Source organism: Nonomuraea sp. NPDC050394, assembly GCF_044459065.1.
In the GTDB taxonomy this organism is placed as follows: Bacteria; Actinomycetota; Actinomycetes; order Streptosporangiales; family Streptosporangiaceae; genus Nonomuraea.
On the sequence record NZ_JBITIO010000001.1, the window covers coordinates 1,403,736 to 1,458,442 of the forward strand.

Genomic DNA, 54,707 nt, shown 5'->3' on the forward strand with positions numbered 1-54,707 from the left:
TTCAGCGGCTCGCCGAGCGGGCGCTGCTCCACCCTGGTGAAGGCGGCGGGCGTACCGGACAGGCGGGATGCGATCTTGGTGAAGGTGGCGCCGAGCTCGGTCAGCCCGCCGCGCATGCCCGGGTGAACACAGACAGTGATCGGCCAGTCCTGGCAGCTGTAGGCGATCGCCTGCGCCGCGGCGGGCTTGGGGTCGGTCAGCAGCCGCGCCACCCCCGTCCCCGCCGCCATCACGGCCAGCAGCGCGCAGGCCAGCACCAGGGCCTGCCGCGTCACCATGGCCGCCCAGCCGAGCAGCAGCGCGGCGGTGATCCCGATCAGCCACAACGTCTGGTCGAGGAAGGCCGCCCCGCTGAGCCCCTGGAACAGGTCATACGGCTCGCCCGTCCCCGGCGCCAGCCGGTCGGCCCACGGACGCCCCTCGGCCAGCCAGGTGAACAGCCCGTAGCAGGCGATCCCCGCCACCGGCGGCATGAAGGGGTAGGGCAGCAGCCATCCGGCGACCCACCCGACGACGGAGTAGAGCGCCAGCCCCGCCATGCCCATGCCGAGCCCGGACAGGCTCAGCCGGCCCGCCTGCTCGGTCAGCACCGTCTTGATCGCGAGCACGAGCACGGTGGCGGCGAACGAACCCGTCACGACCACCAGGATGGCCAGCGGCGCCTTCAGCGCGCGCCAGGTCGACAGAGAGCGTCCCCGCAGCGCGCGCCGCTTGCGCAGCGCCACCCACGCGGCGAAGGCCGCCGCCACCGGGCCGGTCAGCCGGAGCGAGCCGATGACGGCGGCGACGATGTTCTCCCAGGCGTCGACGCCGGGGATGAGCACGCTCCACGCCGCCATCAGGCCCAGAGCGAGCAGGACCGCGACGGTGACCGCCGCGCTGTGCTTCAGCTCCTCGCGAGTGACACCCGCGTGCTCACGCACAGAAAACCCCGTTGACGTACATCAAAAGCACCCCCCGTGCCCTTGGCGCCGCGAAGCTGAGGTGTCCGGGCCGTCCCCACGGCTTCTTCCGAACTTTGCGCTCCGCGTCACCTTCCGTGCGAGAACCATAACTGAGCGTGATGATTGAAGGCGGCGTTCTTGGTCAAGCTTGTGCGTCCGGCTCCGCTACGTAATCAGACGAACCAGCGCTAACGTAGCGCTGTGCCACAGCCGAAGTCGCTCAACCTGCCGTTCGATCCCATCGAACGCGCCGCCGAGACCTGGCGTGTTCACTTCGGGCCCTCTTCCGCCATGGCCGCCGTTACTTCGATCATGAGAGCGCATCAGATCCTGCTGTCGCAACTTGACTCGCTCCTTAAGCCTTACGACTTGACCTTCGCGAGGTACGAGGCATTGGTCTTGTTGACCTTCAGCAGAACCGGCGCGCTCCCGCTGTCGAAGATCGGCGAACGCCTCATGGTCCATCCCACGAGCGTCACCAACACAGTCGACAGGCTGGAACGGTCGGGCCTGGTCACCCGCCTGCCCAACCCGCGCGACGGCCGCGGCGTGCTCGCCGAGATCACCGACACGGGCCGCGAGGCCGTGCGCCGCGCGACCGCCGACCTCATGGGCGCGGAGTTCGGCATGGAGATGTACGGCGAGGCCGAGCTGAAGCAGATGTTCGACCAGCTGCGCACTCTCAGGGTGGCGGCTGGTGACTTCCGCACGTCCTCCATGCGGCAAGATGAGGAGCATGGCGGACTTCTCTAGGCCCGGGTCGCTCTACGGAGCGGTGGACTTGGGCGCGCGTAAGCAGGCACTGGAGGCGCAGGCCAGGCGGGAGGCCGCGGGTCCCCAGGCCGCGTCGGCGTCGGTGGCCGACGTCACCGAGGCGACGTTCACGACCGAGGTCATCGACCGTTCGATGACGGTGCCGGTCATCCTCGACCTGTGGTCGCCCCGGGCGCCGGGCAGCGCTCAGCTCAGCCCCGCGCTGGAAAAGGTGGTCGCCGGGATGGGCGGGCGGGCCGTACTGGCGAAGGTGAACGTGGACGCCAGCCCGCAGATCGCGCAGGCGCTGCGCGTGCAGGCGGTGCCGACGGTGCTGGCGATCTTCCAGGGCCAGGCGGTGACCGGCTTCCAGCAGGTGCTGCCCGAGGCGGAGATCCAGCGCTGGCTGGATGAGCTGATGGGCGCGGTCGAGCAGTTCTACGAGGCCAACCCCGACGCCCGCCCGCAGCTTCAGGAGGACGAGGCACAGGAGCCGCAGGCCCAGGCCGAACCGCCGGCGGACCCCGACCTGCTGGCCGCCGAGCAGGCGATCGACAAGGGCGACCTCGACGAGGCCGAGGCGGCCTACCAGCGGTTGCTGGCCCGTGTGCCGGGCAACGAGGACGCCAGGATGGGCCTGGCCGGGGTGGGGCTGATCAAGCGCACGATGACGGCCGACCCCGACGAGGTGCGGCGCCGCGCCCAGGACCCGGCCGACATCGACGCCCAGTTGCTCTCGGCCGACCTGGAGATGCTGGCCGGATCGGTGGACGATGCGTTCGCGCGGCTGGTGGGCGTGGTCAAGCGCACCTCGGGCGACGAGCGGGAGAAGGCGCGCAGGCACCTGCTCGGCCTGTTCGACGCGCTGCCGGCCGAGGACCCGTCGCTGGCCAAGGCGCGCCGGGCCCTGGCGAATGCCCTCTTCTGACGTCTAACCTGGAGATATGCGGGTCGTCACGATTTCGGCGACGTACGGCACGGCCGGGCACCTGATCGGTCCGGCCGTGGCCGAACGGCTTGGTGTGCCCTTCGTCGACCGCGCGATCCCCAGCGCCGTGGCCCAGGAACTGGGCTGCTCGCTGGAGGAGGCGCTGGCTCACGACGACCGGGCGGAGCACGGCCTCGGCCGGCTGCTGTCCGGCGCGATGCGGCTGCCGACGGTCACGTTCGGCGGTGTGGACATGTACGTCCCCGGCGTCCTGCCGCTGGCTCCGGAGGAGTTCGTACGCAGGACCGAGCGCACGATGAAGGAGACGGCCCGGGAGACGGGCGGCGTCTTCCTAGGCCGGGCCGGAGCCGTGGTGCTGGCCGACCACCCCGGCGCTCTGCACGTGCGGCTGGACGCCCCGCTGAAACGCCGGATCGCGCAGACGGCCACCCTCTCGGAGGTCTCCGAGAAGGAGGCGCGTCACACGATCGAGGACAACGACCGGGCCCGCACCGCGTACGTGCGGCACTTCTACCGGGTGGATCCGGCCGAGCCCTGCCAGTACCAGTTGGCCGTGGACAGCACGCTGATCCCGGTGCCGGTCTGCGTGGAGCTGATCGTCACTGCTGCCGTAGCCCTGGACTGACGTCCAGCCGGTGGTCGCGGCAGCCCCTCGGGGCGCTGACCGGGTTGCACCGGGCCGTGGCTCCGCCCGGCAGTTCGCCCACGTACTCGGAGCCGTTGCGCGCCGACAGGCCGATGACGGGGAAGTCGGTGCTGACCATCTGGGCGCCGCTCTCCAGGGCCGACCGCAGCCGCGTGGTGTCGCCGGAGCGGGCTTCGGTGAAGGGCACGTCCGAGCGGGTACGCACGTAGTAGCCCTTCTTCACGAACTCCCGGATCTGGGCGACGTTGGCGCCGAGCGGGTCGTTCCAGCCGATGAAGGCGGCGTCGGGGCGGCCGGGGCGGGAGTTGGTGAACAGCACCCTGCCCTCCAGGCTCGGCCGTCCCGACAGGTAGTGGGCCTGCAGGGCGGGATCCTGGTTGTCCATGAAGAACATGACCTTGCCGCGGGAGCGGTCGAGGCGCGGCCAGCCGTACTTCAGGACGGACTCCTCAAGCGTGCGGCCGGCCCTGCGGACGCCGTCGGGCGTGATGAGCCGCTCGCCGGGGAAGACCGAGCGGATCTCCGCGTCGAGGGCGTCCAGCAGGGCCGTGTCCCACGGCGGGCTCTTGGCGCCGCCCATCGCCTCCTTGGCGGGGTCGGTGCGCTTGAGCTCGGTCAGGATGGTGATCGGCACGTGGCCGGGGTTGGCGTCGGACCACTGCTTGACCTGGCGCAGGCACTTGACCAGCGACGAGCAGTTGGAGGCGTAGTCGTGGTCGCCCCAGTGCAGGACCTTGAAGCCGGGCTTGGCCAGGTCGGGGTCGGTCAGCGGGGGCAGTCCGGCGTCGCGGCGCACCAGCGGGCTGCCGTAGAGGCCGCCCTTGGGGTCGGGGAAGACGTCCAGCTCGATGCCTCGTACGTGCTGGGCGGCGAACTGGTTGGGGATGGCGGTGTGCGAGTACTGCAGATTCCACCAGTTGCGGTCGGTCCTTCGCTGGACGTCCTTCTCCTCGTCGGTCAGCTCCAGGTGGTAGCTGTTGTGCGTCGCCATGGTCTGGACGTGGTTGACGCGAAGTTCGTTCCCGGTCGCCGTCGCGGGCGCCGCTGTGGTCAGAAGGGCCAGCGCGGTGGCGGCCAGCAGGGCGGGGGTGCGCAATGGTGCTCCTCGTGCAGGGGGTACGGGACGACCCTTGGGGGAGTAGATGAACGCCCTGTAAGGACATTTCCTGATCTTTGGGGAAATATCCGGGAACATCAGCTGTGGGATCGTCCACTCGCGAGAAGTGGCACCATGGAAGGCACTCTTGGTCAGGCCCTGAAGGAGCGATGACGTGGCGACCGTTCCGAGTGTGTCTTACTCCATCACCGTGCGGCTGGAGGTGCCCGCCGGCGGCAAGGCCGTCAGCGCGCTCACCCACGCCGTGGAGACCGCCGGCGGCGTGGTCACCGCCCTCGACGTCAACACCGCGGGCCATGACAAGCTCCGCATCGACGTGACCTGTGCCGCGCGCGACACCGACCACGCGCAGGCCATCGTCGACCAGCTCGAGGCCATCGAGGACGTGGTCATCCACAAGGTCTCCGACCGGACCTTCCTGATGCACCTCGGCGGCAAGATCGAGATGAAGTCGAAGGTGCCGCTGCGCAACCGCGACGAGCTGTCGATGGCCTACACCCCCGGTGTGGCCCGCGTCTCGATGGCCATCGCGCGCAACAAGGAGGACGCGCGCCGCCTGACCATCAAGCGCAACACCGTCGCGGTGGTCACCGACGGCTCGGCCGTGCTCGGCCTGGGCAACATCGGCCCGGAGGCCGCGCTGCCGGTCATGGAGGGCAAGGCGGCGCTGTTCAAACGCTTCGCCGGCATCGACGCCTGGCCCATCTGCCTGGACACGCAGGACGTCGACGAGATCGTCCGCACCGTGCAGGTGATCGCCCCCGGCTTCGGCGGCATCAACCTGGAGGACATCTCCGCGCCCCGCTGCTTCGAGGTCGAGCGCCGCCTGCGCGAGCTGCTCGACATCCCCGTCTTCCACGACGACCAGCACGGCACCGCCATCTGCGTGCTCGCCGCGCTCACCAACGCCCTGCGCGTGGTCCGCAAGGAGATCGGCCAGGTCAGGATCACCATGGCGGGGGCCGGTGCGGCGGGCAACGCCGTACTGCGGCTGCTGCTGGCCGCGGGCGCCCGCAACGTGATCGTCTGTGACTACCTCGGCGCGGTCCACAAGGGCCGCGAGGACCTCGACGAGTCGCTGCGCTGGATCGCCGAGCACACCAACGCCGAGGGCTACTCCGGCGACCTGCGTGGCGCGGTGAAGGGCGCGGACGTCTTCGTGGGCGTCTCGGCCCCCGGCATCCTCAACGGCGACGACATCGCCACCATGGCCGACGACGCGGTGGTCTTCGCGCTGGCCAACCCGGAGCCCGAGGTCCAGCCCGACGACGCCCGCGAGCACGCGGCGGTCGTCGCCACCGGCCGTTCCGACTACCCCAACCAGATCAACAACGTGCTCGCCTTCCCGGGCGTCTTCCGCGGCCTGCTCGACGCGCAGGCGGGCGGGGTGACGCAGGAGATGCTGCTGGCCGCCGCCGGAGCGCTGGCCGCCGTGGTGACGCCGGAGGAGCTGGGGCCCAACTACATCGTCCCGAGCGTGTTCCACCCTGACGTGGCCACCGCCGTCGCGGCTGCCGTCCGCGAGTCCGCCGGCGGCCGGGCCCGCGGTTTCACCGAGGCCTGATCCATCTGGTGGGGCCCGCACGGGAGCTCTCCATCCCGTACGGGCCCGGCTCCGGCGGGCGTCCTGGGCCGTCTAGAAGATGCCCGTCACCGTGTTCGACCGGATCTTCTTCGTGACGCCCGTGGACGGGTCGAAGACCTGGGCGATGGCGAAGATCTCGTCCGGCTCCACCGGGTCCTCGTCGAGGTCCGCGCAGGCCACCGTGAACACGGCGGAGTAGTCGCCGTTGAGCGCGGTCGAGAAGGGACCCTCCCTGACCAGCTCGTCATCGGTGAACAGGTCCTCGCCGAACAGGCGGATGGCCAGGTTGTCCCGCTCTGTCGCGCCCACGTGGGCGTGGCCCTTGACGGTGACCAGGCACTTGACGTTGGTGACCTTGCTGATGACCAGCAGCGCGCTGTCGGGCGCGGCACTGGCCGCCCCCGAGAGGGCGGCCAGGGAAAGGGCGCCGGCCGCGAAGAAGGCGGCCAGCCGGCGTCCAGTGCGCATGTTGTGCTCCATAGGCCGGGCGGGCTCCGCTGCCCGCCGTCACTTCTAGGGCGTTCCGGCACGTGCCAGGGTGTTCCGCCGCGTTCCGTCAGACTCTGCGGATGAGGGTGGCGACCAGGGCCAGGGCGGCGTTGACCAGGACGGCGACCGTCACGCCCTGCAGGACCGTGCCCATCGCGGCGGTGGCGACGGCGCTCATCACCGGGATGCCCATCGTGATGCCGACCTGCTGGGTCATCGTGGCCAGGCCGGTGGCCAGGCCCTGCTCGGAGTCGGGCAGGCCGGAGGTGGCGCTCACCATGAAGCCGACGATGGCCACCATGTTGCCGATGCCGCCGATGAAGGTGGCGACGAGCAGCAGCCAGATCCAGCCCTGCGAGGCGCCGAGCAGGCCCAGCGAGGCGGTGGCCACGCCCTGCACCGCGAACCCGGCCAGCAGCGCCCCCCGGTTGCCGACCCTGGACAGCACCCTGGGCGCGACCACCCCGCCGATGACGGTGCCGGCGCCGAGCACCCCGAACGCCAGCCCGGTCGCCAGCGCCGAGTAGCCGAGCACCTTCTGCAGGTAGAGGGTGAGCAGGAACACCAGCGAGGTCTCGGTGGCGAAGGCGAGCAGCCCGGCCAGGTTGCCCCAGGTGACGGTGGGACGGGCGAGGACCGACACCGGCACCAGCGGGTACGCCGCGCGCCGCTCGACGAACCAGAACACCACCAGCAACACCAGCCCGGCGGCCAGCGCGCCCAGCCCGAGCGGGTCGGCGAAGCCGTGCTCGCCGGCCCTGGTCAGCCCGTACACCAGGGCCAGGAGGCCGCCGGTCACGGTGATCGCGCCGGGGAGGTCCATCTTGGGCCGCTCCTCCTGGCGGCTCTCGGCCAGGACGGCGGGGGCGGCCAGGAGCACGGCCAGCGCCACGGGCACGTTGACGAAGAACGCCCATCGCCAGCTGAGCAGGTCGGTCAGCAGCCCGCCGAGGATCGCGCCCGAGGTGAACCCGGCCGACATCAGCGCGCCGTTCAGCCCGAGCGCCCGCTCGCGCAGCGGACCCTCGCGGAAGGAGGTGGTCAGCAGCGAGAGCCCGGCGGGCGTGACGATCGCGGTGGCCAGTCCCTGCGCCACCCGGGCCGCCAGCAACATCCCCGGCGAGGTGGCCAGTCCGCCGGCCAGCGAGGACAACCCGAGCAGCGCCATCCCGGCCAGGAAGAGCCGCCGCCGTCCGAACAGGTCGGCGATGCGCCCGAACAACAAGGTGAATCCGGCCGCCGCCAGCGCGAACGTGGTCGCCACCCACTGCAGATCCGCCAGCGCGAACCCGAGTCCCGAGCCGATCACGGGCAGCGCGACGTTCAGGATGGAGAAGTCGACGGCCAGCATGAACTGGGAGCCGAGCAGCAGCACGAGGATCAGCTTCTGCCGGGCGGTCATCCGGGCGGACGTGTGAGTCCGCTCCGCGAGTACGGTCATCTCAGCCCCTTAATGGGTCATTCGTTCCGTTAAGATGGACACGAAGGTAACACACAAAGGAGCCTTAATGGAACAGCAGTCCCGTTTGGCCGGAACGGTACGCCCCGGCGGGCGCACGGCTCGTACCCGCGCCGCCGTGCTGGAGGCGACCCAGGACGAGCTGGTGGAGTGCGGCTTCCACGGCCTGAACATGGACCGCGTGGCGGCCAAGGCGGGTGTGGGCAAGACCACGGTCTACCGCCGCTGGGGCGATCCCGCGGGCCTGGTCACCGACCTGATGGCCGAGCTCGCCGAGTCCTCCGCGCCGCACGCCGACACCGGCGGGATCGAGGGCGACCTGCGGGCCAACGCGCTCAACGTCCTGGGCGCCGTCACCGACCCCCGCCTGGGCGCGACCTTCCAGGCCGTCATCGCCGCCGCGACCGGCAACGAGGCGGCGGCCGCGGCCCTGAGCGACTTCTACCTGCGCCGCATCCGCGCCTGGGCCCCGGTGGTGGACCGGGCCGTGGCCCGCGGCGAACTGCCCGAGGGCACCGACGGGATGGAGGTGATCAGGGCGGTCTCCGCGCCGCTGTACTACCGCCTGCTGGTCACCAGGGAGCCGGTCGACGAGAAGGTCGCCGAGCGCGCCGCCGCCCGCGCGCTGGCGGGCGCGCGGGCGGGTGCGTTCACGTGAGCGTTCGGCTCCGCTAGAGGGTGGACTCCGGGCGCCGGTAGTTCTGCCGGGGCCAGAGCGAGCCGTACCACCAGACGATGCCGCCGGTCAGGACGAGCCCGCCGGCGGTGGCGAGCTTGCCCATCAGGTCGGCGGGCGGCCCGGTGAAGGGGAGTTCGTCGTCGTCGCAGTCGCCCCGGCGGCAGTCGTCCTCGTCGTCGTCCCAGCAGGGTTCACCGCGATCGCAGTCGTCGTCGTCCCAGCAGTCCTCGCCCCGATCGCACTCCTCGTCGTCCCAGCAGGGCTCGCCGCGATCGCAGTCGTCCCACTCGCGGCCGCGGTCCCAGGCGCGGCGGTGGTTGCCGCCGCACTCGTTGCTCACCTGGTCGCGGGAGACGAGCTTGTCGCGTGAGTCCTGGGTGGTGTAGAAGGTCTCGATCTCGACGCGGCGCTGGTGGCCGAGCTTGATGCGCTTGGTGTAGTTGCGGCGGGCTTCGAGCGTGCCGGTGTCGACGGTCTCGTCGTCGCGGGTGATCTGGAATTCGGCCTGGTAGTCGCTGGTGCTGCGGAGCCGGACCTCGACGGTCCTGTTGCCGCAGTCCGGCCTGCCGACGTGAACGGTGAACGGCGAGTCGGGCGACGGCCGTTCGGGCGCGGTGGCCGCGAACGCCGCGGAGGTGAGGAGCAATGCGCCCAGAGGGGCCGCCAGTGCTGCCAGAGTGAGGCGGGTGCCAATGGTCATAGCTTCCCCCAGCATGGTGATCTTTGCTACCTACAGTGCCCGTTTGATAGCACTGAGTAACATCAGTAACCCGGGGCAGCGGGATGGCCTACTCCTCCCTCATGATGGAGGTATGGCGGAGGCGATCTACGTGGGCGGGTTGTTGGTGGCGACTCCGCTGCTCGACGACCCGAACTTCCGGCGTAGCGTCGTGCTGATCTTGGAACACGACCTCGACGGCGGCACGCTCGGCGTGGTGCTGAACCGGCCGAGCGACGTCTCGGTCACGCAGGTGCTACCCGTGTGGGACCCGCTCGTGACCGGGCCTTCGGTGCTGTTCGAGGGCGGTCCGGTGCAGACGGACAGCGCGCTGGCGCTGGCGGCGGTGCCGAGCGGGGAGGAGCCTCTGGGCTGGCGGCGCCTGCACGCGGGCACGCCGGCGGTCTCCCGCCTCGGCACGGTGGATCTGGACGCGCCGCCGGAGATCCTGCAGGGCGAGATCGCGCAGATGCGGATCTTCGCCGGCTACGCGGGCTGGAGCGCCGGCCAGCTGGAGACGGAGATCGCCGAGGGTCACTGGTACGTCGTCGACTCCGAGTCCGGCGACACCTTCCATGACGATCCCGGCACCCTGTGGCGGCGGGTGCTCAAACGGCAGCCGGGCGAGCTGGCGTTCGTGGCCACCTGTCCGGACGACCCGTCGCTGAACTAGGTGTCCCAGCCGGGCTTCAGTGAACGTTCGGCGATCGCCAGCGTCTGCTCCATGCGCTCGACGATGGCCCGTATGTTCGTGGGCTCGTAGGGGCACTCGAAGCCGACCCGCATGGTGGCCATGGCCCAGGCGACGATGAGGTGGGAGAGCTGATCGGCCGGGTCGACGCCGCGGCGGCGGGCGATGATCTCGGTGAGGCGCAGCTCGGTCGCGGCGCCGCGGGCGACGGACTTGCCGACGAGGGCCGGGTTGTTCTCGAAGAGTTTGCGGAGTTTGAGGAACCGCTCGGCGTCTTCGGGCGTTGAGCCCTGCATGTCGTGAATCACCGCACGCAAGGCGTGCGTCAGCGAGGTGAACGGCGGTTCGCCCGCCGGTCGGCTGTCGAGGGTCTCCGTCATCGTCTCCTCCCCCTGCTCGTGGAACCACAGCGGGATGGCTTCCTTGCTGGAGAAGTAGCGGAAGAAGGTCCGGGGCGAGACGTCGACGACCCCCGCTATCTGCTCGACGGTGGTGGCGTCGTACCCTTGTTCGAGGAACAGGTCGAGCGCCACGTCGAGGAGCGCGAGGCGCGTCTTCTCCTTCTTGCGTTCGCGCAGTCCCACAGTCGTCACTCCCTCGAAACCTTCCTGTCACAGTATGACATAAGTCATCGTCTGCCGATTAAAACCCGTTTGTCATTTGTCATCGTATGACATAAGTTACCTGAGTCTTAGGTTACTTATGCCCCGATGTGGGGTGGCAAGCGTAGGGGGACTCGAATGGCGGCTCACGCGAAGGCGACGGTGGAGGCACCGTCGCCCCCAGGCGGGGCTCAATCGGCTATCGGGGGGAATCCGTGGCTGACGCTGCTCGCGGTGTGTCTGGGCGTCATCATGGTGATGCTCGACGGCACCGTCATGGGTATCGCGGCTCCGGTCATGGGCGCAGAGCTGGGCGCGACGCTCTCGGACATGCAGTGGGTGACGAACGGCTATCTGCTCGCGCTGGCGGTCTTCCTGATCACCGCGGGCAAGCTGGGTGACATCTACGGTCACAAGCGGGTGTTCCTGCTCGGTGTCGCGGGATTCGCGATCACCTCCGCGGCCATCGCGCTGAGTGGCTCGGTCACCGCGCTGATCATTTTCCGGGTGCTCCAGGGTCTGTTCGGCGCGCTGCTGCAGCCGGCCGCGCTCGCGCTGCTGCGCTCGGCCTTCCCCAAGGAGCGGCTGAACCAGGCCATGGGCGCGTGGGGCGCGATCATCGGTCTGTCCAGCGCCGCCGGCCCGATCCTGGGCGGCCTGCTGGTGGAGAACGTCAGCTGGCAGTCGGTCTTCTACATCAACGTGCCGGTCGGCATCATCGCGCTGATCATGGGCTTCGTGATCATCAAGGAGAGCCGCGCCGCGAGCCTGTCCAGGATCGACTGGCCGGGTGTGGTGCTGCTGTCCGGCATGATGTTCTCGCTGGTCTGGGCGATCATCAAGGCTCCCGAGTGGGGCTGGACCGACGCGAAGACGCTGATCTTCGCCGCCGTCTTCGTCGTGTTCGCCGCCTCCTTCATCTTCTGGCAGAGCCGGGCCAAGCAGCCGCTGGTCCCGCTGTCGCTGTTCAAGAACCCGTCCATCTCCATCGGCACCGTGCTGATGATGATGGTGGCCTTCGCGATGTTCGGCGCCATGTTCTTCCTGGGCTTCTTCTTCCAGGGCGTGCACGGCCTGACGCCGCTTGAGGCCGGTCTGCGCATGCTGCCGATGAGCGCCGGCATGATCGTCGCCTCGCCGCTGGCCGCCATGGCGATCGGCAAGCTCGGCCCGAAGATCACCATGGCCGTCGGTCTGCTGATCACCGCCTCGGCGATGTTCCTGATGTCGCAGCTCAGCATGGACGCCTCGTTCGTCGAGAGCGGCCTGCCGTTCCTGCTGCTGGCCTTCGGCCTGTCGCCGGTCTTCGTCGGCGCCACCGAGATCATCGTGGGCAACGCCCCGCTGGAGCTGTCCGGCGCGGCCGGTGGCATCCAGCAGTCGGCCATGCAGGTCGGCGGCGCGCTGGGCACGGCGATCCTCGGCGCGGTCATGGCCGGCACCATCTCCGACAAGCTGCCCGGCTACCTCGGTCCCGCCGCCGCCGCGCTCAAGCCCGCGGAGCTGGAGGGCCTGGAGAAGGCCGCCGCGTTCGGCACCGTCCCGCCGCAGGCGACCCAGGGCATGGAGCAGCAGATCATCGACGCGCTGACCAACGCCGTGCACCTGGCGTTCATGGACGGCATGCACACCGCGTTCACGGTCAGCACGATCGTCGCGGTGATCACCGCCGGTCTCGCGCTGTTCGTGCGCTCGGGCCGCAAGATCGAGGGCGAGCCGGTCCACATCGGCTGACCAACCCCTTCATCGACGGCGTACGGCTCCCGCCCCCGGCGGGGGCCGTACCGCTGTCTGAGGGGTGATGGTCAGGTCGAGGGGGGCCGTACCGCTGTCTGAGGGCGATGGTCAGGTCGAGGGGGGCCGTACCGCTATCTGGGGGTGATGACCAGGTCGAGGCGGCCGGAGCTCTTGGTCTTAATGGTCAGCACGCGCCTGGCGGCATCCCAGGTGGCCTCGCCCGTGGAGGCCTTGCCGCCGTTCGGGAAGCCCTTGCTCGGCAGGTAGACCTCGGTGGCGCCGGTCTCGTTGGCGTCGAAGGTGATGGTCAGCTTCACCGCCTTCTCGTCGTAGGCGATCCGCAGCGGGACACCGCCCACCGCCCTCGGGTACGGCCGCGCGTACGCCTCCACCAGCGGCCCCGCCCTGCCCTTGTCGTAGGGCCCCCAGGGTCCGTCGTCGCGCGACCAGTAGGCGCGGCCCATGGCGTTCTCGTCGGTGACGTCGAGGATGCGCTCGACCAGGTCGGTGGCGCCCGGCCTGGTCATGTCCAGCCCGAACTCGCCCAGCACGATCGGCGCCTTCATCCGCTCGGCCGTGCGCAGGATGTTGTCGCGCCACCAGCCGAGCGTGCGGTCGGTCCACTCCTTGGACCCGGCGGTGTAGTCGTCGCCCAGGTCCAGCGGGAGCGGGTAGAGGTGCGGCGCGAACGCGATGCGCGCCGGTCCCGTGCGCGGGTCGTCGAAGGCGGGCAGCGCCGAGGGCAGGCCCCAGTTGACCCCGACCGCCTGTGGTTCCAGGAAGATCCAGCTGTCGGGGTCGACGCTGCGGATCTCGGCGATGGACTTGCGGTAGAGGGTGGCGAGCGGGCCGGTCTCGAACGCCGCGGCCTGCACCGATCCGCCCCAGGGTTCGTTCATGAGGTCGTAGCCGATGACGGCGGGGTCGTCCTTGAAGCGGTCGGCGACGGCCCTCCAGGCCTTGGCGTAGCGGTCCATGAGCTCGGGGTGCTCGCCCGTGGTGTTCCAGAAGTGGTCGAAGGCGCGGATGACGCCGGGCTCCAGGTAGTACATCTCCCAGGTGGGCTGGTCGGTGGCGACCGGCAGGCCGTCCATGAACGTGGCCCACTGGGGCGCGCCGTTCCCGGCGACCTTGGAGGGGGTGATGCCGTTGCCCCACAGGTCCTGGTGCATGTCGAGCATGACGTGGTAGCCGCGTTCGCGGTACCAGCCGATGCGCTCAGCCACCTTGTCCAGATATTTCGTGTCATAGGTGCCGGGGGAGGGCTCCACGGCTCGCCACTGCAACAGGAAGCGGACGAAGTTCGTCCCCATGTCCCGGTACTCGCGCTCCACGTCCGCCTCGGTCAGCTCCGGCAGGCCGTCCGGCGTGCTCTTGGCGCTGCTGGCGGTGTTGAACCCGTGCAGGATCAGCGCCCGTCCCGCGTCGTCGGTCACGTACCTCCGCGCGGGCTGCGGCGCGTCCCTGGCCGCGGCGGCGACGCCGCCCCCGGCCACGACCAAGGCCACCACGGCACCTGCGATCCACCGCGCACGCTTCATCTCATCGAACTCCGGCATCTGAGAGGTTCCCCGCGTCTGGGGTCTTCCGCCACAATCTTGGTGGCCGCTAGCCTGCCGAACATGAGCTTTGGTCGCAATAGCCTTCCGGCGATCGTCACCGCGTTGCTCGCGTTGTTCTTCGGCCTGTTCGGGACCTGGCTGGTGACGCGGGTCGGGTATCTGGCCGTGCCGTCGGCCGTGGGCCTGCCGTACGGGCTGCCGGGTCTGCGGGTGACGCCGGTCGGCGAGACACCCTGGCTCTTCCTCCTGACCGACGTCGGCGCGGCACTCGTCCTGGTCGCCGTCGTGGCCGGCACGCGGCGCGAGTTCTGGGCCACCTGGGGTGCGTTCGTGCTGGGTACGGCGCTGGCGGGCCTCCTGCGGGCCGCGGTCTCCGCCATCTCGGCCGAGGCCGGGCTGGGCGCCTACGCGGGATATCTGGGGGGCGGGCTGGTGGCCGGGCTGCTCTGGGGGATCGTGCTCGGGTGGATCGCCGGGCTGGCCTCACTGCCGCGGCGGCGTGCCGTACGGGTCCGGGAGGGCGGGCACTTGCCCGCGGGCATAAACTCGATGGGGTGAGCACGAAGATCCTCCCTGAGCAGAAAACCACGCCGCAGACCTCGCACGGCGACGGGGACCACGAGCGGTTCGCGCACTATGCCGACAAGCGCAAGATCACCGAAGCCATGGTGACGGGCACGCCGATCCGTGCCCTGTGCGGCAAGGTGTGGGTGCCCAGCCGTGACCCCAAGAAGTACCCGGTCTGCCCGGAGTGCAAGGAGATCTACGAGGGGCTGCCGGCCGGCGGCGGCGACGGCGACGACAAGCAGTGAGTGTTGATCACGGGTGATCGCCCCCGGTAGGGCTACGGTCGGGATGTCCTGACCTGCTCATGCCGTATCGGGGGAGTGCATGGCCCGGCGTGCGACCGCCGTTCTGTTGGTGTGCCTGCTCGCGGCCGTGCCACCGATCGACCATCCAGCTGCTGCCGCCGCCGCGTCCTGCGAACGGCCCGCCGTACCCCGGCTGAAGGCCGAGCGGCCCGCCCTGGCCCGGCTGAAGGCCGAGCGTCCGCCCGACGTGCGCGCGCCGCACGTGCGCGAGCCCGATCCGCGCCAGGTGCGTGAGGTGCTCGCCGAACTCGGCGAGCGGCTCGGCGACACCAAGCCGCCGACCTCGATCACGATCCCGACCTGGGTGCACGTGCTCACCGACGGCCGGCGCCGGGCGCCCGACGAGGCCGTGCGCTCGCAGATCGCCGCGCTCAACTCCGCGTACGGCGGGCGGTTCGGCGGCGTCGACACCGGCGTGCGCTTCCGCCTGGACGGGATCACGCTCACCCGCAACACGTCCTGGTTCGGCGACCCCCTGGGCCACGAGGCGGCGATGAAGGGCCACCTGCGCAAGGGCGGCGTGCAGACGCTCAACCTCTACATCGGCCAGCTCAGCGAACTCGTGCTCGGCTTCTCGACCTACCCCTTCTGGTACGCCTCCGGCCCACGTCTGGACGGCGTCGTCGTCGACTGGCGCAGCCTGCCCGGCGGCGCCCTGCGCAACTTCGACCTGGGCTTCACCGGCGTGCACGAGATCGGTCACTGGCTCGGGCTGTTCCACACCTTCGAGAACGGCTGCGAGGAGCCCGGCGACGGCGTGGACGACACGCCCCCCGAGGCGCTGCCGACCGAGGGCTGCCCTGGTGTCAAGGACACCTGCCCGCTGGGCGGGGCCGACCCGATCCGCAACTTCATGGACTACTCCTACGACCGGTGCATGAAGGAGTTCACGCAGGGCCAGGCGGTCAGGATGCACGAGATGTGGGCGGCCTACCGCGGCACGGAGACGTGACGGGGCCAACGGAGACCCGACCGGGGCTACACGAACGACAGCAGGGAGACGGCCAGGCCGGCGGCGGCGAGCAGCGCGCCCGCGCGGCTGCCGCCGGTACGCCAGGTGGCCAGCCCCGTGAGCAGCCCGCCGAGGCCGAACAGCAGGCCGACCAGGCCGGCGATCAGGCTGAACGGGTTGGGCGCGTAGCCGGCGGCCATCCAGCCGCCGGGAGCGAGGGCCCAGACGGGGCCGCTGGCCAGGCCGGTGAGTCCGGCGAGCAGCGAGCCGCCGCCCAGCAGGGTGCCGGGCTCGGCCCGCTCGGGCTTGGTGGAAGATCGCATGGTGCCATCCTCCCTGGCTACCGGGTTGTGGCCGCAACACCGGGGTTACTTTGAAGTGAAAAATGGTGACATCTAGGATATGGGGGTGACAGCACCGAAGACTCTGGACGCTCCAGTCGACCCACCCCGTATCTTCGGGCCCGCCTACCGCACGGCCACCTTCGGCATCCTCCTCGTCGCCACCCTCATCGCCTTCGAAGGCATGTCCGTCGGCGTCGTCATGCCCCAGGTCTCCAAGGACCTGCACGCCGAGACGCTGTACGGCATCAGCTTCTCCGCCTTCCTCATCGCCAGCCTGTTCGCCAACGTGGTGTCGGGGCTCTGGTCGGACCGGCGCGGCTACACCATGCCGTTCCTGGTGGGCGTGCTGCTGTTCGTCGCCGGGATGGGGCTGGCCGGGGCGGCGGTGAGCAAGGAGATGTTCATCGTGGCGCGAGCCGTACAGGGGCTCGGGGCGGGGACCACGATCGTGGCGCTGTTCGTCATGATCGCCCGGGTCTACCCCGCCGAGGTGCGTCCCAGGGTCTTCGCCGGGCTGTCCGCCGCCTGGGTCGTGCCCGCCATGGTCGGGCCGGCCATCGCGGGCTTCGTCGGCGACCGGTTCGGCTGGGAGTGGGTCTTCTACGGCATCATCCCGCTCGTCGTGCCCGCGCTGGTCATGCTCGTCCCCGCCCTGAACAGGAAGCCCACCGAGGAGGCCACCCCCTCGACCGGCCCGCGCGCCAGGCCCGGCCTGATGGCGCTGGCGGCCACCTGCGCCGCGGCAGGCGCGGGCGCGCTGCTCTACGGCATCCAGGAGCACACGATCGTGAGCGCAGTGATCGGCGTCGCCGGACTGGCGGCGCTCGGCTACGGCCTGTACCGCCTGCTTCCGCCGCACGCGCTGCGCTTCGGCCGGGGCCTGCCCACCACGGTCATGATGCGCGGACTGTTCTCGGCCGCCTTCTTCGGCGTCAACGCCTACATCCCGCTCGCGCTGCAGGAGGTCAAGGACTTCGACGCCACCACCGCCGGCATCGCGCTCACCACCGGCGCACTCGGCTGGTCGACCGGCTCCTACCTGCAGAGCCGCCGCGACGCCCCGCCCCACAGGCGCATCCGGCTGGGCGCCTTCTGCGTGATGATCGGCGTGCTCCTCACCATGCTGTCCGTCTTGCCCGGCGTCACCGGATGGGTCGCGGTGCCCGCCTGGATCGTCGCCGGCTTCGGCATGGGCATCGGCATGACCACGGTCAGCGTCACCGCGCTCAAGCAGTCGCCGCTCAACGAGCAGGGCGCCAACTCGGCCGCCCTCTCGGTCACCGACATGCTCGGCTCCGCCCTGACCATCGGCGTGGGCGGCGCCCTGGTGAACATGATCGGCCACGCCCCTTCACAGATCGCGACCGGCTTCATCGTCATCTCCTGCCTCATGGCCGCCATCGCCCTGGCCGCGACGCTCCTTTCGGTCCGTACCGCGACCTGATCGCGCGGAGTGAGCGGGCGGGTTGCCGGGTAAGCACTGATCGTGCCCCCGCCGGCGACGCGTGCCCCGCCGTACCCCTCAATCGCCTAACTTTCCCCTCCCGTCCCAGCGATCGCGGATCGCCGGAATCGTCGGCGGGAGGAGTGATAGGACAGCGGGACGAGGAGGTGCCATGGAGGACGATCACCGCGTCTGGCCGCCCGGCTCGCCGCGCGGCACCCCTCCGCTGCCCGACGATCCCGACGAGCCGTGGAACCCCCCACTCAGGCGTACGGCGGGCCGCGACGTCGAGCCGCCGCCATGGGAGTCGTTGCCCCCTTCCGCCCGCTACTACGGCAGTCCCGCGAAGCCCAGCCCGGTGCGCCGGTGGCGCTGGCGCAGGCGCGCGGGGGCCGTGCTGGCGCTCCTCGTGGCCGCGGGGCTGGTCGGCGGGCTGGTCGCGGTCGTGTTCAGGATGGCGACCCCGCCGCCGGTCCAGGGACGGCTCGTGGACGCCGTCGCCCAGGTGACGTTGACGTTGCCGCAGGGGTGGCAGGAGGGTGTCGTGGCGCCGGTCACCGGGTTCACCTCGGTGGCGCGGTCGGAGCGCGGGGTGGTGATGGCGCGGGCCGTACCGCACTCCGGGCAGGGGACGCGCACGATGGTCGCCGACACCGCGCAGCTCTACTCGCGGCTGCTCCTCAAAGGGGACAAGGTCGACATCGTGGACGACCGGGCCCTGCCTCAGGGATACACGCGCGCGCTCCGGGCCGAATATCGGGATGTGGTCAACCGCCCGGCCTACTTGCGGGTGACTCTTCTCACGCGACCCGGGCGGTCCGTTCTGCTGGTCGGACTGCTCCAACCAGCGGATACCGCCTCAATCGAGGCCCTCGACACGGTGATGGCGAGCGTGCGATAAGCCGCGTGACGCCCAATAGCACGCAAGGATGAGGTTGGCCAGGATCCAGGTTCTACGGCACGTCTTGTCGGTGAGCCCGATTACTCTTGGGTCACTGTGAGAGAGCGAAGCACACGAACCCCAGGAGTGATGCGGTGAGTACGTTCGCCGCATCCCATCTGTCACCCTCCTATCCCGACAGGGCAGCATGGGGCACCGCGCCCAAGCTGAGGGCCTGGCAGCAGGAGGCTTTCGACCTCTACTTCAGGCGCGAGCCCCGTGACTTCCTCACGGTGGCGACGCCGGGCGCGGGCAAGACGACCTACGCCCTGCGCATCGCCAGCGAGCTCCTGGCCAACGGCGTGATCCGGGCGATCACCATCGTCACGCCCACCGAGCACCTCAAGCGCCAGTGGGCCGACGCCGCGGGCAGGGTCGGCATCAACATCGACCCCGAGTTCAAGAACAGCCAGGGCGCCACCTCACGCGACTACATCGGCGTCGCTGTCACCTACGCCCAGGTCGCGATGCACCCGGCGCTCCACCGCGCCCGCACCGAGGCGCGCAAGACGCTGATCATCTTCGACGAGGTGCACCACGCCGGCGACGCCAAGTCGTGGGGCGACGGCATCCGCGAGGCGTTCGAGCCCGCCACCCGCCGCCTCCAGCTGACCGGAACCCCGTTCCGATCCGACGACAGCCCCATCCCCTTCGTGGAGTACGCCGAGGACGCCGAAGGCTTCAAGCGCAGCGTCTCCGACTACTCCTACGGCTACGGCCCCGCCCTCGACGACGGCGTCGTCCGCCCGGTGATCTTCCTCGCCTACTCCGGCGAGATGAAGTGGCGCACCCGCGCCGGCGACGAGATCGCCGCCACGCTCGGCACCCCGCTCACCAAGGACCAGCTCTCCCAGGCCTGGCGGGCCGCGCTCGACCCCAAGGGCGACTGGATCCGCCAGGTGATGCAGGCCGCCGACCGCCGCCTCACCGAGGTACGACGCGGCGTGCCCGACGCCGGCGGCCTGGTCATCGCCACCGACCACGAGGCCGCCCGCGCCTACGCCCGCCACCTGCGCAACATCAGCGGCGAGGGCGCCACCGTCGTGCTTTCCGACGACCCGGGCGCCTCCAAGAAGATCAAGCAGTTCGCCGTGTCGGAGGACCGCTGGCTCATCGCCGTCCGCATGGTCTCAGAAGGCGTCGACATCCCGCGCCTGTGCGTCGGTGTCTACGCCACCTCGACCTCGACCCCGCTCTTCTTCGCCCAGGCCGTGGGCCGCTTCGTGCGGGCCCGCAAGCGCGGCGAGATGGCCTCGGTCTTCCTGCCCTCGGTGCCGACCCTCATGGGCCTGGCCAACGAGATGGAGGTCGAACGCGACCACATCCTCAACAAGCGGCCTCCGGAGGACGGTCTCGACGACTCACTCCTGCAGGATGCCAACCGCAAGAAGGACAACCCCGACGTCCTGGGCGACGAGCTGCCGTTCGAGACCATGGAGACGTCGGCCACCTTCGACCGCGTGCTGTTCGACGGCGGCGAGTTCGGCACCGGCGCCGAGGTCGGCTCGGCCGAAGAGGAAGACTTCATCGGCCTGCCCGGCCTGCTCGAACCCGACCAGGTCGCGACCCTGCTGCGCAAGCGCCAGTCCGACCAGCAGGCAGCCAAGACCAAGAAGGCCGAGACGGCCGCGCCCGCGCTGGCGCCGCACGAGCAGATGGCCGAACTGCGCCGCGAGCTCAACGGCCTGGTCGGCGCCTGGAACCACCGCACCGGCCAGCCGCACGGCGTCATCCACAACGACCTGCGCCGCGCCTGCGGTGGCCCGCCCATCGCCCAGGCCACGGCCGAGCAGGTCCAGGAGCGCATCGACAAGATCCGCGCCTGGGCCACCCAGCGCCGCTGAGCGGCCCGCCCCGCTACGGGGCGGGGATGCGGGTGTCGGTGCGGCCGTCCACGGCCCGGTAGGTCCCCGGCTTGGGCAGGGGGATCCTCAGGGAGGCGGCGCCGCCGGCGACGCGCACCGGGACGGTCGTGACGCCGGGGTGACGGCCGGACAGCGGGCCCTCGTGGATCCACACGCGCAGCCTGTGGCCCTTGGGGCGCATCAGCACCTTCGCCGTGTCGCACTCGGTCGCCGAGGCCGGCCAGGTCAGCTCCAGGCTGCGGCGCCCGACCACCCGGGCGGTCGAGGGGACCGGGGTGCTCTCGGCGCACGCCGCTGGCCGCGGCATGGTGTGGGAGACCACGACGGGCTCCGGGTCCAGCATGTCGGCCAGGGCGACCGTACCCGACTCCAGCAGCACGAGCGTGACCAGCGCGCCGGCCTTGGCGAGGTTGCGGCCGCGGAAGAGCACCCAGAGGCTGAGCGGCGCGAGCACCAGCCATGCCAGGCCCAGGGAGATGGCGAGCATGAAAGACCCCAAGACGGTCAAGGAGAGATGTGACTCTCCGTATGAGTTCGCGGACAGAGGGGTGTCGCCGTCTTGGATATCACATGACGTGTACTCTGCGTAGTCGCTAGCTACGGACCGTCGGGGCGCCGCGCAGATTGGCGCCCGCCTCGGTCATGTCGGCGATCGCCTTGTCCGTGGTGGCGCGGGCCACCCCGGCCGTCAGGTCGAGCAGCACGGTCACCGCCAGTCCGTGCTTGACCGCGTCCAGCGCCGTGGCGCGCACGCAGTGGTCGGTGGCGATGCCGACCACGTCGACCTGGTGCACGCCGTGGGCGTTGAGCCAGTCGGCCAGCGAGACGCCGTCGCCCGATGTGCCCTCGAAGCCGCTGTAGGCCGCCTCGTGCGTCCCCTTGCTGAAGACCTCCTCCACCGCCGCCACGTCGAAGGCCGGGTGGAAGTCGGCGCCCGGGGTGCCGGCCACGCAGTGCGCGGGCCAGGAGGTCACGTAGTCGGGCGACAGGGAGAAGTGCTCGCCGGGGTCGACGTGGTAGTCGCGGGTGGCCACCACGTGGGCGTAGCCGTGGTCGGCCACGTGGCGGGTGATGGCCGCCGCGACCTCCGAGCCGCCTGCCACGGCAAGGCTGCCGCCCTCGCAGAAGTCGTTCTGCACATCGACGATGATCAGCGCCGTGCTCATACCAAGAACGATACTTCAGGCGAATTCCGTGGGGATGGCCGCATAGCCCCGTCCGAGGTGGAGGGCGTCCTGGGGCAGGCGGGCGATGGCCTCGCGATGGCGGTCGCGGGCGGCCTCCAGGGGCTCGCGGCCCACGACGACGCCGTCCTCGACCAGCGGGTGCAGCAGCGGGATGCCACCCTCCGGCACCAGGCCCTCCGTCGCGACGCCCTCCGTCGCGACGCCCTCCCTCGCGACGCCCTCCCTCGCGATGCCGGACGTGGTGACCAACTCGGTCTCGAAGTGGCCGGTCTCGTCGAGCAGCCGGTAGGCGTGCTTGCGGCCGCCCCGCGACGGCTTGCCCACCGAGCGCTTGGCCACCGGCTCCAGCTTGCCGCTCGCGGTCTCCCTGGCCACGAGCTTGTACACCAGCGCCGCCGTCGGCACCCCCGACCCGGTCACCAGCGAGGTGCCCACGCCGTAGGCGTCCACGGGGGCTGCGGCCAGGGCGGCGATCGCGTACTCGTCGAGGTCGGAGGTGACCAGGATGCGGGTCTTGAAGGCGCCCAGCGCGTCGAGCTGCTCGCGTACCTCCTGCGCGGCGGCGGCCAGGTCGCCGGAGTCGATCCGGACCGCGCCCAGGTCGCTGCCGGCCAGCTCGACCGCGGTCCTGACGGCCTCGGGCACGTCGTAGGTGTCCACCAGCAGCGTGGTCGAGGCGCCGAAGGAGGCGATCTGGGCTTCGAAGGCGGACTTCTCCGAGTCGTGCAGGAGGATGAACGCGTGCGCGGCCGTACCGGCTGTGGGGACGCCGTAGGCGTGACCGGCCATGAGGTTGGAGGTCGCGGTGAAGCCGGCGAGGTAGGCGGCGCGGGCGGCGGCGACGGCGGCCCGCTCGTGCGTGCGGCGCGAGCCCATCTCGATGAGCGGCCGGCCCCCGGCCGCGTTGGCCATCCGCGAGGCGGCCGAGGCGATGGCGCAGTCGTGGTTGAGGATCGAAAGGATCAGGGTCTCCAGGAGTACGGCCTCCGCGAACGTGCCCTCGACCACGAGAATGGGCGAGGCCGGGAAGTACAGGTCGCCCTCGCGGTAACCGCACACGCTCCCGGAAAATCGGTAATCGGCGAGAAACGCCAGGGTCGACTCGTCCACCACCCGCTTGTCGCGCAGGTAGGCCAGTTCGTCCTCGCCGAAACGGAAGCGCTCCAGCTCCTCCAGCACCCGTCCGATGCCGGCGACCACACCGTAGCGGCGCCCGCCCGGCAGGTGGCGGGCGAAGACCTCGAACACGGCCCGTCGATGGGCGGCGCCGCTGCGTAGCGCGGCCTGCAACATTGTCAGCTCATAGTGATCTGTGAGCAACGCAGTGCTCATGGTCATAGTCACGACTCGAAGACTACGGCCCAGATAGGGCAGACTCGGGGATGTGGGTAGCACCGCTCCAATCGCCGTCGAGCGTCCGTCAACGGACGTTCGGCCCGATCTGCCATGGGTGACGATCGTCTGGAATGACCCGGTCAACCTGATGTCGTACGTGACCTATGTCTTCCAGACCGTCTTCGGCTACTCGAAGGAAAAAGCCGAAAAGCTCATGAAGGACGTCCACCACAAGGGCAAGGCCGTCGTCTCCAGCGGCACGCGTGAAGAAATGGAACGCGATGTGCAGATTCTTCACTCCTACGGCCTGTGGGCGACGCTCCAGCCGGACTCGGCGAAGTGAGGCGGAACCGGTGAGCTCTGGCTTCAGCTCGCACAAGGACGGCGTGATCGCCGAGTTCGAGCCCGCCGAGGTGTCGATACTCAAGTCGCTGGTCTCCCAGGTGCTCGGACTGGTCGAGCCGGGGCTCACCAGCGACGACCCGCTGGAGCGCGCGCTCGGCATCGGCGCCGCGCAGGCGCCTTCGGACCCGGTGCTGAAGCGGCTGTTCCCGAGCGCCTACGAGGACGACGAGGACGCGGCCGACTTCCGCCGCTACACCGAGGCGACGCTGCGTGAGGGCAAGCGCGCCGACGCGCAGACGATGCTGGACACGGCCAAGCCCGGCCGCAGTGAGCTCACGCCCGAGCAGGCGCAGGCGTGGCTGCGCTCGCTCAACGACGTACGGCTCGCGCTGGGCACGCGGCTGGAGGTCACCGAAGAGGTGCACGACGAGATCGCGATGATGTCCGAGGACGACCCGCGTTACCCGGCCTACGTCACCTACGACTGGCTGACCTACCTGCAGGACAGCCTGGTTCGCGCACTCTGGTAGTTTCCGCCCCATGCTGACGATCTCGCAGGAACTGGTGGACAAGATCGTGGCCCACGCGCGGGCCGACCACCCCGACGAGGCGTGTGGGGTCATCGCGGGGCGAAATGGGGTACCCGAGAGGTTCATCCCCATGGAGAACGCCGAGCGCTCGCCCACCTTCTACCGTTTCGACTCGCTGGAGCAGCTGCGCGTCTGGCGGGAGATGGACGACAACGACGAGGAACCCGTCGTGATCTACCACTCCCACACCGCCACCGAGGCCTACCCCTCACGCACCGACGTGAGCTACGCCGCCGAGCCGAACGCCCATTATGTGCTGGTCTCAACCCGGGAAGAGGACGAGACCGAATTCCGCTCCTACCGCATCCTCGACGGGGAGATCAGCGAAGAAGAGGTAAGGTTTATCCCATGAGGACCGTCGCCACCGCCGCCGCGCGGGTGCGTCATGTCCAGAGCTTCCTCTTCGCGCACACGCCCTCTGTCGTGGTCTACGACTGTCGCTGAACGGTTCCCCGCTCACCCCGGCATATCTCGACATATCCCGACATGAGGAGACCTGATCAGCGATGGCCATTGAGGTACGCATCCCCACCATCCTGCGCAACTACACCGGCGGCGCCAAGGCCGTCGCCGCCGAGGGCGCCACGCTCGACGAGCTGATCGCCAACCTGGAGTCCCGGCACCCCGGCATCAAGGACCGCCTGGTCGACCAGGGCGCCCTGCGCCGGTTCGTGAACGTCTACCTGAACGACGAGGACGTACGCTTCCTCGGCGGTCTCGGCACGCCCGTGTCCGACGGTGACACGGTGACCGTCCTGCCCGCCGTCGCCGGCGGCGCCAGCTAGGTTCCTTCAGCGCCGGCCCTTCCGGGGGCCGCGCCCGAGGCGGAAGCCGTACACGATGCGCTTTGAATCTTTGATCGACTCCGTCGGCCGCACGCCGCTCGTCGGGCTGCCCCGGCTCTCGCCCTCCGCGGAGGTGCGCGTGTGGGCCAAACTCGAGGACCGCAACCCCACCGGCTCCATCAAGGACCGTCCCGCGCTGTGGATGATCGAACAGGCGGAGAAGGACGGCCTGCTCACCCCCGGCTGCACGATCCTGGAGCCGACCAGCGGCAACACCGGCATTTCGCTGGCGATGTCGGCGAAGCTGAAGGGGTACCGGCTGATCTGCGTCATGCCGGAGAACACCTCGGACGAGCGGCGTCAGTTGCTGCGCATGTGGGGCGCGGAGATCATCTCCTCGCCCGCGGCCGGCGGCTCGAACGAGGCCGTCCGGGTGGCCAAGGGGCTGGCCGCCGAGCATCCCGACTGGGTGATGTTGTACCAGTACGGGAACCCGGCCAACTGGCGCTCCCACTACGAGTCGACGGGGCCGGAGATCCTCGCCGACCTGCCGACGGTGACGCACTTCGTCGCCGGGCTCGGGACTACCGGGACGTTGATGGGGGTGGGGCGGTTCCTGCGGGAGCGGGTGCCGGGGGTGCAGATCGTCGCTGCCGAGCCCCGTTATGGGGAACTGGTCTATGGGCTGCGGAACGTGGACGAGGGGTTCATTCCTGAGCTTTACGACGAGTCTGTGCTGACCACGCGGTTCTCGGTGGGATCGGGGGACGCTTTGCGGCGTACCCGGGAGTTGCTGGCGGGGGAAGGGATTTTCGCCGGGGTTTCCACCGGGGCGGCCTTGCACGCGGCGCTGGGTGTCGCCGGTAAGGCGGTCAAGGCGGGGGAGCGGGCGGACGTGGTGTTCGTGGTGGCCGATGGCGGGTGGAAGTACCTGTCCACGGGCGCGTACGAGGGCACCCTCGACGAGGCCGAAGAACGCCTCGACGGGCAGTTGTGGGCGTGATCCTGATTTCTAGCCTTTTGTGAGGTTACGGCGGGGCCACGTAGGCACCTCCCGCCGACGCGGGTCGCCGCCGATCGTCGGGCGCTTCTCACGTCGCACGTGGTCCCCGCCGCCACAAGCCGCCCTTGACCGGGGCCGTGCTTCCCACCTCACCGACCGCCCACATCCACCCCACCGTCGCTGACGAGCGTGGGGGATGCCGCTTGGTCGCCGTGCGCGTTGCGCCGGGCTGCGCCGTGCGCCGTCTCGCCGTTGCGGCGCCGAAGAGCGAGGGTGACGTTCTGGGGGTTGGGTTCGCGTTGTCGTCGGGGTGGGGTGAACGGAGAAGGGGCAGCACCCCCGTGGGTGGCTGCCCCTTCTCGGATGGTGCTGTTAGTTGAACAGGAGGCGGAGGGAGAAGGTGGCCTCGCTGGTGGTTTGCTTGCCGCTCAGGCCCACTGCTCGCAGGACCTGCAGGTTCGCCTTGTCGTCGCCCTGCATGGACTCCAGGTAGAACTTTTCTACCTTGTCCAGGTCCACGAAGATCGCATAGCTGGTTGAGCCGGCGTCTGGGATGGCGGTTTTGAAGGTTTCGCTGTCGCCCAGGGCGCCTTCCTCGGCGAGCTTCTTGGCGTATTCATCCGTGGTGGCCAGGGTGAAGGTGCCGTCGCCGGGGACCTTGGCGATCTTCGGGGCGGGCTGGCCCTGGGAGGTGATCGCCTTTTCGACCTTGTCGACGATGGCCTGTGCCTTGGCGGGGTCGGTGACGATGCGGACGCCGGCCTTGAACTGCTGGGCGTCGAGGCCCTCGCCGTCCACCGCGAAGGTCAGGTTCTTGCCCAGGATGGTCGCCAGGTCGTCGGGCAGGGCCAGGCCGTACTGGGTCTTGGCCTGCTCCACGAACTGCTTCATCTGGGCACCGCCGGGGGTGGCGGACATGGACTGTTCGATCTCGGCCCACTTCTTGGTGATGAGCTGGTCGAGGCCCGAGATGGAGAACGCCCCCGCGGTGCTGGCGGGCAGCGTGGCGAGGTTGGCCGACTCGGGGTCGCTGCTCACCAGGCCGTCGGCGCCTCTGACGATGCCGGCGAGTTCGGCGTAGGCGGAGTCGAAGCGGAGGGCACCGGCGAAGCGGGCGTTCTTGACCTGCTCGAACGCCTTCGTCTCCTCCGGGGACATGTCAGGCTTGGCCAGCTGGGCGATCTTGCCCACGTGGCCCCAGAAGGACAGGACGCCCTGCTCGCCCACGGCGTCGAGGTCGCCGCCGAAGTCGCTGTTGTCGGCGAGACTGGTCGAGCCGGTGGCGTACTTGTCGGCGTCCGCCTGCTTCTCGGTGAGGATGGCGTAGTCGTCGCGGAAGGCCAGGCCGTACTTCTCCTCGCCCATGAGCTTGGCGATGCCCGCCTTGGCCTGCTCCTCGTCCTTGACCTGGACGGCCACGGCGAAGCCGGGCTCCTTCTTACCGCCGGCGGGAGGCAGGACGCCGACGCCGATCCGGCTGCCGAGCCAGGGGTCGATGTCCTTGGCGAAGTCCAGCTTGGACAGCCGCTCGTCGTCCTTCTTGGCCGAGTCGAACAGCGCCTGGCGCGGGTCCTCGCCCTTGAAGGAGTCCTTGGTGACGGTGAACTTCCTGGCCAGCTGGAACAACGCCACCTTCTGGTTGGCGGCGGGGTCGAGGTCCAGGCGCATGTACGCGATGGACTCGGTGGGCAGCACCTCGTGCGGCTGCGTGCCACCGCCGCCCAGGGCGCTCAGCGCGTAAACCGTGCCGCCGCCGAACAGGATGACGGCCAGCGCCGCGATGCCGGCGATGATCCAGCCCTTGCGGTTGCCGCCGCCCTGCTTGACCGGCGGCTCCGAGGGGCCGAAACCTTCGGGGCCTTCCTGCTGCCAGCCGCCCTGCTGGGGCTGGCCGCCGTACTGCTGTTGCTGCTGGTTGTAAGGCTGCTGGCCGCCATAGGGCTGCTGGCCGTACTGCTGCTGCTGGTCATATGAGGGCTGGCCATAGGAAGGCTGGTCATATGAGGGCTGGCCGTAGGCGGGCTGACCGTAGTTGGGCTGGCCTTGGGACGGCTGCTGCTGCCCGTAAGCGGCCTGCTGACCGTAGGGCTGCTGCTGGCCGTACTGGGGCTGCTGCTGGTAGGGCTGCTGCGGCGGGTACGGCTGCTGCTCCTCGTTCCAGCGGTATGCCGTCGTCCGATCCGGATCCTGGCCACTCGGGGGATTATTCGCAGACATCACTCAACTCACAATGTGGATTTTTGACCACATGGAAGTTATCGGATGTCTCTAGCGGATCGCTTGCAATGGACTAAATCGTGTTACACCCGTGAAAGCTCCTTCTTCTGGGCCTTGAGGATCACCTCACCGTCCCCGTAGTCCTCGACGGTCTCCCACGGCACGAACGTGCACCCCGTGTAGACGACCTTGGCCACCGCCTCGGACACCCACCCGAACCGCCCCTCGCGATCGCGGGTCAGCCCGAAGAAGACCGGCCCGCGGATGGCCGAGACCACCAGCCCGTAGACCGTGTGGCTCTCCTGGAGGCCGCCCTTGTTCCTGACCACACGTACGTCCACGACGTGTCCGACCCAGATGCCCTGGGAATCCCAGACCGACTGCCCCATGAGCTCGGTGAGTGCCATGCGCGCGACCCTCGCACCGGAATCACGTTTACGCAGGTAGGCGCGCTGATAGGCGGGATGCCCTAGAGTATGGGTTTACTAGAATTTAGTTCCGGACTTGAGGTGGCAACGGGATGACCAAGTTCGACGAGGCGACCCAGGCGATCAAAGTCGACGACCAGACCTACGACGTCTGCCTCGACCCCGGCTACGCGATCGGGGGACCGCTCAACGGCGGCTACCTGATGGCGGTGATCCTGCGGGCCGCGGTGGACGCCTCGCCGTTCGAGCATCCGGTGAGCACCTCGGCGCAGTTCCACAAGGCTCCGGCGCCGGGGCCGGCGCGGGTGCTGGTGGAGCCGCTCAAGGCCGGCCGTACCGTGGGATTCGCCCGCGCGCGCCTGATCCAGAACGACGTGCCGCAGATCGAGGCCCTGATCACCACGGCCACGCTGGCGGGCGCCGCACCCGGCTTCAGCGAGAAGCCGCCCGTGCTGCCCCCGATCGAGGACTGCCGGAAGCTGCCCGATCCCAAGCCCGAATCCGGCATGACGCTCAACGCCCAGCTCGACCTGCGCTTCGACCCGCCCACGATCGGCTGGCTGTCCGGCAGGCCGAGCGGACGCCCCGAGTCGCGCGCCTACTTCCGGATGGCCGAAGAGCAGGACCCCGACCCGTACGTGCTGGCTCTGGCCGTGGACGTGCTGCCGCCCGTGGTCTTCTCGGCGGGACACCGCGGCTGGGCGCCCACCGTGGACCTGACCTGGCACCTTCGCGCCGTCCCCGCCCCCGGCTGGCTGACGGTGACCGCCGGCGGCCGCCTCATCTCCGACGGCTGGTTCGACGAGGAGGTCGAGGTCTGGGACTCGGCCGGACGACTGGTCGCCCAGTCGAGGCAACTCGCCAGGGTGGGACGCGGGTGACAATGTGAGCATTCTTACGCGGTGAAGTCGTGGCAGGTCGCCTACCCTCGAATGCGTGCCAGACGCGAGCATCGGGATCTTCGACAGCGGGGTGGGCGGCCTGACGGTCGCCAGGGCGATCATCGACCAGCTGCCTCATGAGTCCGTCACCTACGTCGCCGACACGGCCAACCAGCCGTATGGTCCCAAACGCATCGCGGAGCTGCGCAAGTACGCCCTGGAGGTGATGGACCACCTCGTCGAGACCGGCGTCAAGATGCTCGTGATCGCCTGCAACAGCGCCAGTGCCGCCGTGCTGCGTGACGCTCGCGAGCGCTACGACGTCCCGGTCGTCGAGGTGATCCAACCGGCCACCCGCCGGGCCGTGCGGGCCACCCGCAACGGCCGGGTCGGCGTGATCGCCACCCGGGCGACCATCGAGTCGATGGCCTACAACGACGCCTTCACCGCCGCACCCGACATGCGCCTGACCGGAGTGGCCGCCCCACTCCTGGTCGAGTACGTCGAACGCGGCGAGACGATGAGCGACGAGCTCATCGAGGTGCTCCGCGGCTACCTGGCGCCCGTCCAGGACGACGGATGCGACACGTTGATCCTGGGCTGCACCCACTATCCGCTCCTGACCGGCGCGATCTCCTACGTCGCCGGTGACGGCGTCACGCTGGTCTCCAGCGCCGACGAGACGGCCAAGGACGTCTACCGGATCCTGCACGACCGCGGCCTGGCGGCCGGGAACGGCGCCACCCCCCGGCACCGATTCCTCGCCACCGGCGACTCGACCCTGTTCGCCCAGCTCGGGCGGCGCTTCCTGGGGCCGGAGATCGACGCGGTCGACCTCGCACCCGTGGGGGGTAGTACCTCTTATGGGAGGCCCACATGAAGGTGACCATCGTCGGCTGCTCGGGAAGTTTCCCGGGCCCGGACAGCCCCGCTTCCTGCTACCTGCTGGAGGCCGAGGGGTTCAGGTTGCTGCTCGACTTCGGCAGTGGAGCGCTGGGAGCGCTCCAACGCCACATCGACCTCTATGACGTCGATGCCATCTGCCTCACCCATCTGCACGCCGACCACTGTCTCGACCTGTGCGGGTACCACGTGGCACGCACCTACGGGCCGGCCGCGCCGTACCCGAAAGTGCCCGTCTACGCGCCGAAGGACGCTTCGCGGCGGCTGGCCGCCGCCTACGGCATGCCCGAGGAGCCGGGCCTGGAGACCGCCTTCGACTTCGTCGCGCTGGCGCCGGGCAACTTCGAGATCGGGCCGTTCACGGTGACGGCCGGGCGCGTCAACCATCCAGTCGAGACGTACGGCTTCCGCGCCGCCCACGCCGGGCGCAGCGTCGCCTACTCCGGCGACACGGGCGAGTCCGAGGAACTGGTACGGCTGGCCGACGGCGCCGACCTTCTCCTGTGCGAAGCCTCCTTCCTGGAGGGCCCCGGCCTGCCGCGCGGCCTGCACCTGACCGGCCGCCAGGCGGCCGAGCACGCGGCCAAGGCGGGCGTGGGCCGGCTCGTGCTGACCCATCTCGTGCCGTGGCATGACCGCCTGCGGGTGCTCGACGAAGCCTCGACCGGCGGGTTCGCCGGCCCGATCGAGCTGGCCCGCAGCGGGGCGGTCTACGAACTGGCCTGAACCTTCACGAAGTCCCGCATGCGCGGCAGCCGGGAGAACAGCAGGGGCGCGAACGAGACCAGCCGCCCCGCCATGAACACCCACAGCGCCTCGCGCACGCCGATCTCATGGGCCACGATGCCGCCGAGCAACGCGCCGACCGGCATCGTGCCCCAGACGATGAACCTGACCGTGGCGTTGACGCGGCCGAGCAGGTTCTCCGGCATGACCGTCTGCCGGTAGGTGATCACACCGATGTTGTAGAGGATGCCGCCGAAGGACAGGGCGATCGAGGTCAGCGCGAAGAAGGAGACGCGCCAGTCGGCCTCGGTCATGGGCAGCAGCAGGCCGAAGGGCGAGCTGAGGGCGAGGGCCAGCCAGGTGACCCTGGCCTGGCCGTACCTTCTGAACAGCCAGGCTCCGAGCACGCCGCCGAGCAGGCCGCCCATCGCGCCCGACATGAGCAGCACGCCGATGAACCCGGGCGGCAGGTGCACCACCGTGGCCAGGAACAACACCGACAGGCTGAGCACGGCGCTCACGCAGATGTTGGTCGCGGCGGTCGCGGCGAGGAACGCGCGTAATACCTGGTCACCCCATACGGCCCGCATCCCGGCGGCGATGTCCGGCAGGAGCCGGGAACGTTCCGATCGTACGGGTGCCGCATCCGGTTTCTTGATCGTGCCCAGGAAGGCGACCGACGCCAGGGCGGCCAGTGCGGTGGCCAGCATGGTCCGCGGAGCCCCCAGCAACTGCACCAGCGCGCCCCCCAGGCTCGGACCGGCCAGCGCGCCCCCGTTGCGCACGACCTCCAGCTTGGCGTTGCCGTCGGTGAGCTCGTCCTTGCCGACCAGCGCCGGCAGGTACGTCGGGTCGGCGACGTCGTTGAAGACCTGGGCCAGACCGGCGAGCAGGGCGACCGTGTAGAGGACCGGCATGCTCAGCACGCCCAGCGCGGCGGTCAGCGGAATGCTGCTCAGCAGCAGGAAGCGGCCCGCGTCGGCGAGCATCATCACCCTGCGCTTGCGCAGGCGGTCCACCCACACCCCCGCGGGCAGGCCGATGATCAGAAACGCGGCGGACTGCAGCGCTGCGAGCGCGCCCACCTCAAGCGGCGACGCGTGCAACGACAGCACGGCGACCAGGGGGAGGGCCACCCGCGCGATGTTGCCTCCGAACTCGTTGGCCAGATGCGAGCCCATGAATCGGAGGAAGTCCGGGTTTCGTAACACCCCCGTTGTCATTGGGTAAGGATCTATGTCTAGGCCGGGGGCGGTCAAGGGTATACGCCCGCGGAGATAGGGTGATCTGCATGTCTCGACAGGATGGCCGCGCTCCCGACCAGCTCCGCCCGATCACCATCACCCGCGATTGGCTCACCCACGCGGAGGGCTCCGTGCTGGTGGAGTTCGGCGGCACCAGGGTCCTGTGCGCCGCCTCCGTCCAGGACAGCGTGCCGCGCTGGCGGCGTGGGAGCGGGCAGGGCTGGGTCACCGCCGAGTACGCGATGCTGCCCCGCGCGACCAACACCCGCAACGACCGCGAGTCGGTCCGCGGCAAGATCGGCGGGCGCACCCATGAGATCTCCCGCCTGATCGGCCGCTCGCTGCGCGCGTGCGTCGACTACAAGGCGCTGGGCGAGAACTCGGTGCTGATCGACTGCGACGTGCTGCAGGCCGACGGCGGCACGCGCACCGCCGCCATCACCGGCGCGTACGTCGCGCTCGCCGACGCGGTCGCGTGGATGCGCAAGCGCAAGATGTGCCCGGGAGACCCGCTGGTCGGCTCGGTCGCCGCGGTCTCCGTGGGCGTCGTGGGCACGGTGCCGATGCTCGACCTCTGCTACACCGAGGACGTCGCCGCCGAGACCGACATGAACGTCGTCATGACCGGCGAGGGCAGCTTCGTCGAGGTGCAGGGCACCGCCGAGGGCGTGCCCTTCGACCGTGACGCCCTCAACCAGCTTCTCGACCTGGCCGTCACCGGCTGCGAGGAGCTGACGCTCCACCAGCAGGAGGCACTGCGCGCGTGAAGATCATCCTGGCCACCCGCAACAAGGGCAAGATCGCCGAGCTGCGGCGCATCCTCGTCGGCTTCGACATCGTCGGGCTGGAGGAGTTCCCCGAGATCGAGGACGTCGTGGAAACCGGCGTCACCTTCGAGGAGAACGCCCTGCTCAAGGCCGTCGCGGTCGCCCAGGGTTCGGGGCTGCCCGCGGTCGCCGACGACTCCGGGCTCTGCGTCGACGTGCTCAACGGCATGCCCGGCGTCTTCTCGGCCCGCTGGGCGGGCCGCCACGGCGACGACGAGGCCAACATCGACCTGCTGCTCGCCCAGGTGGGCGACGTGCCCGACCCGCTGCTGACCGCGCACTTCGCCTGCACGGCCGCGCTCGCGCTGCCCACCGGGGAGACGCGGGCGGTCGAGGGCACGCTGCCCGGCCGGCTGATCCGCGAGCGCCGCGGGTCCCACGGCTTCGGCTACGACCCGATCTTCGTGCCGGACGGCGGCAGCCGTACCGCGGCCGAGCTCTCGCCCGAGGAGAAGGACGCCATCAGCCACCGGGGCCGCGCGTTCCGCGCCCTCGACCCGATCGTCCGCGAACTCCTCGTAACCAGGGCGTAAGATCCTCCACCCCTGCGTGGGCGTAGCGTCGGGGTGTGCGTAGAAATGTGGTTCCCGCGTGGGCGGGAGCGCTGGCCGGGCTCGTCGCCGGGGCCGTGGCGCTGGGCGTGGCCCAGTTGGTCGCGGCCGTCGTGCGGCCCGAGGCCTTTCCCGTGGTGGCCGTGGGCGACGCGGTCGTGGACCTGTCGCCCGCTCCGGTCAAGGACTGGGCGATCGCGACGTTCGGCGAGAACGACAAGACCGTCCTGGTCGCGGGGGTGCTCGTGCTGCTCGCGGCGGCCGCCGCCGGTCTCGGCGTGCTGGCGACCCGGCGGATCGGGTACGGCCAGGCGGGGCTGGCCGTCTTCGCGGTCATCGGGGTGTGGGCGGTGCTGACCCGTCCCGACGCCGGTCCTGCCGACGTGCTGCCGACCGTCGCCGGGCTCGGGGTGGGGATCTGGGCGCTCGGCTTTCTGGTACGGCGGGCTTACACGACGGCCCCGGCGCTCGCGAAGAAGCCGGCCGGGGACGGGCCGGTCGGTGATGGGCCGGGCGGGGACGAGTCGGTCGGTGAGCCGGGCGGGGACGGGCCGGTCGGTGGTGGGCCTGCCGGGGGCGGGCCTGTTGGTGGTGGGCCGGGTCGGGGCGGGCCGTCCGAGTGGCCTACGGTGCACGGGTCGGAGATGGCGTTCGACCGGCGGCGGCTGCTGGCCGGGGCGGCCGGTGGCGTGGTGGTCGCGGGCGCCTCCACCTTCCTGGGCCGGGCCTGGTCCGGGTCCGAGGCGATCGACGCCGCCCGCGGCGGCCTCGTCCTGCCGAAGGCGGCCACACCTGCCGCTCCGCTCCCGCAGGGCGTGGACTTCCGGCTCGACGGCCTCACCCCCTTTGTCACGAAAAATCGGGACTTCTATAGGGTCGACACCGCGCTGATCCTGCCCAGGATCGACCCCGGGCAGTGGCGGCTGCGCATCCACGGCATGGTCGACCGCCCCGTCGAACTGACCTACGCCGACCTGCTCAAACGCCCTCTCACCGAGGCCGATGTCACGCTCACCTGCGTCTCCAACGAGGTCGGCGGCGACCTGGCCGGCAACGCCCGCTGGCTCGGCGTGCCACTGGCCGCGATCCTGCGTGAGGCGGGCGTCCAGAGCGCCGCCGACATGCTGCTGTCCACCTCCGACGACGGCTGGACCTGCGGAACTCCCGTGGACGTGGTCATGGACGGCAGAAACGCGCTGCTGGCCGTCGGCATGAACGGCGAGCCGCTCCCGCTCACGCACGGCTTCCCGGTCCGGCAGGTCGTGCCCGGACTGTACGGGTACGTCTCGGCCACCAAGTGGGTGGTCGACATCAAGGTCACCCGCTTCGACCGGGACGAGGCGTACTGGACGCCGCGCGGCTGGGCGGCCAAGGGGCCCATCAAGACGCAGTCGCGCATCGATCTGCCGAGGGACCGGGCCAAGGTGGCGGCGGGCCGTACGACCATCGCGGGGGTGGCGTGGGCGCAGCACACCGGCGTGGACGCCGTCGAGGTGCGGGTGGACGGCGGCGCGTGGCAGCAGGCGCGGCTGGCGCAGGCGCCCACCGCCGACACCTGGCGGCAGTGGGCGCTCGACTGGCAGGCCACGCCGGGTGAGCACACGATCCAGGTGCGGGCCACCGACGCGGCGGGCCGTACGCAGACCGAGCAGAAGGCGCCGGTGGCGCCGGACGGCGCGAGCGGGTGGCACACGATCTCCGTGCGGGTGGGCTGAGAGAGCGCGTGCCGTTGACGGCGACGCGTTAAACGTTTAACAATGATGTGTGCCGCCCAAACCGACCGTCCGTGACGTCGCGCGCCTGGCCGGTGTCTCGGTGGCGACCGTCTCCTACGTGCTCAACAAACGCGACGACGGCCGCGCCAGGCCGCAGACCCGCGAACGCGTGCTCGCCGCCGCGGCGGAACTCGGCTACTCGCCCGGCTTCGCCGCCCGCGGGCTGCGGCGGGGGCGGACCGAGCAGGTGTACGTGGTGCCCCGGCGGCCGGGCTCGCCCTTCGCCGCCGCCCTGGCCCGCGACCTGTCGGCGGTGGCCGAGCGCCATGGGTACGCGACCGCGATGTTCGTCCGGGGGGACTGGGAAGGCTACCTGCGCCGGCACGTCGCCGACGGGGCCGCGATCGACCTGTGGCACCGGCGCGACTTCGACCAGGCCAGGCTCGAACCGCTCGTCGGGATGGGCCTGGCGCTGCTGGTGTTCGGCAACGGGATCGAACCCGACGGCTTCGACGTGGTCCGCAGCAACGAGCTGCAGGCCTGCGAGGAGGCCATGCGCTACCTGGTCGGGGCCGGGCACCGGCGCATCGCCGTCCTGCGCCGATGGCCGGGAGAGGGGCAGGACGACTATCGGGCGGTGCGCTTCGAGGCCTATCAGAACGTGCTGGGGGAGCTGCCCGAGGAGTGGCTCATGCCGTACACGGACAATTCCTGGGAACGCGGGCACGACGCCGCGCTCGCGCTCCTCGACCGGCCCGACCGGCCCACCGCCGTGTTCGCGCTGAGCGACTCCGCCGGGGTCGCCGCCCGCTGGGCGGCGCGCAGCCTCGGCCTGCGCGTACCCGACGACGTGGCGATCGTCGCCGTCGGTGGCGTGCACGAACCGGACACCCGCGTGACGTTCGTCGAGCCTGACCGCATGGACTTCACCCCCGCCGCCGACCTGCTCTTCGACCGCCTGAGCGACCCCGGCCCCGGCCGGGTCCTGTTCCAGAACTGGAGTCTCGTCCACCGTGGCACAGCCTGACATCCTGGTGATCTTCACCGACCAGTGGCGGGGCGACTGCCTGTCGATCGACGGCCACCCCGTCGTCGAAACGCCCTTCATCGACCGCTGGGCCTCCGGCGCCCGCCGCTTCACCAGGGCCTACTCCGCCAACCCCACCTGCGTCCCGGCGCGCGCCTCCCTCATGACCGGCCAGCGCGCCACCACCCACGGCCGCGTCGGGTACGCCGACGGCGTGCCCTGGGACTACGAGACCACCCTGGCGGGCACCTTCACCGAGTACGGCTACCGCACCCACGCCATCGGCAAGATGCACGTCTATCCCGAGCGGCACACCCTCGGCTTCGAAAGCGTCGAACTCCACGACGGCTACCTGCACCACGCCCGCCGGCACGCCGCCGACCTGGCCGACATCGACGACTACGTGCCCTGGTTGCGCGCGGCCACCGGCCGGGCCGACGCGGACTACGCCGAGCACGGCGTCGACTGCAACAGCACCGTGGCCAGGCCCTGGGACAAGCCCGAATGGCAGCACCCGACGAACTGGGTCACCCAGCGAACCGTGGACTTCCTGCGGACCCGGGATCGGTCGCGGCCGTTCTTCCTCTTCGCCGGCTTCCACCGGCCGCATCCGCCGTACGACCCGCCCGCCTGGGCCTTCGAGCAGTACCTGGAGCGCGAGATGCCGCCGGTCCCGGTGGGGGAGTGGGCCAGGGACATGTGGGGCGACAGCGGGAATCCGTATGATCCGGCCTCGCCGTACCTGGAGCTGCCACCCGCGCGGCACCAGCGGGCCAGAGCGGGCTACTACGGGCACATGTCGCACATCGACCAGCAGGTGAACCGCATCCTCGAAGTGCTCGCCGAAGAGGGGGCCGACAACACGATCGTGCTGTTCACCTCCGACCACGGGGAGCTCATGGGCGACCACCACCTCTACCGCAAGTCGCTGCCCTACGAGGGTTCGGCGCGCATCCCGTTCATCCTGGGCGGGCCCGGCATCGCGCCCGGAGTGGACACGCGGGTGGTGGAACTGCGCGACGTCATGCCGACCCTGCTGACCGCCGCCGGGCTGCCCGTCCCGGCCGGGGTGGAAGGGCGCGACGCGGTGTCCGGGCCGCCGCGCCCGGTCCTGCACGGGGAGCACGTGATCTCCGCGCGGGCCGGGAGCGTGCACTGGCTGACCGACGGGCGGTGGAAGTACCTCTGGCGCAGCGGTGACGGGCGCGAGCAGCTGTTCGACCTGGCCGAGGACCCGGACGAGCTGCGCGAGCTGCCCGCCGGCGGGCCGTGGCGGGGCATGCTGGTGGAACGGCTGCGCGGCCGTCCCGAGGGCTTCGTCCAGGACGGTGAACTCCTCGCCGGGCGCCCGGTCGGCGCGGTGCTGCCGGCGAGCTGGGTTCGAGAGAATCGGGCAACTCCCTGACTCAGAGCGACCGGGCCTCTACGATCGGGCGACGTGTTCCGCGACCGAAAGTCCGGCAACCGGTGGAGCCTTCCCGGCGGGCACTACAACCCGCTGGTCGCCGAGGGCGTGCGCTGGCGCGACTACGAACTGGCCGCCGACTCGGCCCTGCCCGGCAGCGTCGACGACTTCACCGGAGAGGACTGGTTCGACCTGCCCGACCGGCCGCCCAAGCTGGCCGGGTGCCGGCCGTACGGGGTGCCGGGCGGGCTGGCGCACCCCGACCCGCAGGTCGAGCAGGACCTGATCCGGGCGGTTCCGTCCGGCGGCCGGTTCCCCGATCCGCGCGGCACCTGGATCCGGCTGATCAACGGTGAGGGCCCGGCCGACGACCCGTTCCGCGCCGGCAACGCCGTGGACTGCGCGCTGGCGGTGCTGTCCACCTGGCACGGCGAGCCGGCGGCGGCCGCGCCCCGGCTGCCCGAGTACGACAAGGCCGGCCGTCCCCTGCTCACCGGCGAGGACGGCGGCATCGCCAGGATGGAGCGCTGGGTCGGCCAGCGGTTCGAGTGCGCGGGACAGGGACGGCACGCCTACCCGGTGATCGCGCGACGGCTCGTGGAGGCCGGGCACGGGGCGGCGGCGGTGCTGGTGGTGCGCTGGCCGGGTGGCGGCGCCCACGCGTGGAACGCCGTCAACATGTCGGGAGAGGTGATCTGGGTGGACGCGCAGCGCGGGCACATGGCGGTCGAGCCGCCGTACACGACGGTGACGGGCGTGTTCTGCGTCGTCGTCGACCGGCAGGGGCTGCCGCGGTGAACCTCGACCAGGCCCGCGCGGTCGCGGAGGAGTACTTCAACGGCGTCCGCCCGGCCGATGAGGCGGTCTCGGTCGGGCTCCACGCCTTCCGCGAGGGCTACGTGGCCTGGGTCAGGGAGCCCGAACCCGCCGACCCCGTCCAGCTGCCCGAGAGCGTCGGCGGCTGCTGCATCGTCATCGACGGGGCCACCGGAGAGGTGGCGATCCGGCCACTGCTCGACCCGGAAACGGTCGCCGAGCAGTGGCCGGGCCGTACCCCCCGATGAGCTACCCGGCGGCCAGGGAGCCGACGATCGAGGCGCGGGCGGCGCGGCGCGCGGGCAGGACCGCGGCGAGCACGCCCGCCACCCCCGACAGCGCCACGAACAGCAGCACCTGCCCAATCGGCAGCTGATAGACCGCGCCGTCGATCATGGCCTTGACCGCGGCCCAGCCGAAGACGGCGCCGAGCACCACCCCGACCAGCGCCCCGATGAGCCCGAGCACCAGCGCCTCGACCGAGAGCATCCGGCGCAGCTGAGGCCGGGTCAGGCCGAGCGCCCGGAGCAGGGCCGACTCACGGGTGCGCTCGTGCACCGACAGCGAGAGCGTGTTGGCGATGCCGAGCAGCGAGATGAGGATGGCCAGCCCCAGCAGCGCCGTGATGATCATCAACACCATGTCGAGCGCGTCGTCGAACTGCCCGCGCACGTCGGTGGAGCTCTGCACCTGGACCGTCGGGTAGGCGGCGGTGGCCGCCTCGACGAGCTTGCGGGCCTGCTCGGGCGCGACGCCGTCCTTGATGTTGACCATCACGCGGGAGTCGAGCGCGCCGGTGAACTGCTTGTCGAACGAGGTCTCCGGCAGCGTGATGCTCGGCAGCGGCGTCTCCTCGCCGTCGAGGAGGGCCACCACCTTGAGCCGCTCGCCCCTCACTGTGATCGTGCCGCCGGTCTTCACCCCGAGGTCCGTGGCCAGATAGTCGGTCAGGGCCACCTGGCCCGGCCCGAAGCCGTCCATGGTGCCGCTCTTGACGACCGGCTTGAGCGGGCCCGACCAGGTCCCGACGTCGAACTTCTTGCCGCCGACCTTGGCCGTGCCCTCGCGGATCGAGACCACGGCGCTCAGCTCGGGCAGGGCGCGCAGTTTCTCGGCGACCTCCCGGGGGACGGTGGGTTCGCGTGACTGCGTCATGATCATGTAGTCGACGGGGAACTGGTTGTCGAGCTTGGCGTCCATCGTCACCCGCGTGGACGCGGTGATCACCGAGATGAGCGTCATCAGCGTCACCCCGATCGTCAGCGCGACCGTGGTGGTGGCCGCGCGCTTGGGGTTGCGGCCCGAGTTGTCCACGGCGAGCCTGCCCGGCACCCCGAACAGCTTGCCCGGCACCCAGCCGACCAGCGCGCTGAGTGGCTTGACCAGGACCGGTCCCAGGATCAGCACCGCGAGGAACGTCAGCGCGCCGCCGCCCATGACGACGAAAAGCGAGACCATCTCGCCGGGCGTCATCATCACCCCGGCCGCGGTCGTACCCGCCCCCGCCAGCAGGAACAGCCCGGCGAAGACCATGCGCAGCACGCCGGCGCGGAACGTCTGCTCCTCCACCTGCGAGCCCAGCGCCGCGATCGGGGCCACCTTGGTCGCCCCCCGGGCCGGCAGCAGCGCCGCGCCCACGGTGACCACGATGCCGACCGCCAGGCCGATCGCGATCGTCTTGGGCGCCAGCGACACGCCCGCGCCGGTCGGCAGCGGCGCGTCGAAGGCGGCCAGCAACGTCATCGCCAGCGCGCCAAGACCGTAGCCGGCCAGCAGGCCGAGCACCGAGGAGACCACGCCGACGATCGCCGACTCGAACAGCACCGAGCCGAACACTTGCTGCCGGGTGGCGCCGATGCAGCGCAACAACGCCATCTCGCGCGTGCGCTGGGCGATGAGGATGTTGAAGGTGTTGTAGATGACCAGCGCCGCCACCAGCATGGCGATCAGGCCGAACAACAGCAGGCCCGCGGTGATCATGTCGGTGGACACGCCCGCGGCCTTCGCCATCTGGTCGGCCAGCTCCTGACCGGTCATGACCACGGCGCCGCCGGCCACCGCGGCGACCGCCTTCTTCAGCGCCGCGGGGTCGGCGCCGGCCACGTCGATCTCCGTGAAGCCCTTGGCGCCGGTCAGCCTCTCCGCCGTCGCCGTGGTGAAGCCGACCGCGCCGGTGAAGCCGAGCTCCTGGTCCAGGCCGGGGTCCAGGATGCCGACGACCCTGAAGTCGTGGCGGGCCTGGCGGTGGTCCAGCACGGTGACGGTGTCGCCGGGCTTGATGCCCTGCGCCTTGGCGGTGTTCTTGTCCACGACGACCGCGTGGTCGTCGTTGCCTGGGCCGGTGCCGCTGACGATCGTGGCGCGGGCCAGTTCGCCGGTCGGGATCGAGATGGCGGTGGTCGGCAGGTCGCCGATCGCCTTGCCGTCCTTGCCGAGCAGGGGAGCGGAGCCGCGGATGAGACCCTGCGCGTCCCGGACGCCGGAGACCTCCTTGATCTTGCCGAGCAGCGCGGCGGGCAGCGGCTTCTCCACGTCCTTGGACTGCACCGCGACCGCGACCTTGTCGGCCTCCGCGGTGACCTTCTGCGAGAAGCCCGCGTCGACGGTGTCGGTGAGGACGAACGTGCCGGCGATGAAGCCCACGCCGAGCGTGATCGCCAGCGAGGTCAGAAGCAGTCTCAGCTTGTGCGCGCGCAGGCCGGCCAGAGCCGTTTTGATCACCCCGCTCACCCTTCCAGCTTCATGAGGGTGTCCAGCACCGTCTGCGGGGACGGCTGCGCCAGCTCCGAGATCAGGGCGCCGTCGCGCAGGAACACCACGCGGTCGGCGTAGGAGGCGGCCACCGGGTCGTGGGTGACCATGACGATCGTCTGGCCCAGCTCGCGCACGCTCGTCCGCAGGAACGACAGCACCTCGGCGCCGCTGCGCGAGTCGAGGTTGCCCGTCGGCTCGTCCGCGAAGATCACCTGAGGCTTGCTGATGAGGGCGCGGGCCACCGCCACGCGCTGCTGCTGGCCGCCGGACAGCTCGCTCGGCTTGTGCGACAGCCGGTCCTTCAGCCCGACGGTCGCGATCACGCGGTCGAACAACTGCTGATCCGCCAGGCGGCCGGCGATCTCCAGCGGCAGCCGGATGTTCTGCTCGGCGGTCAGCGTCGGGAGCAGGTTGAACGCCTGGAAGATGAAGCCGATGCGCTCGCGGCGCAGCAACGTCAGCTGCTTGTCGCCGAGACCGGTCAGCTCCACGTCGCCGATGTGCACGGTGCCGCTGGTGGCGCTGTCCAGGCCGGCCAGGCAGTGCATCAGCGTGGACTTGCCCGAGCCGGACGGGCCCATGATCGCGGTGAACGCGCCGGTCGCGAACGACACGTCGACGCCGCTCAGGGCGTGCACCTGGGCGTCGCCCTGGCCGTACACCTTGGTCAGGGCTCTGGCCACCACCGCCGGCGGGGCCTGGCGCCGTGTCTCCGTGAGGGTCACGTTCACTCCTGGGTCGTGGTTCTTCGAACTCGACCCACGCTATGGGCGGAAATTTCGAGATCCATGACCCTTGAGGAGGGACTTCGTGTGCCCCCTGAGATGACCGCGGTCAGCCTTTCGGCCGATTCGAGGGCACGATCAGGCCGGCCTCGTAGGCGTACACCACCACCTGCGCGCGGTCCCGCAGCCCCAGTTTCGCCAGGATGCGGCCGAGATGCGTCTTCACCGTGGCCTCCGCCACGTCCAGGCGGGCCGCGATCTCCAGGTTCGACAGGCCGCGCCCCACCATCAGCAGCACCTCGTGCTCGCGCGGCGTCAGCTCCTTCACCGCCGCCGCCTCTCCCGACGGCAGATGCGCGGCGAACCTGTCCAGCACACGCCGCAACGTGCTCGGCGCCATCGCCGCGTCGCCCGCGTGCACCTGCCGGATCGCCGTCACCAGGTCCGCCGGGGGCACGTCCTTCAGCAGGAACCCCGCCGCGCCCGCCTTCAGCGCCGCGAACGCGTACTCGTCCAGGTCGAACGTGGTCAGCATCAGCACCTTCGGGCCGTTGATCCTGGCCGTCGCCTCGACGCCGTCCATGGTCGGCATGCGTACGTCCATGAGCACCACGTCCACCTCGGTGTGCCGCAGGATCTCCAGGGCCTGCGCGCCGTTTCCCGCCTCGGCCACGACCTCGATGTCGGGCTGGGCCGACAGCACCATCCTGAAGCCCGTGCGCAGCAGCTGCTGGTCGTCCACCAGCATCACCCGGATCATGCTCTAGGCCGCCCTCTGGGTCTGGATCGGGAGCCGGGCGAGGACCTCGAAGCCGCCGCCCGGCCTGGGTGCGGCCGTGACGGCGCCGCCGTACATGGTGACGCGTTCGCGCATGCCGACCAGGCCGTGGCCGCCCGCTCTCGCCGGTGCCGCCGCGCCCCTGCCGTCGTCGGTGACCTTGACCACGAGTTCGGCTCTGCCGTACCTCAGCTCGACCAGCGCCTTGGCGGCCGGGCCGCCGTGTTTGAGCGCGTTCGTGAGCGCCTCCTGGATGATCCGGTAGACGGCGAGTTGCTGCCCCTCGGGCAGCTCGCCGGGCGCGCCGGAAACCTGCAGCTCAGCCGGTACGCCCGCGCCCCTGACCAGCTCCTCAAGCTGATTGAGACCCGGCTGGGGCAGGTAGTCGGTGCCGGGCGCGTCATCCTGCCGCAGCACCCCCACCAGCCTGCGCATCTCCGCGAGCGCCTCACGCCCGGTCCTGGAGATGTTCTGTACGGCCAGCCGCGCCTGCTCAGGATCGGCGTCGATCGCGAACCCGGCGCCGTCCGCCTGAACGACCATGACGCTCACATTGTGCGCCACGACGTCATGCAACTCCCGCGCGATCCGCGTGCGCTCGGCCGCCGCCGCGATCCTGGCCTGCTGGTCACGCTCCCGCTCGGCCCGCTCGGCCCGTTCCTCCAGGCTGACGAGGTAGCGCCGCCGGGTGTTGGCGTAGATGCCGGTGAGCCAGATCGTCGCCACGAAGATCGTCCCGGTGGTGAACATCCCCAGCGACGGATTGTCCCAGTGCACCAGCGCCAGGAAGATCCCCAGCTCGGCCACCAGCCCGGCCAGGGCCGCCCAGAGAAAGCGCGCCCGGTAGGCGACCGAGAACAACGCCACCAGCACCGCGAGGTTGGCCGGGATCGGATCGAGCTTCAGCAGCCACTGCGCGAAGCTGATCGACGCGATCACCGCGAACGCCTGAACCGGCCGCGAACTGCGCCAGAGCAGCGGCAGCAGCAGGATCGCCGACAGCCCCACATAGCCGCCCATCGAGATGTAGGCGCCCGGGTCCTCAGGTCTGAGATTGCTGTACGGCACCGCCGTCAACAGACACAGGCCGATGAGAGGCGACACCCACAGGGCATCGACCAGCTTGTCGTGGCGCTGCGACCACGCGCGAAACCTGCCGAACACATCCTCACGATACGTACCACCCGCAAGCCCTCTGTCCGCCTGGAGGTGGAACACGCCGTACGACCCAGGTCTGACATGAACGGCTCTTAACACCCTCCTTACCGGCCTTCCGGCAAGATTGCTCCTGGGAGCGCCTTTCAGAGGCGGGTAAAGGGAGATCGTGATGGTCGATCATGATCACGACGTCGGGCCGGGTGGCGAAGAGGAAGCGCCACCCGGCCCGATCTTTGTCCGTGGTGGGTGTGCGGGCGGGGGGACTCGAACCCCCACAGTGTCTCCACCAACAGGACCTAAACCTGCCGCGTATGCCGATTTCGCCACGCCCGCGTCCCTGCTGCAGCAGCGGAACTCCCGTAGTCTAGCTGCCCCAAGGCGGCCGGGAGCACGGGTTTTCCGCGCCCCTCAGTCCAGGCCCAGCTTCTTCTTCAGGCTCGCCACGTGGCCGGTGGCCTTCACGTTGTAGAGGGCCTGCTCGATCTTGCCGTCGGCGTCGATCACGAAGGTGGAGCGGATCACGCCCACGACCTCCTTGCCGTACAGCTTCTTGGTGCCGTACGCGCCGTACGCCTTGTGCACCGCGAGCTCAGGGTCCGACAACAGCGGGAACGTCAGCGCGTCCCGCTCCGTGAACTTGACCAGCTTGTCGGTCTTGTCCTTGGACACGCCGAGCACCACGAAGCCCTCCGCGGTCAGCTGCCCCAGATTGTCGCGAAAATCGCAGGCCTGCTTCGTGCAGCCCGGAGTCATCGCGGCAGGGTAGAAATAGAGGATCACCCGCTTGCCGCGCAGCGAGTCGAGCGAGACGGTGCTGCCGTCGGCGGCGGGAAGGGCGAACTCCGGCGCGGCGTCACCAGCTGCCAGCTTGGTTTCGGTCATGACCCAGAACCTACCGGCCTGCCCGGCGTGCCGTACGGTGACCTGACCTGACAGACTGATCGCCTGCGAGAGGAGAGCCATGGCTGACACCGACCCGGACGAGATGGAGCGGCGGATCGCGCAAACGCGCACGGAGCTCGCGCGTACGGTCGACGCCATCGCCGACCGGGTAAGCCCCAAGCGCGTGGCCGAACGCACGGTGGCCGACGTCCGGAGCAGAGCCGGGCACATCGCCACGTCCGTCGGCGACGCCCTCGGCTTCACGGCCCGGCCGGTCCGCATCGAGGACGACCCGGACCACCTGTGGGACGACGAGCCGCCGAGCTTGGCGCCGGTGTTGATCGGGGTGGGGGCGGTACTGGTGGTGGGGGCGGCCATCATGCTGTGGCGCAGGCGGCGCCGCTGACAGGCTCGGGCCTTCGGGCTGTGACAGTGGGGGCGTTGCCCCCACACCCCGGGGAAACTGCGCGGTCCTTCCCATGGGGAGCGCTTCGCGCTTTTGGGTTCGGGCTGTGACAGTGGGGCGCTGCCCCACACCCCGGGCGAGGGAGAACCCTCGCGCTCCCCACATGGCTGACGTCCAGCTGTTGCGCCGGGGCGGGCGATCCCTGAGGAAGTGGCCTCGGCACCCGGTGCGCCCGGCGGCTGCGGCAGGATCCACGCCAGAAACATACGGGTGCCTGGGCGGCGTCGCTCCTCCAGCACCGTAGGCCCTGGTGTGTGGCAACTGAGCCGGAGTCTGTGTCCGGGGTTTGCGGGGCCGTGTTACGAGGCGGTTGGCGAAGTCCTTGATCTGACCTGTCTTCTGCCGAGCCGGAAGGCGTCCCACTCGGTGAGGATGAAGAACAGCACCTTGTCGGGTCAGGGTTCTTGCTGTCTCGCATGGCGTAGACGCGGGGTGCGGCCTTCCTTGCCTACATCCATCACGGCGACCGCGACGCGGTTGCCGCCGTTGCCGGCACTGCGATGGGCCTTGCGCCATTGAGCGTTGATCAGGTCCATTGCTCGGTTTAGGTCGTCTCGGGTTGGATCTCCAGGCGATGGGCGCCGGGTTCAGTTCGCTCGCGGGAGCACAAGGCGTACCTCACGGTTCCCTGCGTCAGCAGCAACCGGCGCGTCGGGGGCGTTCCGTCCGGTGAAGAAACGGTGATTCACCTGGAGCCCCCATGAGGACTTGTAAGTGTGGGCCTTCGACGGCAAAGCGATGATGGTCGTCTCGAGCCGGGCGGCGTGGTGAGTGCCGTTCGGTTGAAGCAGTGCCGCGTGCGGCTGGTGGAGCTGACCTCGCCGGGTTTGCCTTGGGTGGCCGGGCGGGTGTCGGTGGTCGTGGTGGTGCTGGATCAGGGGTCGTCACCGGTACCGCTGCCGCGTTCGGCAGAGGCAGAAGCGCACGGGCGGGGGTTGCCCTGGTGGCATGCCTGGCCGAGCTGTGGGGGTGGCGCGGAGCCCAGGAGAGGAGCGGACTGTGCGTGTTGCGAGGTTCAAGCTCTTGGCGGTGGCCGTGGCCGCGGTTGGCGCGGCCCCGGAAAGCTGCGCTGGTAGCACGACGGATCCGCCTCCGCCGCGTCCAGCCACGGCGGTCGGCTGCTTTCAAGAGATGGTGATTGAGGCTGTCCGCTTCGGGAGCGCAGCGCCAAGGGCGCGGGTGCAGGTGCATCAGAGGTGCTCGAAGCCGGGGGTCATCGCTACGCAGCTCACGCGTATCGAGGTGTCGTACAGGGAAAGCCGGTTCGGCGGATAATGGCTGAAGGTCGGCTACGAGCAGTTCCACGAGCTTCCGGGACGTGAGCACGTCTATTCGTATGCGCTGTCGCCGTGCAAGTCAGGGCGGTACAAGGCGGACGTGTCGCAGGCGGGCACGTTCGACACGGGCAAAGAGTTCCGGGCGACGGACGAACAGACCAAGTCGGTGGACTGCGAGAACGCCCGCGACATCTCGTAGGTTGGCTAGAAGGGCCAGAACCGGCGTCGGCGTCGGCGTTGTTCGGCGATCCGGGCAAGGAACTTGGCTTCCCCGTCCGGGTCGCCGCCGAACCGGCAACGAACCGATCCTGAACCGTGCGGGATCACTCCGAGTGCCCAGTATCCGGCCTCGTCCGACGCCACGTGCGGGAGGTTGAGCGTGGTGTATGCGGGCTCGGTGGTGAGGTCGGGTTCTTCGCCTGGCCAGACGCCCCAACCGGAGCGCCACCAGGCCACAGTCCACACCTGCTCACTCACACCATCGATGATACGACCGGGGTAGGTCTCGTGTTCGGGGGCCGGCTGGCGTGGCGGTGCGTGTGTGAGAAGCGTGAGGGACCACCACTCCTGCTGTTGGCACCCGGTACTGGCCGCGGTGTTGACCTTGGGGGCTGTCGGCGCTCGCCCGGCCCGTGGGTGACCTTGAACGTGTCCCGCGGCGGGGCGGAGGTCTGGAGTATCTGCCGGTTCAGCTTGAACGGATGGGGGCTATCCTCGCCCCTGTGATGCCCGCGACCCCGGCCTCGGAGGTCGCCGGCGTCCATGGTTCGGTCCTGCGAGAGGGTCGCGGTTCGGGGGCTGTGGCCGTTCGTGGTCGGGAGGTGTGCTGGGGCGATGGTGGATGGGCTGACGATCGGTCAGGCGGCGGCGTTCGTCGGGGTCACGATCAAGACCGTGCGGCACTATCACCGGCTTGGCCTGGTTACCGAGCCGGAACGTGACGGTTCTGGGTACCGGCGCTATCGGTCGGCGGACCTGCTGCGGCTGGTTCAGGTTCGGACGCTGGCCGAGGCCGGTGTGCCGCTGGCAGAGATCGGTGACCTGCTTGACGCTGACTCCGAGCGGTTCGCCACCGCCCTGGATGACGTGCGTCGCCGGCTCACCGAACGTATCGACGACCTGATCGCGCGCCGTGACACTCTGCACCGTCTCGCCCATGGTGACCGGGTCCTGCTGCCCGATCGGGCCTGCGCGGTTCTGGATCGGCTTGTCGAGCTTGGCTTCGATCCCGAATACGTGGCCACGCAACGGGAGGCTCTGGTGCTGGCTCGCGCGCTGGTGCCGGGGGTCTTCGCCGGCTTTCTGCAGCAGCTTGAGCAACGGCTCGGCGATCCCGAGTTCGTCGAGCTGACCAAGCGTGGCCTGGATGCCAGATCGTGGGAGCCCGACGACCCGCGGATCGAGGAGCTGGCGTCCGCGCTGGCCGACAAGCTGCTGGCCGACCGCGCGCTGCTGGTGATGCCGGACGGATTTCACAACCAGCCGGACGCCGCCTCACGGTACGGCCTGGTCAACCATCACCGGGAAGACCAGGAACCGGCGCTCGCCCGGCTCAACGCGCTGGTCGAAGCCAACCTGCGCGCGGCCGGCATCAAGCTCCCGCGCCAGTAGAAGCCGCTCGGACCGGTATCGGGCACCCTCAAGGCGGTGAAGGGCAGACGGTCGGGGTGGGAGATGGCGCGGGCTCACCTGGTGGCCTTCCCGGGAGCGTGCCGCCGACCGGCGGGGACGGGCGGTGCCGTAGGGCAACAACCCTGGGTGCTTCCCCGGCGGCACTGTCGCGTCTGCCCACGATGGGGTACGGGCCGCGCCCGCCGTACCGGCGATGTCAGCGGAACGAGCGGCGGTAGGCGGCCGGGGTGGTGTTGAGGGCGGTGTGGAAGCGGCGGCGCAGGTTGACCGCCGAGGAGAGGCCGACGCGGGTGGCGATGGTCTCGACCGGGAGGTCGGTGTCCTCCAGTAGCGCGCGGGTGGTGGCGAGGCGGCGTTCCAGCAGCCAGCGGGCCGGTGGGACGCCGAGCTGGTCGGCGAACTGGCGGGTCAGGGTGCGGGGGGAGACGCCGGAGAAGGCGGCCATGTCCTCGACGGTGATGGGGTCGGACAGGTTGGCCAGGAGCCATTCCAGCAGGCCCGCCAGGGAGTCGGGCATGGGGCCGGTCGTCGGGAGCGGAGGGTACTGGCGCTGGCAGCCCTCGCGGCGCGGCCCGGCGGCGAGCTGGCGGCCGATGCGCATGGCGTGGGAGGCGCCGTGCTCCTGGAGTACCTGGTGGAGGCACAGGTCGAGGGTGGCGGCCGAGGCTCCGGCGGTGGCGACGTCGCCGTGGTCCACGTAGATGACGGTGTCGTCGGGGACGATGCGGGGGTGGCGCGCGGCCAGGTCGGCGCTGAGTTCCCAGTGGACCGAGGCGCGGCGGCCGTCGAGCAGGCCGAGGGCGGCGGGGATGTAGATACCGGCGCAGACGGCGACGATCCGGCCGCCTCTGGCGTGGACTCCGGCGACGGCGGCGAGTACGGCGGGCGTCGGCGAGACCGTCCAGCTCGCGATGATGACGGTGTCGGCGGTGTCGAGGGCGTCGAGGCCGTGTTCGACGTGGATGGGGCTGCCAAGGGTGGTGGTGAGCGGACCGGGGCGTTCGGCGCAGAGGCGGAAGCTGTAGTGCTGCGGGATCTCCTGCCCCTGGTAGCCGAAGACCGCCGACGCCGAGGTGACCGGGTAGAGCTCCTGGTTCTCACCGACGAGCGCGACGACGCGGTGCGGGTTGGGCGGGGGAGGCGCCGGAGGACACACCGGGAGCGTGATCGGGGGCCGCGTTGTTGCCGCCGTCAGGGGTGGCTCCGGGTGTGGGGGCGCGGGTGGCGCTGAGTGTGAAGGCGCGGGTGGCTCCGGGAGTGAGAGCGGGCGTGGACCTGGGTGTGAGGGCGCGGGTGGACCTGGGTGTGGGGGCGCGGGTGGCGCTGAGGGCATGACGCAAATGTACCTAATGATGTCATCTGCGACACCGGTGGTCTGATCTGGAAATATCCAGACTTGTTGCTTATGTGGATGAAGAGTTTCACCCTCTACTTCGGCGCCCGGACGATCTCGCTGCTCGGTGACGCCATGATGCCCGTCGCCGCCGCCCTCGCGATCGGTCAGGTGTACGGCATCGCGGGAGTCGGCTATGTGCTGGCCGTCTGGACCGCTTCCGCGGTTCTTGTCATGCTCTTCGGCGGTGTCCTGGCCGACCGTTTCGGCGCCAGAACCGTGATGATCGGCGCGGACGTGTTGCGGGTTTTCAGCCAGGGCGCGGTGGCGGTCGCCTTCCTTGACGGCGCTCCGCCGTACGCCCTGTTGCTGGCGATGGCGTTCTTGTCCGGGATCGGGGCCGGGATGTTCGAGCCTTCGGTGAACGGGATGGTGCCGCTCGTCTCCAAGGATCCGCAGCGGGCCAACGCCACCCTGAAGATCGCCGAGGCGATCACCCACCTGGCCGGGCCCGCGCTGGCCGGGATCCTGGTGCTGGCGGCGGGTCCGGTCTTCGTCTACGCGCTGGACGCGGGAACGTTCCTGGTCAGCGCGGTGCTCCTGCTGCTGGTCCGCGTGGCCGTACCCAAGCCGGAGCCCTCGGACGTGCTGAGCGATCTGCGCCGAGGGTGGCATGAGTTCAAGGCCAGGAGCTGGATGTGGTCGGTCATCCTGGTCTGGGTGTTCTGGGGGGTTCTGGTGATCGGGCCGTCTGTGCCGCTGTCGTCGCAGGTCATCGGGGCCGACTACGGCTGGGTGATGGCGGCGCTCGGCTTGGGCACGGTGGCGGGCGGGCTGGTCGCGATCCGGCTCCGGCCGGGCCGGCCGCTGGCGGCGGGGGCGGTGGCGTTGTCGGGGTATGTGGCGGTGCCGCTGACGGTCGCGCTCGGGCCGCCGCTACCGGTGCTGATGGCCGGGCATGTGCTCGGGGGGATCGCGCTGGCGTTCTGGTCGGTGATGTGGACGACCAGCGTGCAGACGCAGGTGGCGCCCGACGTTCTCAACCGGGTCTCGGCCTACCAGGTGGCCGGGTCGGTCGCGGGCATGGCGGTCGGCCAGGCGCTGGCAGGACCGGCCGCGTTGCTGGTCGAGCCGCGTACCTTCCTGCTGGGCTCGGCGATGGTGACCGTCGGCGTGGTGGCCGCGCTGCTGCTGATCAGACCGGTGCGGGACCTGGGCCGCCGGGCGGTCGCAGGTGAGCCGGCCCCGGTCCGACCTGGTGCCGGGGAGCCGGTCACGGTTGCCCGGCCTCGGCGCGGTGGGCGACCTCGCTGAGGAAGACGATGCCGTCGATCAGCCCGAGGTGGGCCGGGTCCAGCGGGAAGTAGGCGAAGTCGTGCGAAGTGCGCGGGATCGGCCGGGTGTGGGCCTCGGTCAGAGGAAGTTCGGTCAGAGGAAGGGTGAGGGCTTCGGTCAGAGGCCGGGTGAGGGCTTCGGCCAATGGGCGGGCGTCGGCTAGGGTGCGATCCCAGGGGAGCGCGGCCAGGATGCCCTCCACGGTGTCCGGGGGCGGGACCTCGGTGCCGATCGTGCCGAGCGCCGTGGCCAGGAAGGTGTAGCGGTCGCCCAGGTGCGTCTCGGCGATCGCGCCCGCGCCGAACCACTCCAGCGTCTGGTCGCCGAAGCTCATGGTGGCCTTGTTGCGCTGCAGGTGGAGGTTGTGGCCGAAGATCAGGGCCGGGCCGAGTTCGGCGATCGCGCGCAGGTTGGCGGCCATCATCGCGTCCCGCAGGCTCGACAGCCGGCTCCACCGCGCAGGGGACGCGTCGGCCATCCAGTAGTGGTAGCGCAGCAGGCCGGTGGCGGTGCGCCCGTACAGTGCGGCCAGCTCCCTTTCCGCCACGCCCAGCCCCGGCGCCTGCGTGTCGAGCAGCGCCACCAGGTCGTCGGCGATCAGCCGCAGCCGTTGCGCCTCGGCGGACTGGCCGATTGACTGGGACGGATCCATGGCCGAGTCCTCGTTCGACCACCGGTCGTCCTGGCCGAGCAGCGTGTCGAGCGTTTCCCTGGTGCAGGGGAGCGGATCGTTGAGGAGGTCGTAGAGTGCGGTGAGCGCCTGCCGCGGGCTCGCCGCCCAATACTCCAGCGGGCCGTCGAAGCCGAAGAACCGGATCTTTTCCTCATGCTCCTCGTTGTACGCCCGCATCCATCGCACGAGTTCGCGGTTGCCGGGGAAGGCGCCGAAGCCGTGGCTGAAGCCCCGCTCCATGACCTCGTCGAGGGTGCCGGTTCCCTTCGTTACATAGTCGTCCACGATCAGGCCCATGAGACAGTCGCTTTCGAGCGCGATCGATCGGTAACCCTCATGTTCGACCAGGTGCCGGAAGATCTCGTTGCGCACTTCTGGCAGCGCGTCCACACGATGGGTGGCCTCGCCCAGGCCGAGGAGCAGGGGCCGGGTGGGCAGAGACTGGAGGAAGGTGGAGATGGCCGCGCCGTCGAGGGGACGGGCTATGTCCTTGATGTCCATGACTTCAACGGTATCGTTGAACCTTCGGTTGAAACTTTGCCGTGGAAACGATGGCGTTCACCCCATGGGACCTTCAATCGGAGAGGGAGTGACGGGATGAACCGTGAGCCCATGTGTCCCCAGTGCCGGGGGAGGCGGGTGCAGTGGGTGGGCGGCATCCCGCTGGCCTGTCACCGCTGCAACAGCCCGGGGTGGGATGACCCGGAGACGGCGTTGCTCCGCCTGTGCCGGTGCTGCCTGGGAAGTGGCGAAGTGGTCGCGGTGGACGAGGAACGCCGCGCTCTGGTGCAGGCCGCGTGCCCGGTGTGCGCGCGCTCGCAGTAACGCGGAAACTCGATGGACGCACGGCACCGTGCGGTGCCATAGTCGCGGCCGTGAGCACGAACAACCCCGTCCCGCTGCCCGGTGACCTGGAACTACGCCAGGCGCGGCCCGCGGACCTCGACCAGATCAGCGCCCTGCTCGCCGAACGCGGCGAACCGGTCGACGCCGTGGACCACCGGCTGGTCGTGGAGGACCCGGAGGCCGGGTGGGAATCCTGCGCCGTGGTCGTCGACGGAGACCGGGTCGTCTCGACCGCCACGCTGCTGGATGAGAACGTTCGCATCGGCGGGGTGTGGCTGCCCGCCGGACAGGTCGAACTGGTCGCCACCGACCGGGCGTACGAGGGGCGCGGGCTGGTGCGGGCCCTGATGGCGTGGGCGCACGAACGTTCCGCGGCGCGCGGGCACGTCATCCAGACGATGATCGGGATCCCTTACTTCTACCGGCTGTTCGGCTACGAGTACGCCATCGACATTCCGCCGGCGCCGAGCGTGCGCCGCCTGCCGCCCGGGGACGGCGCGCCGGCCCTCCGCCGGGCCGAGCCGTCCGACCTCCCCGCCCTGCGGGCGCTGCAGGACGTGGCGCAGAGCCGGTTCGACGTGACCATGCCGCACTCCGCGGCGTGCGCGCGCTGGCTGCTGGCCCACGACGGCAGCAGCACCTGGGTGCTGGAACGTGACGGCGCGGTCGTCGCCTCCGGCCGCGTCTCGCCGCCGGACGGCGAGATCCTGCTCGCCGAGCCGGCCGCGTCCGACGAGGCGGCCGCGCGGGACCTGCTGCGCGGCGTCGCCGCGCTCACGCCGGGCGGCGAACTGCGGGTCGTCCACCGAGCCGGTACGGTCACCGCCGCCGCCTGGCAGGAGTTCGTGAAGGACGAGCCACGCGAGGAGCCGGAGCAGTACTACGTCCGGATCCCGGACGCCGCGGCGCTGCTCGACCGGCTGCGCCCCCTGCTCTGGCGGCGCCTCACCGAGTCCGGGGTGGATGACGCGGGGCCGGAGCTGGTGATCACGACTTTCGGGGCGCACTACCGGATTCCAGTCACCGCCGACGGCCTCGGCGAGGTCACGACCGGTGGCCCGATGCAGGGGCCCGGCGCGACGGGCGCGGCGGTGGCGCCGGACTACCTGCCCGCCCTGGTGTTCGGGGCGCAGGGGATGGACGGGCTGACCCGCGTCAGGCCCGACGTCTACACGAGGCGGGGAGAGCTGTTCCGTGCCCTGTTCCCGCCGCTCACCGCGGACCTGCTCACCTTCTACGTGCCGTACTAGAGGAAGGTGCGGCCCTCGCCGCGGTAGGTGGGGGCCCGGTCGACGAGCTCGTCGCCGTCGATCAGATGCAGGGTGTCGAAACGTTCGCACATCTCACCCGCCTTGGCGTGGCGGAACCAGACGCGGTCGCCGACCCTGAGGTCCTGGGCGGCCTGGCCGAGCAACGGCGTCTGGACCTCGCCCGCGCCCTCGTCGGCCGCGTAGCGCAGCCCCGCGGGGAAGTAGGGCTGCGGCAGGCGGCTGGGCCCCGCCGCTCCCGAGGCGGGGTAGCCGCCGCCCAGCACGGTCACGATGTCGGGAGCCGGCCGGCGCACCACCGGCAGGGCGAACAGGGCGGCGGGCCGGCCGCTGACACCGCGGTAGAAGTCGAACAGCCGCGGATGGAAGAACCCGGACCCTGCCGCCACCTCGGTGATGGCCTTCTCGCGGACGGTGCGTTCGACGCTGCCGGTGCCGCCGCCGTTGACGAAGTCGAGGTCGGCGACCCGGCGGACCGCGTTGACGATACGGCCCCGCCGGATGATCAGCTCACGGGCCGAACGGCTCTGCATGAGGCGGACGAGACGGGCGTAGGCGGCGCTCCCCGGCGGGTCGTCGCCCACTCCGGCGATCTGGGCCTCGTAGGCCATGAGGCCGCTCAGCCGGAGGCCGGGGCGCTTGGCGATGGCGGCGGCCAGTTCGGCGGCCTGCTCGGGCTCGCGGATCGTGGAGCGCAGCGCTCCGGCCCGGAACTTCCCGCTCAGGGCGATGAACGCGGCGTCGATGTCGATGCACAGCCGGATCTCGTGCCGGGAGCGCACCCCGGCCACCGCGTCCTCGACGAGGTCGAGATGGCCGGCGGAGTCCACGGTCAGCACGATCTCGCGGGCGGCCGCGGCGTCCGCGGCCAAACGGGCCAGAGCCTGCCTGTCGGCGGTCGGGTAGGCGACGAGGATGTCCGTGAAACCCTGGCTCACCAGCCACAACGCCTCGGGCAGGGTGAAAGCCATGATGCCCTGGAAGCCGTCCATCGCCAGGATGCGTTCGAGCACCGGTCGCGATCGCACCGACTTGCTGGCCACCCTGATGGGCTTGCCGGCGGCCCGCCGTACCAGGTCCGCGGCGTTGGCGCGCAGGGCGGCCAGATCGAGGATCGCGAACGGTGGTTCGAGCGCGGCGGTGGCGCGGTCGTAGCGCTGACGGTCATCCATGGCTGCAGCGTAACCGGACATGAGCATGATTCGCATTCTTCGGAAGTCCCGTAATGATCCGGCAAACCGGCGGCG

General features: G+C 70.3%; 56 protein-coding genes and 1 tRNA gene (1 of these 57 only partly in view). 32 read left to right on the forward strand and 25 right to left on the reverse strand.

Annotated features, from left to right (window positions below):
- A protein-coding gene (locus tag ACIBKY_RS06860) for a hypothetical protein (RefSeq protein WP_397095003.1) crosses the window boundary here: on the reverse strand, positions 1-923 show its 5' portion. 388 nt of this gene lie to the left of the window's left edge; only the first 923 of its 1,311 coding nucleotides appear in the window; the start codon lies at positions 921-923; its stop codon lies off the left edge, out of view.
- A gap of 222 nt (positions 924-1,145) precedes the next feature.
- Here ACIBKY_RS06860 and ACIBKY_RS06865 point away from each other — a divergent pair, with 222 nt between their 5' ends.
- Genes ACIBKY_RS06865 through ACIBKY_RS06875 form a run of 3 tightly spaced genes read left to right on the forward strand, consistent with a single transcriptional unit; the run spans position 1,146 to position 3,271 of the window.
- Entirely contained in the window at positions 1,146-1,697 is a 552-nt protein-coding gene (locus ACIBKY_RS06865; RefSeq protein WP_397095004.1) for a MarR family winged helix-turn-helix transcriptional regulator, read from the forward strand.
- Entirely contained in the window at positions 1,681-2,625 is a 945-nt protein-coding gene (locus tag ACIBKY_RS06870; RefSeq protein ID WP_397095006.1) for a tetratricopeptide repeat protein, read from the forward strand. Before ACIBKY_RS06865 ends, ACIBKY_RS06870 begins: the two co-directional genes overlap by 17 nt.
- A gap of 16 nt (positions 2,626-2,641) precedes the next feature.
- Positions 2,642-3,271, forward strand: coding sequence for an AAA family ATPase (locus tag ACIBKY_RS06875; RefSeq protein WP_397095008.1), 630 nt, complete (start codon positions 2,642-2,644; stop codon positions 3,269-3,271).
- Here ACIBKY_RS06875 and ACIBKY_RS06880 read toward each other — a convergent pair.
- The gene (locus ACIBKY_RS06880; protein ID WP_397095010.1) at positions 3,246-4,388 is read right to left on the reverse strand and encodes a phosphatidylinositol-specific phospholipase C1-like protein; all 1,143 of its coding nucleotides are present in this window, start codon (positions 4,386-4,388) and stop codon (positions 3,246-3,248) included. The genes ACIBKY_RS06875 and ACIBKY_RS06880 overlap by 26 nt on opposite strands.
- A 175-nt stretch (positions 4,389-4,563) precedes the next feature.
- On the opposite strand from ACIBKY_RS06880, the gene ACIBKY_RS06885 reads away from it, so the two are divergent.
- Complete coding sequence (locus ACIBKY_RS06885) at positions 4,564-5,973, forward strand: NAD-dependent malic enzyme (protein ID WP_379609143.1); 1,410 nt, start codon at positions 4,564-4,566, stop codon at positions 5,971-5,973.
- 72 nt (positions 5,974-6,045) lie between these two features.
- On the opposite strand, the gene ACIBKY_RS06890 is transcribed toward ACIBKY_RS06885, so the two are convergent.
- Together ACIBKY_RS06890 and ACIBKY_RS06895 are read right to left on the reverse strand one after the other, a co-directional pair.
- Positions 6,046-6,462, reverse strand: a complete 417-nt coding sequence (locus ACIBKY_RS06890) for a hypothetical protein (protein WP_397095012.1) — start codon at positions 6,460-6,462, stop codon at positions 6,046-6,048.
- 88 nt (positions 6,463-6,550) lie between these two features.
- On the reverse strand, positions 6,551-7,924 hold the full coding sequence (locus ACIBKY_RS06895; RefSeq protein WP_397095014.1) for an MFS transporter: 1,374 nt from the start codon (positions 7,922-7,924) through the stop codon (positions 6,551-6,553).
- Between the two features lie 67 nt (positions 7,925-7,991).
- Here ACIBKY_RS06895 and ACIBKY_RS06900 point away from each other — a divergent pair, with 67 nt between their 5' ends.
- On the forward strand, positions 7,992-8,600 hold the full coding sequence (locus tag ACIBKY_RS06900) for a TetR/AcrR family transcriptional regulator (protein ID WP_397095015.1): 609 nt from the start codon (positions 7,992-7,994) through the stop codon (positions 8,598-8,600).
- 13 nt (positions 8,601-8,613) lie between these two features.
- Here ACIBKY_RS06900 and ACIBKY_RS06905 read toward each other — a convergent pair whose 3' ends face one another.
- Positions 8,614-9,321, reverse strand: a complete 708-nt coding sequence (locus ACIBKY_RS06905) for a hypothetical protein (RefSeq protein WP_397095017.1) — start codon at positions 9,319-9,321, stop codon at positions 8,614-8,616.
- Positions 9,322-9,433: 112 nt separating this feature from the next.
- Here ACIBKY_RS06905 and ACIBKY_RS06910 point away from each other — a divergent pair, with 112 nt between their 5' ends.
- Positions 9,434-10,012: a YqgE/AlgH family protein gene (locus ACIBKY_RS06910; protein ID WP_397095018.1), complete on the forward strand. Its 579-nt coding sequence runs from the start codon at positions 9,434-9,436 to the stop codon at positions 10,010-10,012.
- Here the strand turns inward: ACIBKY_RS06910 and ACIBKY_RS06915 are convergent.
- Positions 10,009-10,623, reverse strand: coding sequence for a TetR family transcriptional regulator (locus tag ACIBKY_RS06915; RefSeq protein ID WP_397095020.1), 615 nt, complete (start codon positions 10,621-10,623; stop codon positions 10,009-10,011). The genes ACIBKY_RS06910 and ACIBKY_RS06915 overlap by 4 nt on opposite strands.
- A gap of 147 nt (positions 10,624-10,770) precedes the next feature.
- On the opposite strand from ACIBKY_RS06915, the gene ACIBKY_RS06920 reads away from it, so the two are divergent.
- Entirely contained in the window at positions 10,771-12,366 is a 1,596-nt protein-coding gene (locus ACIBKY_RS06920) for an MFS transporter (RefSeq protein ID WP_397095021.1), read from the forward strand.
- Between the two features lie 134 nt (positions 12,367-12,500).
- Here ACIBKY_RS06920 and ACIBKY_RS06925 read toward each other — a convergent pair whose 3' ends face one another.
- Positions 12,501-13,928 (reverse strand): cellulase family glycosylhydrolase, encoded by a 1,428-nt coding sequence (locus ACIBKY_RS06925; protein WP_397095022.1) that lies wholly within the window; start codon positions 13,926-13,928, stop codon positions 12,501-12,503.
- A 63-nt stretch (positions 13,929-13,991) separates the two neighbouring features.
- Between ACIBKY_RS06925 and ACIBKY_RS06930 the strand changes: the two genes are divergently transcribed.
- The 3 genes from ACIBKY_RS06930 to ACIBKY_RS06940 all read left to right on the forward strand — a co-directional run bounded on the left by ACIBKY_RS06930 (position 13,992) and on the right by ACIBKY_RS06940 (position 15,755).
- Complete coding sequence (locus ACIBKY_RS06930) at positions 13,992-14,489, forward strand: hypothetical protein (protein WP_397095024.1); 498 nt, start codon at positions 13,992-13,994, stop codon at positions 14,487-14,489.
- Positions 14,486-14,743, forward strand: coding sequence for a DUF3039 domain-containing protein (locus tag ACIBKY_RS06935; protein WP_184965860.1), 258 nt, complete (start codon positions 14,486-14,488; stop codon positions 14,741-14,743). The genes ACIBKY_RS06930 and ACIBKY_RS06935 overlap by 4 nt, the downstream gene beginning before the upstream one ends.
- 79 nt (positions 14,744-14,822) lie before the next feature.
- The gene (locus ACIBKY_RS06940; protein WP_397095026.1) at positions 14,823-15,755 is read left to right on the forward strand and encodes a zinc metalloprotease; all 933 of its coding nucleotides are present in this window, start codon (positions 14,823-14,825) and stop codon (positions 15,753-15,755) included.
- Between the two features lie 26 nt (positions 15,756-15,781).
- Here the strand turns inward: ACIBKY_RS06940 and ACIBKY_RS06945 are convergent, their stop codons facing one another.
- Positions 15,782-16,078, reverse strand: coding sequence for a hypothetical protein (locus ACIBKY_RS06945; protein ID WP_397095028.1), 297 nt, complete (start codon positions 16,076-16,078; stop codon positions 15,782-15,784).
- Positions 16,079-16,157: 79 nt separating this feature from the next.
- Between ACIBKY_RS06945 and ACIBKY_RS06950 the strand changes: the two genes are divergently transcribed.
- The 3 genes from ACIBKY_RS06950 (at position 16,158) to ACIBKY_RS06960 (ending at position 20,327) form a co-directional block, all read left to right on the forward strand.
- Positions 16,158-17,543, forward strand: a complete 1,386-nt coding sequence (locus tag ACIBKY_RS06950) for an MFS transporter (RefSeq protein WP_397095029.1) — start codon at positions 16,158-16,160, stop codon at positions 17,541-17,543.
- 172 nt (positions 17,544-17,715) lie between these two features.
- A complete protein-coding gene (locus ACIBKY_RS06955; protein WP_397095031.1) occupies positions 17,716-18,444 on the forward strand; it encodes a hypothetical protein in 729 nt (242 codons plus the stop codon).
- A 134-nt stretch (positions 18,445-18,578) separates the two neighbouring features.
- Entirely contained in the window at positions 18,579-20,327 is a 1,749-nt protein-coding gene (locus tag ACIBKY_RS06960; RefSeq protein ID WP_397095033.1) for a DEAD/DEAH box helicase, read from the forward strand.
- Positions 20,328-20,340: 13 nt separating this feature from the next.
- Here ACIBKY_RS06960 and ACIBKY_RS06965 read toward each other — a convergent pair whose 3' ends face one another.
- From ACIBKY_RS06965 to ACIBKY_RS06975, 3 genes are all read right to left on the reverse strand, one after another.
- Positions 20,341-20,835, reverse strand: coding sequence for a hypothetical protein (locus ACIBKY_RS06965; RefSeq protein ID WP_397095034.1), 495 nt, complete (start codon positions 20,833-20,835; stop codon positions 20,341-20,343).
- 106 nt (positions 20,836-20,941) lie between these two features.
- Positions 20,942-21,514: an isochorismatase family protein gene (locus ACIBKY_RS06970; protein WP_397095035.1), complete on the reverse strand. Its 573-nt coding sequence runs from the start codon at positions 21,512-21,514 to the stop codon at positions 20,942-20,944.
- 15 nt (positions 21,515-21,529) lie between these two features.
- Positions 21,530-22,873: a nicotinate phosphoribosyltransferase gene (locus ACIBKY_RS06975; RefSeq protein ID WP_397095036.1), complete on the reverse strand. Its 1,344-nt coding sequence runs from the start codon at positions 22,871-22,873 to the stop codon at positions 21,530-21,532.
- 46 nt (positions 22,874-22,919) lie between these two features.
- Here ACIBKY_RS06975 and clpS point away from each other — a divergent pair, with 46 nt between their 5' ends.
- The 5 genes from clpS to ACIBKY_RS07000 all read left to right on the forward strand — a co-directional run bounded on the left by clpS (position 22,920) and on the right by ACIBKY_RS07000 (position 25,593).
- On the forward strand, positions 22,920-23,213 hold the full coding sequence (clpS, locus tag ACIBKY_RS06980; protein WP_184965848.1) for an ATP-dependent Clp protease adapter ClpS: 294 nt from the start codon (positions 22,920-22,922) through the stop codon (positions 23,211-23,213).
- Between the two features lie 10 nt (positions 23,214-23,223).
- Positions 23,224-23,745 (forward strand): DUF2017 domain-containing protein, encoded by a 522-nt coding sequence (locus ACIBKY_RS06985; protein ID WP_397095037.1) that lies wholly within the window; start codon positions 23,224-23,226, stop codon positions 23,743-23,745.
- 10 nt (positions 23,746-23,755) lie between these two features.
- The gene (locus ACIBKY_RS06990) at positions 23,756-24,157 is read left to right on the forward strand and encodes a Mov34/MPN/PAD-1 family protein (RefSeq protein WP_397095038.1); all 402 of its coding nucleotides are present in this window, start codon (positions 23,756-23,758) and stop codon (positions 24,155-24,157) included.
- A 154-nt stretch (positions 24,158-24,311) separates the two neighbouring features.
- Complete coding sequence (locus ACIBKY_RS06995) at positions 24,312-24,590, forward strand: MoaD/ThiS family protein (RefSeq protein WP_397095040.1); 279 nt, start codon at positions 24,312-24,314, stop codon at positions 24,588-24,590.
- Between the two features lie 55 nt (positions 24,591-24,645).
- On the forward strand, positions 24,646-25,593 hold the full coding sequence (locus tag ACIBKY_RS07000) for a PLP-dependent cysteine synthase family protein (protein ID WP_379609163.1): 948 nt from the start codon (positions 24,646-24,648) through the stop codon (positions 25,591-25,593).
- Positions 25,594-25,965: 372 nt separating this feature from the next.
- Here the strand turns inward: ACIBKY_RS07000 and ACIBKY_RS07005 are convergent, their stop codons facing one another.
- Both ACIBKY_RS07005 and ACIBKY_RS07010 read right to left on the reverse strand, forming a co-directional pair.
- A complete protein-coding gene (locus ACIBKY_RS07005; RefSeq protein WP_397095467.1) occupies positions 25,966-27,810 on the reverse strand; it encodes a DUF3352 domain-containing protein in 1,845 nt (614 codons plus the stop codon).
- Positions 27,811-27,893: 83 nt separating this feature from the next.
- Positions 27,894-28,217, reverse strand: coding sequence for a hypothetical protein (locus tag ACIBKY_RS07010; RefSeq protein ID WP_397095041.1), 324 nt, complete (start codon positions 28,215-28,217; stop codon positions 27,894-27,896).
- Between the two features lie 113 nt (positions 28,218-28,330).
- On the opposite strand from ACIBKY_RS07010, the gene ACIBKY_RS07015 reads away from it, so the two are divergent.
- From ACIBKY_RS07015 to ACIBKY_RS07025, 3 genes are read left to right on the forward strand one after another with little or no spacing between them, the layout of a single operon-like run.
- Complete coding sequence (locus ACIBKY_RS07015) at positions 28,331-29,119, forward strand: thioesterase family protein (protein WP_397095043.1); 789 nt, start codon at positions 28,331-28,333, stop codon at positions 29,117-29,119.
- Between the two features lie 55 nt (positions 29,120-29,174).
- The gene (murI, locus tag ACIBKY_RS07020; protein ID WP_397095045.1) at positions 29,175-29,999 is read left to right on the forward strand and encodes a glutamate racemase; all 825 of its coding nucleotides are present in this window, start codon (positions 29,175-29,177) and stop codon (positions 29,997-29,999) included.
- Positions 29,996-30,748 (forward strand): MBL fold metallo-hydrolase, encoded by a 753-nt coding sequence (locus ACIBKY_RS07025; RefSeq protein ID WP_397095046.1) that lies wholly within the window; start codon positions 29,996-29,998, stop codon positions 30,746-30,748. Before murI ends, ACIBKY_RS07025 begins: the two co-directional genes overlap by 4 nt.
- Here ACIBKY_RS07025 and ACIBKY_RS07030 read toward each other — a convergent pair.
- Complete coding sequence (locus ACIBKY_RS07030) at positions 30,733-31,929, reverse strand: MFS transporter (protein WP_397095048.1); 1,197 nt, start codon at positions 31,927-31,929, stop codon at positions 30,733-30,735. The two genes, ACIBKY_RS07025 and ACIBKY_RS07030, sit on opposite strands and share 16 nt — an antisense overlap.
- A gap of 110 nt (positions 31,930-32,039) precedes the next feature.
- On the opposite strand from ACIBKY_RS07030, the gene rph reads away from it, so the two are divergent.
- From rph to ACIBKY_RS07065, 7 genes are read left to right on the forward strand one after another with little or no spacing between them, the layout of a single operon-like run.
- Complete coding sequence (gene rph, locus ACIBKY_RS07035) at positions 32,040-32,759, forward strand: ribonuclease PH (RefSeq protein WP_397095050.1); 720 nt, start codon at positions 32,040-32,042, stop codon at positions 32,757-32,759.
- Positions 32,756-33,352, forward strand: coding sequence for an RdgB/HAM1 family non-canonical purine NTP pyrophosphatase (rdgB, locus tag ACIBKY_RS07040; RefSeq protein ID WP_397095052.1), 597 nt, complete (start codon positions 32,756-32,758; stop codon positions 33,350-33,352). Before rph ends, rdgB begins: the two co-directional genes overlap by 4 nt.
- Positions 33,353-33,387: 35 nt before the next feature.
- Entirely contained in the window at positions 33,388-35,085 is a 1,698-nt protein-coding gene (locus tag ACIBKY_RS07045; RefSeq protein WP_397095054.1) for a molybdopterin-dependent oxidoreductase, read from the forward strand.
- Positions 35,086-35,134: 49 nt separating this feature from the next.
- Positions 35,135-36,112, forward strand: a complete 978-nt coding sequence (locus ACIBKY_RS07050) for a LacI family DNA-binding transcriptional regulator (RefSeq protein ID WP_397095056.1) — start codon at positions 35,135-35,137, stop codon at positions 36,110-36,112.
- The gene (locus ACIBKY_RS07055) at positions 36,099-37,517 is read left to right on the forward strand and encodes an arylsulfatase (RefSeq protein ID WP_397095058.1); all 1,419 of its coding nucleotides are present in this window, start codon (positions 36,099-36,101) and stop codon (positions 37,515-37,517) included. Before ACIBKY_RS07050 ends, ACIBKY_RS07055 begins: the two co-directional genes overlap by 14 nt.
- Before the next feature lie 33 nt (positions 37,518-37,550).
- Positions 37,551-38,315 carry a toxin glutamine deamidase domain-containing protein gene (locus ACIBKY_RS07060; protein WP_397095060.1) on the forward strand — a complete coding sequence of 255 codons (765 nt, stop codon included), beginning with the start codon at positions 37,551-37,553 and terminating at the stop codon, positions 38,313-38,315.
- On the forward strand, positions 38,312-38,581 hold the full coding sequence (locus tag ACIBKY_RS07065; protein ID WP_397095062.1) for a hypothetical protein: 270 nt from the start codon (positions 38,312-38,314) through the stop codon (positions 38,579-38,581). Before ACIBKY_RS07060 ends, ACIBKY_RS07065 begins: the two co-directional genes overlap by 4 nt.
- A 1-nt stretch (position 38,582) precedes the next feature.
- On the opposite strand, the gene ACIBKY_RS07070 is transcribed toward ACIBKY_RS07065, so the two are convergent.
- From ACIBKY_RS07070 to bcp, 6 genes are all read right to left on the reverse strand, one after another.
- Positions 38,583-41,054 carry an ABC transporter permease gene (locus ACIBKY_RS07070; protein WP_397095063.1) on the reverse strand — a complete coding sequence of 824 codons (2,472 nt, stop codon included), beginning with the start codon at positions 41,052-41,054 and terminating at the stop codon, positions 38,583-38,585.
- 5 nt (positions 41,055-41,059) lie between these two features.
- Complete coding sequence (locus tag ACIBKY_RS07075; protein ID WP_397095065.1) at positions 41,060-41,812, reverse strand: ABC transporter ATP-binding protein; 753 nt, start codon at positions 41,810-41,812, stop codon at positions 41,060-41,062.
- Positions 41,813-41,921: 109 nt separating this feature from the next.
- The gene (locus ACIBKY_RS07080; protein ID WP_397095067.1) at positions 41,922-42,572 is read right to left on the reverse strand and encodes a response regulator; all 651 of its coding nucleotides are present in this window, start codon (positions 42,570-42,572) and stop codon (positions 41,922-41,924) included.
- A 3-nt stretch (positions 42,573-42,575) separates the two neighbouring features.
- Positions 42,576-43,754 (reverse strand): sensor histidine kinase, encoded by a 1,179-nt coding sequence (locus tag ACIBKY_RS07085; RefSeq protein WP_397095069.1) that lies wholly within the window; start codon positions 43,752-43,754, stop codon positions 42,576-42,578.
- Positions 43,755-43,997: 243 nt separating this feature from the next.
- Positions 43,998-44,081 (reverse strand) — tRNA-Leu (locus ACIBKY_RS07090).
- 75 nt (positions 44,082-44,156) lie between these two features.
- Positions 44,157-44,630: a thioredoxin-dependent thiol peroxidase gene (bcp, locus tag ACIBKY_RS07095; protein ID WP_397095071.1), complete on the reverse strand. Its 474-nt coding sequence runs from the start codon at positions 44,628-44,630 to the stop codon at positions 44,157-44,159.
- 79 nt (positions 44,631-44,709) lie between these two features.
- Between bcp and ACIBKY_RS07100 the strand changes: the two genes are divergently transcribed.
- Entirely contained in the window at positions 44,710-45,036 is a 327-nt protein-coding gene (locus ACIBKY_RS07100) for a DUF3618 domain-containing protein (RefSeq protein WP_184965813.1), read from the forward strand.
- Positions 45,037-45,491: 455 nt separating this feature from the next.
- On the opposite strand, the gene ACIBKY_RS07105 is transcribed toward ACIBKY_RS07100, so the two are convergent.
- Both ACIBKY_RS07105 and ACIBKY_RS07110 read right to left on the reverse strand, forming a co-directional pair.
- Positions 45,492-45,632, reverse strand: a complete 141-nt coding sequence (locus tag ACIBKY_RS07105) for a hypothetical protein (protein ID WP_397095073.1) — start codon at positions 45,630-45,632, stop codon at positions 45,492-45,494.
- Between the two features lie 945 nt (positions 45,633-46,577).
- Positions 46,578-46,850 carry a hypothetical protein gene (locus ACIBKY_RS07110; protein WP_397095075.1) on the reverse strand — a complete coding sequence of 91 codons (273 nt, stop codon included), beginning with the start codon at positions 46,848-46,850 and terminating at the stop codon, positions 46,578-46,580.
- A 357-nt stretch (positions 46,851-47,207) separates the two neighbouring features.
- Between ACIBKY_RS07110 and ACIBKY_RS07115 the strand changes: the two genes are divergently transcribed.
- Positions 47,208-47,984, forward strand: a complete 777-nt coding sequence (locus ACIBKY_RS07115) for a MerR family transcriptional regulator (RefSeq protein WP_397095077.1) — start codon at positions 47,208-47,210, stop codon at positions 47,982-47,984.
- A 217-nt stretch (positions 47,985-48,201) separates the two neighbouring features.
- On the opposite strand, the gene ACIBKY_RS07120 is transcribed toward ACIBKY_RS07115, so the two are convergent.
- Complete coding sequence (locus ACIBKY_RS07120) at positions 48,202-49,161, reverse strand: GlxA family transcriptional regulator (RefSeq protein WP_397095079.1); 960 nt, start codon at positions 49,159-49,161, stop codon at positions 48,202-48,204.
- Between the two features lie 255 nt (positions 49,162-49,416).
- Between ACIBKY_RS07120 and ACIBKY_RS07125 the strand changes: the two genes are divergently transcribed.
- A complete protein-coding gene (locus ACIBKY_RS07125; RefSeq protein WP_397095081.1) occupies positions 49,417-50,652 on the forward strand; it encodes an MFS transporter in 1,236 nt (411 codons plus the stop codon).
- On the opposite strand, the gene ACIBKY_RS07130 is transcribed toward ACIBKY_RS07125, so the two are convergent.
- Entirely contained in the window at positions 50,612-51,847 is a 1,236-nt protein-coding gene (locus ACIBKY_RS07130) for an erythromycin esterase family protein (RefSeq protein ID WP_397095082.1), read from the reverse strand. The two genes, ACIBKY_RS07125 and ACIBKY_RS07130, sit on opposite strands and share 41 nt — an antisense overlap.
- A gap of 374 nt (positions 51,848-52,221) precedes the next feature.
- On the opposite strand from ACIBKY_RS07130, the gene ACIBKY_RS07135 reads away from it, so the two are divergent.
- Positions 52,222-53,442 carry a GNAT family N-acetyltransferase gene (locus ACIBKY_RS07135; RefSeq protein ID WP_397095083.1) on the forward strand — a complete coding sequence of 407 codons (1,221 nt, stop codon included), beginning with the start codon at positions 52,222-52,224 and terminating at the stop codon, positions 53,440-53,442.
- Here ACIBKY_RS07135 and ACIBKY_RS07140 read toward each other — a convergent pair.
- On the reverse strand, positions 53,439-54,632 hold the full coding sequence (locus tag ACIBKY_RS07140) for an amino acid deaminase/aldolase (protein WP_397095085.1): 1,194 nt from the start codon (positions 54,630-54,632) through the stop codon (positions 53,439-53,441). The genes ACIBKY_RS07135 and ACIBKY_RS07140 overlap by 4 nt on opposite strands.
- Positions 54,633-54,707 lie beyond the last annotated feature (75 nt).

What these genes read in the sequence shown, in the direction of transcription:
- ACIBKY_RS06870 (WP_397095006.1), top strand. Translation starts at nt 1,681, where the DNA reads ATGGCGGACTTCTCTAGGCCCGGGTCGCTCTACGGAGCGGTGGACTTG.
- ACIBKY_RS06875 (WP_397095008.1), top strand. Translation starts at nt 2,642, where the DNA reads ATGCGGGTCGTCACGATTTCGGCGACGTACGGCACGGCCGGGCACCTG.
- ACIBKY_RS06890 (WP_397095012.1), bottom strand. Translation starts at nt 6,462, where the DNA reads ATGCGCACTGGACGCCGGCTGGCCGCCTTCTTCGCGGCCGGCGCCCTT.
- ACIBKY_RS06895 (WP_397095014.1), bottom strand. Translation starts at nt 7,924, where the DNA reads ATGACCGTACTCGCGGAGCGGACTCACACGTCCGCCCGGATGACCGCC.
- ACIBKY_RS06900 (WP_397095015.1), top strand. Translation starts at nt 7,992, where the DNA reads ATGGAACAGCAGTCCCGTTTGGCCGGAACGGTACGCCCCGGCGGGCGC.
- ACIBKY_RS06905 (WP_397095017.1), bottom strand. Translation starts at nt 9,321, where the DNA reads ATGACCATTGGCACCCGCCTCACTCTGGCAGCACTGGCGGCCCCTCTG.
- ACIBKY_RS06910 (WP_397095018.1), top strand. Translation starts at nt 9,434, where the DNA reads ATGGCGGAGGCGATCTACGTGGGCGGGTTGTTGGTGGCGACTCCGCTG.
- ACIBKY_RS06920 (WP_397095021.1), top strand. Translation starts at nt 10,771, where the DNA reads ATGGCGGCTCACGCGAAGGCGACGGTGGAGGCACCGTCGCCCCCAGGC.
- ACIBKY_RS06925 (WP_397095022.1), bottom strand. Translation starts at nt 13,928, where the DNA reads ATGCCGGAGTTCGATGAGATGAAGCGTGCGCGGTGGATCGCAGGTGCC.
- ACIBKY_RS06930 (WP_397095024.1), top strand. Translation starts at nt 13,992, where the DNA reads ATGAGCTTTGGTCGCAATAGCCTTCCGGCGATCGTCACCGCGTTGCTC.
- ACIBKY_RS06940 (WP_397095026.1), top strand. Translation starts at nt 14,823, where the DNA reads ATGGCCCGGCGTGCGACCGCCGTTCTGTTGGTGTGCCTGCTCGCGGCC.
- ACIBKY_RS06945 (WP_397095028.1), bottom strand. Translation starts at nt 16,078, where the DNA reads ATGCGATCTTCCACCAAGCCCGAGCGGGCCGAGCCCGGCACCCTGCTG.
- ACIBKY_RS06950 (WP_397095029.1), top strand. Translation starts at nt 16,158, where the DNA reads ATGGGGGTGACAGCACCGAAGACTCTGGACGCTCCAGTCGACCCACCC.
- ACIBKY_RS06955 (WP_397095031.1), top strand. Translation starts at nt 17,716, where the DNA reads ATGGAGGACGATCACCGCGTCTGGCCGCCCGGCTCGCCGCGCGGCACC.
- ACIBKY_RS06965 (WP_397095034.1), bottom strand. Translation starts at nt 20,835, where the DNA reads ATGCTCGCCATCTCCCTGGGCCTGGCATGGCTGGTGCTCGCGCCGCTC.
- ACIBKY_RS06970 (WP_397095035.1), bottom strand. Translation starts at nt 21,514, where the DNA reads ATGAGCACGGCGCTGATCATCGTCGATGTGCAGAACGACTTCTGCGAG.
- ACIBKY_RS06975 (WP_397095036.1), bottom strand. Translation starts at nt 22,873, where the DNA reads ATGACCATGAGCACTGCGTTGCTCACAGATCACTATGAGCTGACAATG.
- ACIBKY_RS06990 (WP_397095038.1), top strand. Translation starts at nt 23,756, where the DNA reads ATGCTGACGATCTCGCAGGAACTGGTGGACAAGATCGTGGCCCACGCG.
- ACIBKY_RS06995 (WP_397095040.1), top strand. Translation starts at nt 24,312, where the DNA reads ATGGCCATTGAGGTACGCATCCCCACCATCCTGCGCAACTACACCGGC.
- ACIBKY_RS07000 (WP_379609163.1), top strand. Translation starts at nt 24,646, where the DNA reads ATGCGCTTTGAATCTTTGATCGACTCCGTCGGCCGCACGCCGCTCGTC.
- ACIBKY_RS07005 (WP_397095467.1), bottom strand. Translation starts at nt 27,810, where the DNA reads ATGTCTGCGAATAATCCCCCGAGTGGCCAGGATCCGGATCGGACGACG.
- ACIBKY_RS07010 (WP_397095041.1), bottom strand. Translation starts at nt 28,217, where the DNA reads ATGGCACTCACCGAGCTCATGGGGCAGTCGGTCTGGGATTCCCAGGGC.
- ACIBKY_RS07015 (WP_397095043.1), top strand. Translation starts at nt 28,331, where the DNA reads ATGACCAAGTTCGACGAGGCGACCCAGGCGATCAAAGTCGACGACCAG.
- ACIBKY_RS07025 (WP_397095046.1), top strand. Translation starts at nt 29,996, where the DNA reads ATGAAGGTGACCATCGTCGGCTGCTCGGGAAGTTTCCCGGGCCCGGAC.
- ACIBKY_RS07030 (WP_397095048.1), bottom strand. Translation starts at nt 31,929, where the DNA reads ATGGGCTCGCATCTGGCCAACGAGTTCGGAGGCAACATCGCGCGGGTG.
- rph (WP_397095050.1), top strand. Translation starts at nt 32,040, where the DNA reads ATGTCTCGACAGGATGGCCGCGCTCCCGACCAGCTCCGCCCGATCACC.
- ACIBKY_RS07080 (WP_397095067.1), bottom strand. Translation starts at nt 42,572, where the DNA reads ATGATCCGGGTGATGCTGGTGGACGACCAGCAGCTGCTGCGCACGGGC.
- bcp (WP_397095071.1), bottom strand. Translation starts at nt 44,630, where the DNA reads ATGACCGAAACCAAGCTGGCAGCTGGTGACGCCGCGCCGGAGTTCGCC.
- ACIBKY_RS07100 (WP_184965813.1), top strand. Translation starts at nt 44,710, where the DNA reads ATGGCTGACACCGACCCGGACGAGATGGAGCGGCGGATCGCGCAAACG.
- ACIBKY_RS07105 (WP_397095073.1), bottom strand. Translation starts at nt 45,632, where the DNA reads ATGGACCTGATCAACGCTCAATGGCGCAAGGCCCATCGCAGTGCCGGC.
- ACIBKY_RS07115 (WP_397095077.1), top strand. Translation starts at nt 47,208, where the DNA reads ATGGTGGATGGGCTGACGATCGGTCAGGCGGCGGCGTTCGTCGGGGTC.
- ACIBKY_RS07125 (WP_397095081.1), top strand. Translation starts at nt 49,417, where the DNA reads ATGAAGAGTTTCACCCTCTACTTCGGCGCCCGGACGATCTCGCTGCTC.
- ACIBKY_RS07130 (WP_397095082.1), bottom strand. Translation starts at nt 51,847, where the DNA reads ATGGACATCAAGGACATAGCCCGTCCCCTCGACGGCGCGGCCATCTCC.
- ACIBKY_RS07140 (WP_397095085.1), bottom strand. Translation starts at nt 54,632, where the DNA reads ATGGATGACCGTCAGCGCTACGACCGCGCCACCGCCGCGCTCGAACCA.